The organism is Sphingopyxis sp., assembly GCF_016793825.1.
GTDB lineage: Bacteria > Pseudomonadota > Alphaproteobacteria > Sphingomonadales > Sphingomonadaceae > Sphingopyxis.
Map to the genome: position 1 here is coordinate 55461 of NZ_JAEULM010000033.1, position 54937 is coordinate 110397.

A 54937-nucleotide genomic window follows, 5' to 3' on the forward strand; every position below is an offset into this window, starting at 1 on the left:
CCGAAAGCCGCGATCGCCGAACGACCGGATCATCGCCTGAAGATCGGCTTCATCGACCGACGCCGCCGCCTGGTCGAGCGTGAACCAGCGCCGTTCGCGCTCGTCCATTTCCTTCCACTCGTCGAGTTCGCGCGTCACCGCCAGCGGAAACACCTCGACATCGTACATGATCGCGGCGCCATTGGCGCGACGCTTGCGGTATTGATAGCGCCCGATCGACGTCGGGCAGACCGCACCGACGACGCCCGCTTCCTCCTCCGCCTCGACCGCTGCCGACGCATGGCGATCCAGCCCGCTGAGCGGGTTGCCTTTCGGAATCACCCAGCGGCCCGTGCCACGCGAGGTGACGAGCAGGATCTCGGTCGGGCCGTCCTTTTCGGCGCCCCCGAATCGATAAGGAAGAACTGCGATTTGCCGCATTAAATCTGGTCTGATCGTCCCGGTACCGCGCCGCCGCGCAGTCTGAAATTGCAAATTGGTGACGCCGTCATGACAAGAATGTGACAGCGACAAACGCCCATAGCCGCAGCGGCACTTTCCGTAAACGTCAATTCGATTGCAAAATGCAACGCGGTGCGTAAGCTGCTCCCAAAGACTGACGGGAGACGAAATGATGGCAGGCACGGCAAGCCCGGTGGATCAGGACGTCCTGATCGTGGGTGCAGGCATTTCGGGCATCGGCATGGCGGTGCATCTGCAACTCTATAGCCCCGACCGCAGCTTTGGACTTGCGGAGCGCCGCGCCGACCTCGGCGGCACCTGGGACCTGTTCCGCTATCCGGGTATTCGATCGGACAGCGACATGCACACGTTGGGGTTCGTGTTCGAACCCTGGAAGCATGAAAGATCGATCGCCGACGGCCCGTCGATCCTCGAATATCTGAACCGCATCGTCGATGAGCGCGGGATTCGCGACAAGATCCGTTTCAACAGCAAGGTGGTCGGCGCCGATTGGGACAGCGCCGCGGCGCGCTGGACCGTGACGATGGAGGATGACGCCGGCGCCACGTCGACCACGACCGCGCGCTGGCTTTATCTCGGCTCTGGCTATTATGATTATGACGAGCCGTTCGACGCTCAGTTCGCCGGGCGAGAGGATTTCCAGGGACAGATCATCCATCCCCAATTCTGGCCGAAGGATCTGGATTATTCGGGCAAGAAGGTCGTCGTGATCGGATCGGGCGCCACCGCCGTCACGATCGTCCCCTCGATGGCCGACAAGGCCGCGCACGTCACGATGCTGCAACGCACCCCGACCTGGTATGCGATCCGGCCCGCCAAGGACGGCCTCGCCAATTTCATGCGCAAGGTCCTGCCCGAAGAACTCGCCTATCGGATCACGCGCTTCAAGAATGTGAAGATGCAGGACATCGTCTTCAAGAAGGCGCGCGACAAGCCGCACAAGGTGCGGGAATTCCTGACAAAGCAGATCAAGAAGAATCTCGGCGACCGCTACGATGCCGAAGCCTTCACGCCGCCGTACAATCCGTGGGAACAGCGGCTCTGCCTGGTTCCCGACGCGGATTTCTTCGAGGCGATGAAGGCCGACAAGGCTTCGGTCGTCACCGACCATATCGAACGCTTCGACGCGAGCGGCATCCAGCTCAAATCGGGCAAGCATCTCGACGCCGATATCATCGTCACGGCGACCGGCCTGAAGCTTGCGGTGGCCGGCAAGATTCCGGTGCGGGTCGATGGCGAGACGATCGATTGGAGCCAGCATTTCTATTACAAGGCGTGCATGTTCTCGAACGTGCCGAACTTCTCGGCCGTGTTCGGCTATTTGAACGCGAGCTGGACGCTGCGTGCCGACATCGTTGCCGAATATGTCTGCCGTGTGCTGAACCACATGAAGCAGACGGGCACCGAAATCGCGAACCCCGTCCTTGCCGATCCGACAAGCCTGACCGAAGAGAATATCTTCGACTTCTCGTCGGGTTATATCCAGCGGTCACTGCACATCATGCCGAAAAACGCCGACCGGCTCCCCTGGCGGCTCAACCAGAACTATATTCAGGATCGCGTCGATATGAAGACGGGCGCGATCGCCGACGGCGTGCTGACCTTCTCCAACGCCGGAGCGACCGCAAAGACCGCGCCGGCCGCGGAACTCGAAGCGGCGGAATAACAGACCCTCGTCCGGGATGCCTTCCCCATTCAATTTATGGGAAGGACGTCCCGCGCGAATTCGGGTTTGACCGCGTCCACCAGCTTTGCCGTCATCGGCACATTGATCTTGTAACTTCCCTCGGCATAGGGGCCGATCTCATAGGGCGCGATCGCGATCGTCATCCTGTCAATGTGCCGACCATCCGACGAACCGAGCCACACCGTCTGCGCCGAAGCCGCCGGACACGCGGCAAAGGCGCCTCCCGCAGACGCATCGGCCGCGCCGGACGACATGATCCCCTTCGCCGCTTTCGCCTGCCTGATACGCGCGCAGAAATCGTCCGCTATTGCAACATCGAACGTCTCAGGGCTGGTAAAAAGGTCAAGCGGCTTCAACATGCGGCGCTTGCCGCGATCCCACAGCAACGTGTCGAAGCCCTCCATTCCATGCGCGCCGCCCATATAGGTTTCGATCTCCGCCGAGAGGCTGAGGAAGCGCGGCGTATTCGTGACGCGCAGCCACGTCTGCAAATGGCTGTGGGCGCGATAGGGAAAGCCCTCCTTTTCCGAGGCGGCCTTGTCACGCCCGGCCGCCGCGATGAGCGCTTCGCGCTTCACCTGTCGATCGGTGTCCAGAAAGCGCGCCAGTTCGGGTATTCGCGCCGCATCCTTTGGATAAGCATAGGCGAAATCGATCAGATCGTTCCGTTCCCTGACATCCGACGCCGGCGCGCCCTTTGCCAGAACGTCCGCCACGCCACCGGGCGGAGCGCCCGGAACCGCGGAGGCGGCGGCCTTCTCGGCCTTCGTCGGTCGATTGTCGGTGCAGCCCGCGGCGAGCAGCGTCGCGGGAAGAATTGCAGCCATGGTTCGGTACGTCATGCCTGAATAACGCGGGGAATCGACAAAATATCCCGACACGCCTAGCACCTCGGCATGACCGACTATTCCGACCTCGTCCAACCCGACAAGGGGCAGGACGCTCGCACCATCCATCTCGTTGACAAGAAGAGCTATGACGGGTGGCTGAAAGGCCGCAGCGCGCGCGAACGCGCGCATCTTGCAGCAGTCGGTTTCAAGCCCGACGCCTTTGTCCACGCAATACTGCCCGGAGACGATCCCGAACGCTGGGCGATCGTCACCACGGTGGCCGACGTGAACAGCCTGTCGGCCTGGTGCCTAGCCAAGCTTGCGCAGATCCTTCCCGAGGGGCGCTATCGCCTCGAGGGACAGCAACCCGGTAAGGCGTTGTTCGGCTGGCTGAGTGCGCAATATCGTTTCGACACCTATAAATCCAATCCGCCGGTCAAGGGCGGGCGCGTGCTGCTTACGAGCGACGTCGGCGCAATAGGGCCGACCGTTGCCGAAATGCGCGCGGTCGCGCTGGTTCGCGATCTCGTCAACACGCCGGCCGCCGACATGGGACCGGCGGCGATCGAAAAGGTGGCGGAACGGATCGCCAAGGCGCATGGCGGCAAGCTGACGGTTACGAAGGGCGAAGCGCTTGAACAGGGCTATCCGATGATCCACGCGGTCGGACGCGCCGCGGCCAAACATCATGCCCCTCGGCTGATCGAGATCGAATGGGGCAAGGACGGTCACCCCCGCGTCGCGCTGGTCGGCAAAGGGATCAGCTTTGACAGCGGCGGCCTCGACATCAAGCCGGCGTCGGGCATGCGATTGATGAAAAAGGATATGGGCGGCGCCGCCCATGTCCTCGCGCTTGCCGAACTGATCATGGCAAGCGGGATGCCTGTGCGCCTTCACTGCCTCGTCGCGTCGGCCGAAAATGCGATCTCCGGCGATGCCTTCCGGCCCGGCGACGTGCTGAAGAGCCGAAAGGGTCTGACCGTCGAAATTGGCAACACGGATGCCGAAGGGCGCCTCGTCCTGGGCGACGCGCTCACCAAGGCGAGCGAGGCCGAGCCCGAACTCATCGTCGATTTCGCGACGTTGACGGGCGCAGCGCGCGTCGCGCTGGGCCCCGATCTCCCCGCTCTTTATTCCAACGACGACGATCTGGCGTCCGACCTGCTGGCAGGCGGCATCGACCGCGACGACCCGCTGTGGCGAATGCCGTTGTGGGATGGCTATGCCGAGTTGCTCGAAACCGACATAGCCGACCTCGGCAACGCGGGAACCTCCTCCTTCGCAGGATCGATTACCGCTGCGCTGTTTCTGAAGCGCTTCGTCCCCGACGGTACGGCCTGGGCGCATTTCGACACTTTCGCTTGGCGCCCGTCGGCAAAGCACGGACGGCCGAAAGGCGGCGCGGCGCTGGGCCTGCGCGCCGCATGGGCTATGCTGCAGATGCGATATGACCGCCGCAAGAAGGGTGAACGTCCTTGATAAAGCGGGGGGCGCTGGTCTAATGCGCCGCGATTGTCCGCGAGGCGCGGAAAAAGGCATATTACAGGACGGCAAGTGACAGCGAACAGCGGCGAAGATTCAGCGGCCAACCGCGTACGGATGGGACGCCCCGGCGTTGCCGGACAGGGCCGCGACCGCTTCGGCCTAACCGGCACGTCGCAGGCCTTCGATCCGCGCGTCGTGGCGATCCGTCCGGACCTGGCCGATATCGCCGTCGCGGGGACGCATTTCGCCCCCCACTATGCCGCGCCGATGATGATGAGCGGCGTTCTTCCTGCCGCCGTCATCCGCGCGGCGCCATCGCTGGATGCCGAACAGACGAGCGAACTGCTTTTCGGCGAAGGGTTTGCCCTGCTCGACCTGACCGGCGGCTGGGCGTGGGGTTACAGCCTTGCCGACCATTATGTCGGCTATCTCGCGGCCGACGCACTGGGTGCACCGATCGCGCCCACACACCGTGTCGAAATGATCGAGGCGATGCTTCATTCGGCACCCGACGCGGCGAGCGGCGGGCCGGCAGTCCTCCCGCTCGGCGCGCTGGTGATGGGTGAACCTGAGGGCGAATGGCTCAAGACGGCGCACGGCTATCTACCGCTTGCCGCTCTGGTCGAGGTCGGGACGGAGCATGACGACCCCACCGCGATGGCCGAACACATGGTCGGCACGCCGTATCTGTGGGGCGGTCGGACCGCGAAGGGCATCGATTGTTCGGGTCTCGTCCAGCTTGCCTGGGCTTCCGCCGGGGTTCACCTTCCGCGCGACAGCGACCTCCAGCTCGCGAGCCTGGGAAACGACAAGGATGTCGCTCCCACCGAGTTGGCGCGCGGCGATCTCGTCTTTTTCCCCGGCCACGTCGGGATCATGACCGATCACGACAGGATCGTCCACGCCAGCCGCCAGTGGATGGAAGTGCGCGTCGAACCGCTCGCCGACATTGCGAAGCGCTCGATGGCGAAGGGACATGATGTTCCGATCAGCGGCTACAAGCGGCTGCGATAAATCATGGCGCAAACGGTCTTTATCGACGGCGCGGCGGGTACGACGGGCCTGGAAATCGCCGAACGGCTTGCGGGACGGAGCGAGTTTTCGCTGATCGCCCTGCCCGATGCCGAGCGCAAGGACGCCGCGCGGCGGAGCGAAGCCCTGAATGGGGCCGATTTCGTCATTCTCTGCCTACCCGATGCCGCGGCGATCGAGGCGGTGGCGATGGTGAACAACCCGGCGGTGCGGATCATCGACGCATCGACCGCGCACCGCGTCGCGCCCGGCTGGGCCTATGGCTTTCCCGAGCTCAGCGCTGCGCAGCGGGGGGCCATCGCGACGTCCAAGCGTGTCAGCAATCCGGGTTGCTACCCCACGGGCTTTCTCGCTCTCGTCGCACCGCTGGTCGCCGCCGGCCTGGTGGGTCGCGACGCGCGGCTCAGCGTCAACGCGGTGTCGGGATATTCCGGTGGCGGCAAGGAGCTGATCGCGCGCTTTGAGGCGGACGATGACGTCGGTTTTCGCAGCTATGGTCTGAACCTCGCGCACAAGCACGTCCCGGAGATGCAGCGGGGAGCCGGGCTGGACCATGCGCCGCTTTTTGCCCCCGCGGTCGTTCCGGTCTATCGCGGCATGCTGGTCGAAGTGCCCCTGAGCTTTGACACGTCCATGTCCGACGCGGTCCATGACGCGCTTGCGGAGCATTTTCGGGAATCGTCGCTGATCAGCGTTCGGCGCGCCGGCGACGAAAGCGAATTGCTGCTCCGCAAAAGCGACGACGCGACCGACCGGATCGAGCTGATGCTTTATGCAAGCCCCGACGGCACCCAGCTTCGCCTCGTCGCGCGGCTGGACAATCTGGGCAAGGGAGCAAGCGGCGCCTGCGTACAGAACCTCAACCTGATGGCTGGCCTCGCCGAAACGACGGGGCTCCGGCTCTGACGATTAGTGGACGGTGTCGAGGGCGACGTCGATCGACAGATAGGTAATCAGCCGCTCGATCTGACGCCAGCGCGCGAAATGAACGTGGTTTCCCAGCACCCGATATTGCTCCGCACGAGCCGCCGCGGCGAACCCCGCTTCTTCGCCATGCTCTCGGATCATCGCATGCGCATCGTCGACCGCGCCACGGTCGGCAAGATAAGGTGCTGGCAGTTGCATGATGTCCCCGGCCCGTTGCGTCGAAAGCCGCTCTAAAGACAGCGCATCACCGCCCCGTTCCCAACCGTAATGAACAAGCGGGTAAGGTTAATCGTCGGCGTTCGCGCGTTAACCATGGACGGGGCGAATCGTCCATTTGCAGCCGTCGCATCGCCGTGTAAGACTGCTCCCATGCGCAAAATCCTGAAATATACCGGCATCGCCCTCCTCGTTCTGATCGTCGTGGGCGGGATCGCTCTTTATGTATTGTCGCGCCCCGACGTGGCGCGCTTCTCGACTGCCGAACTCAGCGGCCGCGTGCCGGTGATGGCGTCGCAGAAATCAGAGAGCATCCCGACGATGAACGTCCCCGAGGCGACGAGCTGGCCCGCAGGGCAGGCGCCGCGTGCGGCCGCGGGGCTGGGCGTCAGCCGCTTCGCAGAAGGACTGGATCATCCGCGCTCGATGCTCGTCCTGCCGAACGGCGACATCCTTGTTGCCGAGGCCCAGAGCCCGCCGCGCGACACATCAGGCATCGAGGGCAAGGTGATGGGCAGCCTGATGAGCAAGGCAGGTGCCGGGGGCAAGTCGGCCAACCGGATAACGTTGCTTCGCGATGCTGACGGCGACGGCAAGGCCGAGGTCAAGACCGCCTATATCACTGGCCTCAACTCGCCCTATGGCATGGCGCTGGTCGGCAAGACGCTTTATGTCGCGAACACCGATGCGATCCTTGCTTTCCCTTATGTGGAGAGCGAGACGAGGATGAGCGGCAAGGCCACCAAGCTGGTCGACCTGCCCGCAAAGGGCACCAACCGCCACTGGACGAAGAGCCTCGCGGCAGCGCCCAACGGATGGCTTTATGTGGGCGTCGGCGCCGATTCGAACATCGGCGAAAAAGGCATGGGCAACGAGACCCGGCGCGCCAGCGTCCTCGAAGTGCGTCCCGAGAACAAATATATCCGCACCTTCGCCGCCGGCATCCGCAATCCCGTCGGCCTCGCCTTCTATCCCGGCAGTGACCAGTTGTGGACCGTCGTCAACGAACGCGACATGCTCGGGAGCGACCTGGTTCCCGACTATCTGACCAACGTCGATGAAGGCGATTTCTATGGCTGGCCCTGGTATTATTGGGGCGGATTCATCGACCCGCGCGTACCGCCGGAGGACGAGGACCGCCGCCAATATGTTAAGCGCCCCGACTATGGGCTCGGTGCACACGTCGCACCGCTGGGTTTCACCTTTACCGACAAGCTTGATCTTGGCGAGCGTTGGGCGAACGGCGCGCTCATCGCGCTGCACGGGTCGTGGAACCGGGAACCGGTCGCCGGCTATGACGTGGTGTTCGTCAAATTCGGTGCCAATGGTCGCCCGATCGATGCCCTGCCCGTCACGTTCCTCGACCAGTTCCTCGCCAAGGACGGCAAGACGACGCGCGGTCGCCCTGCGGACGTCAAGGTCGCGAAGGATGGTAGCGCGTTGATTGCCGACGACACCGGCGGCGTGATCTGGCGGGTATCGAAAGCCGGCTGATCCGCGTCAGTCGGTCAGTTCGGCTTCGACGATCTTGTAGATTTTGGCGGTTTCACCAAGATCGACGCCATATTGTTTCCAGCCTTCGAGGCAGGGGCCGAACACCTTCGACAGCCGCGTATCGACGTCGCGCACCATATCGGACGTGATGATCGCGGCCGTCGGCGTCGAAGCCGGCTGGCGGCTCCGCAGCCGGCCGATGTAGAACGCGCTCATCATGTCGAGAACCGCCGCCTGCGACGCGGTGACCGGCTCGCCATTCGGCTTCGTCGCCTTGAACGACAGCGCCGACAGGAAGCAGCGCGCATCGGCACGGTCCTGTTCGGTAACCGTCTGCGCGCTCGCTGCGCTCGCAAGCCCGAGCGCCGCCACGGCGCTCCAAATCATTCTTTGCATCCCTATTCCCCCCACAGGTCAGGTCAAACGTCGGTCGCGTCCAGTGGCGCCCCCTTTGCGCAGGCCTCGTCAGACACGCATCGGCATGAGAACGTACAGTGCCGGGCTCTTCTCGCTCTCGCGAATCAGGGTCGGCGCATTGGCATCGGCAAGATGCAGTTCGACCGTATCGCCATCGACCTGGCCCAAAATGTCGCTGAGGTAGCGGGCATTGAAGCCGATCTCCATCGCTTCGCTGTCATAACCAGCCGCCAGTTCTTCGGCTGCGGTGCCATTCTCCGGGCTGGTGACGGACAGGGTGATGCGGTCCTTGTCGAGCCCCACCTTGACGGCGCGCGTCTTTTCGCTCGCGATCGTCGACACGCGATCGACGCCCTGAAACAGGCTCTTGGGATCGACCTTCAGCAACTTGTCGTTCGCGGTCGGAATGACGCGGCTGTAGTCGGGGAAAGTGCCGTCGATCAGCTTCGACGTCAGGACGGCGTTACCAAGCTGGAACCGGACCTTGCTTGCCGACAGGCTGATCTCGACATTTCCCTCGGCCTCGTCGAGCAGTTTGCGGATTTCGGCCACGCATTTGCGGGGCACAATCACGTCCGGCATGCTGTTCGCCCCCTCGGGGCGCGTCACGGTGTAGCGCGCCAGGCGATGGCCGTCGGTCGCCGCGGCCTTCAGCACCGGCCCGGTCGCATCCTCGGCGACATGAAGGAAGATACCGTTCAGATAATAGCGCGTTTCCTCGGTCGAGATCGCGAAGCGCGTCTTGTCGATAATCTGGATGAGTTCGGCGACAGGCAGTTCGAAACTGGTCGGAAGGTCGCCTTCGGCGATGACCGGAAAGTCGTCGCGCGGCAAGGTCGGAAGATTGAAGTTCGACCGGCCGGCCTTCACCTGCATCTTGCCTTCCGCGGCGGCCAGGCTGACTTCCGCCCCTTCGGGCAGCTTGCGCGCGATTTCGAACAGGGTGTGCGCCGACACGGTGGTGGTGCCTGACGTCTCCACCTTCGCCGCGACGGTTTCCACGACCTGCAGGTCGAGATCGGTCGCCATCAGCTTGAGCTGGCCGCTGCTATCGGCTTCGATCAGGACGTTCGACAAAATGGGGATGGTATTGCGCCGTTCGACCACGGACTGGACGTGGCCGAGGCTCTTGAGCAGCACCGCACGTTCGATCGTCGCTTTCATTGTGTCACATCATCCCTGTAGCGCGGGAAAAGTCCCTGAGAGTCCAGCGGAGCGGGCCGTTCGCCCCGAATCCCGTCCCCGAAAATGTCCACCTTCCTTAACGTCCGCACCGCGCCGTGCAAGCCATGCTTGCAAAGCATCCACATTCGCGCAAACGAGGGCCGATGCGGGCTACAGCCATATTCTTCCTGATCGCAGCGGCAGTGCCCGCGACAGTCCTTGCCGCGCCGCGCGCCGCTCTCGGCGTTTTCGACGGCTGGGGCGCCTTTCGCGAGTCTGCCCAAGGCTCCGCGCCACCCCGCTGCTACGCCATTGGCGCTCCTTCCGCGACGATCGGCACGCCGCAAGTCAAACCCTATGCGAGTGTCGGCTATTGGCCGAAATCGCGGATTCGTGGGCAATTCTACGTTCGGTTGTCGAAAGCCCGCGCGCCGGGCCGCGAACTGCGGCTGACGATCGGCAGCCGCCGTTTCATCCTGACCGGTAACGGCATCCACGGCTGGGCAAGCGACGCGCGGATGGACGCGGCGATCATCGCCGCGATGCGATCCGCACCGAGCATGAGCGTCGAGACCAGTACCGAAACGGGCCGTAGTGTCGCCGACACCTATCGCTTGCGCGGCGCCGCGACGGCGATCGACGCGGCGGCGCTCGGATGCGCTTCGATCCGGTAAGATCATCGGGTAAATGACGGGGATCTGGGTATCTTGACGCTGAATCGCCGCCCAGGCGCGGGGCTTGACGGCTTCGGCCTTCCCGCCACGTTCATCACCCGCGCATCATGGCCTGCGCCACGGCCAGCGCGAAGGTTACGCCCGAGGACAGCACCAGGATGATCGCCAGAATGCGGGCCTTCCGGCCCTTGACGGGGCGCTTTAGCCCGAAACGCAGCTCGCGCCGCCGCCACGTCGCCACGGCGAGCGTGAGAAGCGGCATATTGATAACCACCCAGATGAAGAACGTCTGAGCGGCCAACGACGTCGTGAAAAAAGACAGAATGCCGAGGCCGATGAAACCGGCGGGTATCGCAATATAGCCAGCTGTCGTGATCCGAAGTTTGAGATCCTCCTCCGCCCATTCGGCTTCGAGTGCCTGTTGCTCGGTTTCCTCCGCCGGCTCCCCAGCTTCATCGGAGGCATAAAGCCATTGTTCGAAATCATCATCGGCAAGCTGTTTGCGGGCCTTCAGCGATCCTTCGAACGGCGTGGCGGGGCCACCGGAATTCCATGATCCTGCCAATTACCACCTCCTCCGGCCAAAATCACAATCAACACTCGCATCGCAGCGCCATTCGATCCGTTTGAACCACGCGCACGTCCAGCAGGAAAGCGATATCTGGCCGAGCCCGCCGCTAACCCCGCCCCAGCTTCGTCAATTCGGCGGCGAGGAAGTCGAGGACGATCCGGATACGCGGCACGCGGCGAAGGCGTTCATGGGTCAGGAGCCACAGGCCCGTCGTATCCTCCGCCTTCGGGGGAATGCATCGGATGAGGTCGGGTTCGCGGTCGGCCAGAAACGCCGGCAATATGGTAAGGCCCATGCCCGCGCGAACGCCGGCGAGCAGACCCGACGCCGTGTCATATTGCATGACGACCGAGTCCTCGAGCCCATATTGCCGCAGCCATGCCTGATAAGGCTCCCACACTCCGCCGCCACCGCCGATGAACGGATGCGTCGCCAGCTCCTCGCGCGTGTGTGGGACGCCGTGGCGATCAGCATAGTCGCGGCTGCTGTAAACGGTCCAAGGATTGTCGGCGATGCGCCGTCCGACTAGCCCCGCTCCCGTTGGCTGCTTGCTGCTGCGGATCGCGATGTCGGTCGCCCCGGAAGAGAGGTCGCGCGGTTCGTCCGACGTGTCGAGATGGATATGGATGCCGGGATGCGCGGCCCGAAGATCGCGCAGAATGGGCGGCAGGATCGTGACCGCGAAAATCTCCATCGTCGATACGCTGACCGTGCCGCCCGCATCGCGCGATTTCGCGCCCGCCGCCTCGCCGAAGCGATCGGCGGCGTCGCGGACCGCAAGGGCGCTGGCGAGCATCGCTTCACCCACCGGGGTCAGCGCGTAGCCCGCTTGCCGACGTTCGAACAGGCTAAGGCCGGTGGCTTCCTCCAGCGCCGCGATACGGCGGGCGACGGTGGTCTGGCTGACGCGCAGCGCCTGTGCCGCCGAAAGCGTACTGCCGCTCTCCGCCACCGCGAGAAAGGATTTGAGGTCGTTCCAGTCGAACATGATGTCTTTTGCGAAATAACCGGCCGTGCCGCATTCTGCAATTATGCAGAATATCCCGGCAACATCGTTGCTCCCGCGGTGCCGCACCGAAGATTACCTGTATCTCCACCGGCTTCCTACCCTCCTTCAGCCGGCCGATGGAGAAATGAGATGAAAAAGCTTCTGATCCTCGCAGCGCTGGCCGCCACCGCATCGGCTCAGCCGGCCCTCGCCGACCCCGCACCCCGGACCATCCTCGTCCAGCATGCCGACCTCGACCTCCAGACAGCGACGGGCGCCAAAGCGCTTCAGCACCGTGTCTGGCGTGCGGTGGTCGAAGTATGCGGGACGACGTCAGACTTCGACGTCGCGGGCCAGAACGACATTCGTCAATGCCGTCGCGACACGCTGGAAGCCGCCTCCACAATGACGAACCAGGTCATCGCGGGAACGATGCGCAGCGAACCCGTTCGCGTCGCGTCGGCACGGAACTGAATCGGCGGGCACTCCGACCGACACCTTAGAGGGTCGCGACCGACACGGGTCGCGGCCCTTGTTTTTCGTATCACCCTCGCTCGTCAAACGTCCGGCGCGCCGCCTCGACCCGATCGAGATTTTCCCCCGCCCAGTGCCACACGCCGCAGAACGCTTCGCCGAGGCTGTGGCCGAGAGGCGTCAGGCGATATTCGACCTTTGGCGGGACCACCGGATGAACGGTGCGTTCGACCAGGCCGTCGCGCTCCATCGCGCGCAAGGTTTGCGTCAGCATCTTCTGGCTGATGCCCGCAACTCCCCGCGCGAGTTCGGTGAAACGCAGAACCCCGTGATCCTCCAGCTCCTCCAGCACGAGCAGGGTCCATTTGTCGGCAACCCGGCCGATCAATTCCGTTACCAGCGCTTCGACGCGCGGATCGACCGGAAGATTCGAGTCATAGGCGATTTTTTCCGTCGCAAGCATGGCTGAAAATCCAATTCTCTCTTTTGGGTAACTATAGTACTTTTGGGTGCCTACTTTCTTTTGGAGAGTATAAGGATATTCAGGCCTTCTCAACACCCATTCCAAAGGAGAAGATTCATGAAGACCTCCGGCAACACCATTCTCGTTTCCGGCGGCGGATCGGGCATCGGGCTTGCGCTTGCCCAGCGCTGGCATGACGCAGGAAACGTCGTGATCGTCACCGGCCGCAACACCGCGAAGCTGGAAACGGCGATCGTCGGGCGCGCGAACATGCACGCGATCGCACTGGACGTGACCGACCCGGCGGCGATCGCCGCCTTTGCAACAGACGTCGTCGCGCAATTCCCCGCGCTCAACATCCTGGTCAACAACGCCGGCATCATGGCAACCGAGGATGCGAGCACCAGGCGCGACCTCGCGCACGCCGAAGCGACGGTGATCACCAACATCCTCGGGCCGATCCGGCTGACCGACGCGCTGGTCGATCATCTGGCGGCGCAATCCGATGCGGCGATCGTCAACGTCACCTCCGGGCTCGCCTTCGTACCATTGCCCAAGGCGCCAACCTATTCGGCGACGAAGGCGGCGATGCACAGCTATTCGGTCGCGCTACGCATCCAGCTTGCGGGCAAGGTCGATGTCATCGAACTGGCACCTCCCGCCGTACGCACCGACCTGACGCCGGGCCAGTCGACGCGCGAAGGCTATATGCCGCTCGACGATTTCGCCGACGAGGTCATGGCCCTGTTCGCCGGCGACCCCACGCCGGAGGAAATATTGGTCCGCAACGTCCTACCGCTGCGCAATGCGGAAGCGAACGGCAATGTTCCGGCGGTGCTGGGGATGCTCGCGAACCTGTAGCCATCACCCCTCCCCATTGGCCGGCAATGGGGAGGATTTCGCGCGCAATTGCGCTTTTCGCGCTTCCCCACTATATGGCCGCCATCATGCAGATTCCCGGCCATATCGACCCCGTGACCACGGGCACCGTACCGTTGCGTGGCGGCAACCGCATCGACCTGGTCGGGCTGCCGCGCGACGGCGTCGCCGCCGCGCTTGTCGAGGCCGGTCTCGATGCCAAGGGCGCCAAGCTGCGCGCCAAGCAGATCTGGCACTGGATCTATCACCGCGGCGTCACCGATTTCGAAGCGATGACCGATATCGCCAAGGCCATGCGTCCCTGGCTGACCGACCGCTTCATCATCGGCCGCCCCACCGTGCGCGAGGCGCAGGTGTCCAGCGACGGCACGCGCAAATGGCTGCTCGCCGCCGCCGACGGCCAGGAATATGAGATGGTCTTCATCCCCGACGCCGATCGGGGAACATTGTGCGTGTCGAGCCAGGTCGGCTGCACGCTGAACTGCCGTTTTTGCCACACGGGCACGATGCGGCTTGTCCGCAACCTGGCCGCAGGCGAGATCGTCGGACAGGTCCTGCTTGCCCGCGACGCGCTTGGCGAGTGGCCGAAGGGGACGATGGCGGGTTTCGGCCCTGATCCCGAGGACGACGACGCCGACGAGGAAGGCGGACATTACACCGCCGACGGGCGCATGCTGACCAACATCGTGATGATGGGCATGGGTGAACCGCTGTACAATTTCGACGAGGTCAAGGGCGCGCTCAAGATCGTGATGGACGGCGACGGGCTTGCGCTGTCGCGGCGCCGCATCACCCTGTCGACGAGCGGCGTCGTGCCGATGATGGGGCGCGCGGGCGAGGAGATCGGCGTCAACCTGGCCGTCTCGCTTCACGCGGTATCGAAGGAAATCCGCGACGAGATCGTGCCGCTGAACCGCAAGTACGGCATCGATGAATTGCTGAAGGCATGTGCCGACTATCCGGGCGCCGGAAATTCGCGGCGGATCACGTTCGAATATGTGATGTTGAAGAACAAGAACGACAGCGACGACGACGCGCGCGAGCTTGTCCGGTTGATCCGGCAATATGGCCTGCACGCGAAGGTGAATTTGATTCCATTCAATCCCTGGCCGGGCGCGATGTACGAATGCTCAACCCCGGAACGGGTGCGCGCGTTCAGCAACCTCATTTTCAAAAGCGGGATTTCCGCGCCGGTCCGCACTCCGCGCGGGCGCGACATCATGGCGGCGTGCGGGCAGCTCAAGAGCGCCGCGACCAAGCCGACTCGCGCCGAACTCGACCGAATCGCCGAGGAAAAGCAGGCAGCGCTCGGCTGATCCAGCGGCGGCGCATCGCGGCGCCTGACTAGGCGAAGCTCCTGCTGGTCGCCCCGCGCCATCCCGTCACCATCGCATAGCTATGCTGTGTTGTAAAAATAACACAGGTAATAAAATTGTCTTATTCTGAACGATGCGTTCATTGCAGCGACAGGTCGCAACCCCATCTTTGGCCCGGATCGCGACCCAAAGGGCGTGATCCAAAGTCAGAGTAAAGGATAAAGACAATGAAGAAGTTCGCAGTTGCAGCCGCTCTCCTCACGGCCGTCGTTGCCACCCCCGCCCTCGCTGCCGATGGCGGCGAAGCCCGCGTCGAAGTGCGTGGCGGCTATATCTGGGGCAATGGTCTCGACGAAGCCACCGCTGGCATTGCGGCCGGTTATGATTTCGACCTGGGCGACAAGGCGTTCGCCGGTGCCGAAGTCGCCGGCGACAAGGTTCTCCAGAACGGCGCGAACGTCCAGTTCTCGGCCGGTGGCCGCGTCGGCGCGAAGGTCGGCACCGCCGGCAAGCTTTATGCGACCGGTGGCTACACCTTCAGCGACATCGACGACCCGTACATCGGCGCCGGATACCAGCACAAGTTCGGCTCGAACGTTTATGGCAAGATCGAGTATCGCCACCAGTTCATCGGCAACTTCGGTGATTTCGACACCGTCGCGGCCGGCGTCGGCTTCGCGTTCTGATCTTTCGGAACGCCGACACGACAAGGAAGGGGCGGCCTGCGGGTCGCCCCTTTTCTTTTGCGCGCGATCGGGTCACGGTAGGTCGATGACCGCTTTCGCCTACATCGCCGCCGCGCTGGCCGAAATCGCCGGCTGCTTTGCCTTCTGGGCCTGGCTGCGACTGGACAAATCCGTCTGGTGGATCGTCCCCGGCATGGCTTCGCTCGCGCTGTTCGCCTGGCTGCTGACGCTGGTCGATTCCGATCGTGCCGGACGCACCTACGCGGCGTATGGCGGGGTTTATATCGTCGCGGCGCTTCTGTGGCTGTGGGCCGTCGAGAGCGCGAAGCCCGATCGCTGGGACCTGATCGGCGCTGCGATCTGCCTTGGCGGGGCGGCCATCATCCTGTTCGGTCCGCGCGGGAGCTGACGCCAGCTATCCCGCGCGGCACCGCTACCTATTTGAGCGCGTCGAGCGACGCCCCGAAATTGATATGATAGGGCTGGCCGCCCAGCACCAGCGCCGGAACCGACTTCACGCCGGCCGCCTCCGCCTCGGCAACGCGACCGGGCACCTCGCCCAGATGGACGATCTCGACATCATAGCGCGCGGAATCGATCGCGTCGGCGACCGTCTGTTCGGCATCGACGCAAACGCTGCAGCCGGCGTGATAGAAAGTGGCTTTGCGGGTCATCATCATTCTCCTTCGATCGATCGCAAATAGTAGCGACTCGATACAATTTACTTGCCACGCGGCATGAGGGTTGAGCAAATGGTTTTTACTCGATACTATTTGCCCATGACCGACCGGCTCTCTGACCTCCTGACCCGCACGGCCCGGCTGATCGCCGGCGACGGCCATTCGGCTGGGCTGAAGCCGGTCCAGTGGCAGGCGCTGCGCTATCTGGCGGTCGCCAATCGCTTTTCGCGGACGCCCGGCGCGCTGACGACCTGGCTGGGACAGACGAAGGGAACGGTGTCGCAAACGGTCGCCGCGCTGGAACGCAAGGGGCTGGTCGCGCGATCGGAGGACAGCGAGGACCGACGGCTGGTTCGCCTGTCGCTGACCCCCGCAGGATATGGCTTGCTGGCCGAGGCCCCCGAAGCGGTTTCCGATGCCATGACCGCCGGGCTGGCCACCCCCGAACGCGCCGCGCTCGAAGCTTTGCTGGCGCGCATGCTGACGGGCCATCTGGCAAAGCGCGGCTATCGTCCATTCGGTCAATGCGCCGACTGCCGACATTTCGAACGCGATGCGGCGGATGGCGCTCCGCATCGGTGCGGCCTGCTGGCGCTGCCGTTGTCCGACGCGGACGCCGATGCAATCTGCATCGAACAGGAAGCGGCATGACCATTCCCATCGACGCCGTCCTGACCGGCAAGGCGCGCGCCTTTCGCGGCGACGAGGCGAGCGCCATCGACAAACTGCCTTTCACCGGCGCGCGTGCTGTCGGCCGCCTGGGAATCGCCGGCGACGAACAGGCTGACCTGAGGGTTCATGGCGGCCCCGACAAGGCGATCCACCACTATCCGCGCGACCATTATGGCTGGTGGGCCGAAACGCTGGGCGGCCATATACTGCTGACCGCCCCCGGGGCGTTCGGGGAGAATATTTCGACGCGGGGGCTGATCGAAGGCGCAGTGTGCATCGGCGATCGCTATCGCCTTGGTTCCGCGCTGGTCGAGATCAGCCAGGGCCGCCAGCCATGCTGGAAGCTGGGGCACCGCTTCGGCATTGCGACCGTTCCTGCGACCGTGGTGACGACCGGTCGCGGCGGCTGGTATTATCGCGTCATCGAGGATGGAACAGTCGCGGCGGGCGACGCGATCGAGCTGCTCGATCGGCCGCTGCCCGTCTGGACGGTCGAGCGCGTGTTTCGATTGCTGATCGGCGGCGCAGGCAAGCGCGAACCCGGCGCGCTGCGCGATCTTGCCGCGATGGAGCGACTTGCGGCCAACTGGCGCGCGCGGGCGGAAAAGCTGCTAGTCTGATCCGGTTCTGCTGGCACCGCTATTTCGCGTCCGGCAACGCATCCTCCACCAGCGGTGCCAACCCTTCCACCACGATCTTCACCCCCCTGGCATTGGGATGGATGTGGTCGCCGAGCATCAGGTCGGGCTTGCCGACGACATTGTCGAGAATGAAGGGATAGAGGCTCGCATCATATTTTGCGGCGAGTTCGGGATAGATAGCATTGAAACTCTTTGCATAATCGGCACCCATGTTGGGCGCCGCGACCATGCCGGTCAGCAGAACGGGGATGCCGCGCTTCTTGAGTTCGGCCAGCATCGCGTCAAGATTGGCGCGCGTCTGCCCCGCGTCGATACCGCGCAACATGTCGTTACCGCCCAGACCCAGCACGACCAGCGCGGGCTTCGTCTTCGCGTTGTCCAGGACATAGGTCAGCCGCTGACGTCCCGCCGCGGTCGTATCGCCCGAGACGCCGGCATTCTGGACCCGCACGACGACGCCATCGTCCGCAAGCGCAGCCTGAAGCTGTGGCGCAAGCCCTTCCTTCGGGCCGAGTTGATAGCCGGCGTAGAGGCTGTCACCGAACGCGATGATCAGCGGCGCATCGGCGGGGATCGGCGCGGCGGCGATACCGGCACTTTTGTCCTTTGGCGCCGCCGCTGGCGCTTCGGCGGAACCACATGCCGCAAGCGGTTGGCAAAGCGCGATGGCAGATCCATATATCAAGGCAGAACGCCATCCGGCCGTTTTCATTTCCAAAGGGTCCCTTCTTGACCGACGCTTCACGAGCTTCGCCCGATCCGGCGATTGCCGCCCATAATGTGACGCTGACGCTGGGGAGCGACAAGGCCCCCGTCGAAATATTGCGCGGCGTCGATCTGGAGGTCGCCGCGGGTAGCTCCGTGGCGCTGCTCGGACCGTCGGGGTCGGGAAAAAGTTCGCTGATGGCGGTGCTCGCCGGGCTCGAGCGCGCGGGCGGCGGCACGATTCGGGTCGCCGGGCTCGATTTCGGCGCGATGGACGAAGATGCTCTGGCGCGGGCGCGGCGCGGGCGGATCGGCATCGTACTGCAAGCCTTTCACCTGCTGCCGACAATGACAGCGCTGGAAAATGTCGCGGTGCCGCTGGAACTTGCGGGGATCGACAGCCCTTTCGACAAGGCGCGCGCCGAACTCGACGCGGTCGGCCTGGGCCACCGCCTCACCCATTATCCCCCGCAGCTTTCGGGCGGCGAACAGCAGCGCGTTGCAATCGCCCGCGCAATGGCGAGCAGCCCTGCGATCATCTTTGCCGACGAGCCGACAGGCAATCTGGACACCGCCACGGGACAATCGATCATCGATCTGATTTTCGCGCGCCGCGCGGCGCTGGGCGCCACCTTGCTGATCATCACTCACGATCCGGAACTGGCCGAGCATTGCGACCGTGTCGTCGTGATGCACGACGGGCGGATCGAGGAACGGTAATGGAGCATCGCTTGAGCCCCGTTCGTGTCGAGCGAAGTCGAAACACTCCAAACGATAGCACGATCCCGATAGGCGTCTCGACTTCGCTCGACGCGAACGGGAAAGGGGGGCTCGCGATCTGATGCTCCCTCTCTCCACCCTCTGGCGGATCGCACGGCGCGATCTTGCGACGCGGATTCGCGGGCTGCGACTGCTTGCCGTCTGCCTGTTCCTCGGCGTCGCGACGCTCGCGGCGATCGGCAGCCTGACGAGCGGGATTACCTCCGAGCTTGAACGGCGCGGACAAACGATCCTTGGCGGTGATATCGAGTTTAGCCTGCCCCAGCGCGAAGCCAGCGCCGAGGAGATGGCTGGATTTCGCAGCATCGGCACGCCCTCGGCAACCGTGCGGCTCCGCGCGATGGCCAATGCGCCGGGCGGCGATGCGCTGTTGTCGGAATTGAAGGCGGTCGATGCCGCCTACCCGCTCTATGGCGCCATGCGGCTGGACAGCGGTCCTCGCGAGGGGACCCCGTCCCCCGGGTCGATCTGGATCGGCAAGGACCTCGCATCACGCCTCGACCTCAAAGTCGGCGGCGACGTGAAGTTCGGAGAGAAGACCTTCCGGATCGACGGCATCATTGCCGAGGAACCCGACCGGCTGGGTGAAGGGTTCACGCTGGGGCCGGTGGCGATCATCGGGCTGGGCGACCTTCCCGCGACCCAGCTCATCCAGCCGGGTAGCCTGTACGAGAGCAAGTATCGCGTCCGCCTGCCCGCAAACGCCAACCCCGAAGCCGTCGGCAAGCGGCTGACAGCGCAATTCCCCGAAGCCGGGTGGGACATCACCGACCGTAGCAACGGAGCACCGGGCACGCGCCGGTTCATCGAACGCATGGGACAGTTCCTGTCGCTGGTCGGGCTTGCGGCGCTGGTGATCGCCGGGATCGGCGTCGGCAATGGCGTCGCGAGCTATCTGGCCGGAAAGCGGCCGGGGCTGGCGACGCTGAAGGTGCTGGGCGCCGACAGCGCGGCGGTGCTGCGTATCTATGGCCTTCAGATTCTGGCCGTTGCCGCGACGGCGATCGGCGCGGGCCTTGTCGTCGGCGCTCTTGCACCCACGCTGATCGGCGCGATTGCCGGCGACGTGCTGCCCGTGCGGCCGGGCTTCGCGCTGTATCCGCTGCCCCTGATCGTGAGCGCGGCCTATGGCCTGCTTATCGCTCTTGCCTTTGCCCTACCCCCGCTCGCGGCAACGCGGCATGTCCCTGCGGCAGGACTATATCGCGCGACGGTCGACGGCGGGATGCGGATCGACCGGCGCACGATCGTCGCGGTCGGGACAGCGCTGGCGGCGATCGTTGCGCTTGCGGTCGGGACCGCACGCGAACCCCTGTTCGCACTCTCCTTTATCGGTGCGGCGATCGCGCTGCTGCTGATCCTTGTCGGGTTGGGGTGGCTGGTGCGGCGCACGGCAAGCCGGATGCCGAGGCCAAAGCGCCCGTTGCTGCGCCTTGCAGTCGCCAACCTGCATCGGCCGGGCGCGGCCACCGGCGCGCTGGTGGTGGCGCTGGGGCTGGGGCTGACGCTGTTCGTCACGCTGGCGGCGATCCAGACCAGCATCACCGCAGAGATCGCGCGCACGGTGCCGCAACGCGCGCCAAGTTTTTTCGTGCTCGACATCCCGCGCGGCGATACGGGCAAGTTCCGATCGATGGTGGTCGATGCCGCGCCCGATGCGCAGGTCAACATGATCCCCGCGCTGCGCGGCAGCGTCACCGAATTTCGCGGCCAGCGGGTCGACGAGCTGACCGAACTCCCCGAAGGCGCCTGGGTTCTGCGCGGCGATCGTGGGCTGACCTATAGTCCGACGCTGCCGAACGGTAGTACGCTGGTGGGCGGCCAGTGGTGGCCGGCGGACTACAAGGGGCCGCCGCTCGTCAGCGTCGAGCAGGAGGTCGCGGCTTCGCTGGGGCTGAAGCTGGGCGATACGCTGTCGGTCAACGTGCTGGGGGTCGAGGTGCAGGCCAAGGTCGCGTCCTTCCGCACCGTCGAGTGGGACAATTTCGGCCTCAATTATGTCCTTGTCTTTTCGCCGGGGACGTTCGACGCCGCGCCGCACAATATGGTTGCGACCGTGGCGGTCCCTCCGAAGGCCGAGGCCGGACTCGCGCGCAGCATTCCGCGCACTTTTCCGTCGGCATCACTGATCGAGGTGCGCGATGTCGTCTCGCAGGTGACGACGCTGCTGACGCAGATGAGCCAGGCGATCGCCGCGGCGGCCAGCATCGCGATTCTCGCGGGCATCGCGGTGCTGATCGGCGCGATCGCCGCCAGCCGCGAACGGCGCGTCTACGACAGCGTCATCCTGAAACTTCTCGGCGCCACGCGCGGCCAGATCCTTGGCGCTCAGGCGATGGAATATGCGGTGCTGGCGGCCATATTGGGCGCGCTGGCGCTCGCGCTCGGTCTTGCGGGCGCCTGGTATGTCGTGACGCAGCTCTTCGATTTCCGCTTTGCACCCGATCCGGTCGTCGTCGGTCTGACGCTGCTGGGCGGCGCCGGGCTGTCGTTCCTGATCGGGATCGCCGGAAGCTGGCCCTTGCTGTCGGCCAAGCCCGCGCAGGCGCTGCGCAGTCTCTAGGTCAGCAGCCGTACGACCGCCGATGTCGCCGCGACGCCAAGAACCAGCGCGACCATGACCTGCCACACACGCGGCGCGACCCGCCCGAAGTGACGCGCGCCATAGCGATTGCCAAGCCACATCGGAGGAAACAACAGCAGGGACAGAAGAAACAGTCGCCAGGTTGCAAGGCCCACCCAGATCGACGCCAGCGTTCCGGCGATAGCGGTCGCGAAGAAGATCAGCAGCATCGAGGCCCGCGCCACGCGGGGTTCGAGATGGCGGCGATAGTAAAAGGGAACGACGGGTGGCCCGGGCATCGCGGCGAAACCGGTCAACACCCCCGCCGCCAACCCTGTGCCACCGATGGCGAGCGGGCCCGGCTGGTGCCCCTCCGGCTGCTTGGGCAGCAGCACCGCGACAAAAGCGCCCACCGCGACGCTCGTGATCAGCAGACGCGCGACGTCGGGTGTCACTCCCTTCAGCGCCAACATTCCGATCGGTGTCGTGACGACCGCGATCAGTGCAATCGGGACCGCGCTGGACCGGTCGGAATCGGCCACGATCGCCGGCAGCCCCACCGGCCCGATCAGAAGTTGCAGCAGGATTCCCAGCGTCACCGCCTGCGCCGGCGGGATGATCAGCCCCAACAGCGGGACGAGGATGATCGCCATGCCGAACCCCGTCAGGCCCCGCACATAGGCTGCGCCAAAGGTCATCGCCGCAGCCCCTGCGATAGTCAGCGGCGCCAGTCCCACGAGACTTTGAAGGCTGTTCATCGCGAGGCGTCCTTTGGCGTGAGTGTCACCAGCCAGACGTCGGGCGGCGTATTGAACCGGATCGGCACGATGCTCGTGCCCAATCCGGCGCCGACGAACACGCGCTGGGCACGATCGCGAATATCGCCGCACGCGAAGCGATCACCGTAACGCGAGACATAGCTGAGCGCTCCGATCACCGGAAAGCGGATCTGTCCGCAATGCGTGTGCCCTGCGAAGACCGCGGCGACGGGTCGCCGCAGCTCGGGCACGATATCGGGACTGTGCGAGAGGATGATCGGCACGCCGGCGCCAAGCGCATCCATCGCCGCAAGCGCCTTTGGCACATCGGCGTGGCCCGAATAATCGTCGTCGATCCCGCCGATGATCAGCGGGCCGGCTTTCACCGCCGCGTTTTGCAGCACCAGCAGGCCCTGCTTCTCCATTTCGCCGCGGAGGGCGTCGGGCCGGAACCAATGATCGTGATTGCCGGGCGTCACGACAACGCCGAGCGGCGCCCGCAAACGACCGAGCGGTGCGATGACCTCTGCAGGCGTATAGATATGCGTTGCGACGCCCCGTTCGCTGACAAGGTCACCTGCGATCAGGACGAGGTCGGGCTTCAGCCGATTCAGCGTATCGATGATCCGCGCCAACCGTTCGGGCGGCATGTCGGGGCCGGCCACATGCAGGTCGGACAGCAGCAGAATCCGGACCGACCCCTGCCCCGCGGGCCAGTCGGCGACCGAGACCGTCGCCGCGCGGAGGACGGGGTCGCGCGTCGCGTTCCAATAGCCTTTTGCGAAAAGCAAAGCGCCAAGCAGCACGGCGAACGCCGTCCAGCGCCACCACTTCCCCCGCGATTTCGGGCTCAATCGCGCAGATCGGGCGGCGTAGCCTCGCCCTTCACCATCGCAATCGCTTCGGCGAGCGGCATGATCCGCTGACCATCCTGCCCGAGCGTGCGGATCGCCACCGTTCCCTCTTCGGCCTCGCGCTTGCCGACGACGAGCAGGTACGGGACCTTTTGCAGGCTGTGTTCGCGAACCTTGTAGTTGATCTTCTCGTTCCGCAGATCGCCTTCGGCGCGAATGCCCGCTGCCGTCAGTTGAGCGACCACATCGCTGGCAAACTGATCCGCGTCGGAAACGATCGTCGCAACGACCGCCTGCACCGGCGCGAGCCAAGTCGGGAACCGACCGGCGAAATGCTCGATCAGGATGCCGATGAAGCGCTCGTACGTACCGAGGATGGCGCGGTGGAGCATCACCGGGCGATGGCGATCGCCATCCTCGCCCACATAGCTCGCATCGAGCCGTTCGGGCATCACTCGGTCGGACTGGATCGTTCCGCACTGCCAGGTACGGCCGATCGCGTCGGTCAGGTGGAATTCAAGCTTGGGCGCATAGAAAGCGCCTTCACCCGGCAATTCCTCCCAGTCATAATCCTCGTTCGCCATGCCTGCGCGAGCCACGGCTTCGCGCAGTTCAGCCTCCGCCTTGTCCCACATCTCGTCGCTGCCGAAGCGCTTTTCGGGACGCAGCGCGAGCTTCACGGCATATTTTTCGAACCCGAGCTGGCGATAGACCCGGTCGAGCAATTCGCAGAACGCGCGCACTTCCTCGACGATCTGATCTTCGCGGCAGAAGATGTGCCCATCATCCTGCGTGAACTGACGCACCCGCATGATGCCGTGCAGCGCGCCATGCGGTTCGTTCCGATGGCAACAGCCCATTTCGGCCATGCGCAGCGGCAGATCGCGGTACGATTTGATCCCCTGGCGAAAGATCAGAACATGCGCGGGGCAGTTCATCGGCTTCAGCGCCATCCATTCGGCGTCATCGGAGACGATGGGTCCATCATCCTCGATGTTGGGGATTTCGTCGGGGATGACGAACATGTTCTCGCGGTACTTGCCCCAGTGGCCCGACTGTTCCCACTGCCGTGCGTCCATCACCTGCGGGGTCTTGACCTCCTGATAATCGGCGCCGTCGATCGCGCGCCGCATATAGGCCTCAAGCTCGCGATAGATGCGATAGCCCTTGGGATGCCAGAAGACGCTGCCATGGGCCTCTTCCTGAAGGTGGAAAAGGTCCATCTCGCGGCCGATCCTGCGATGATCGCGCTTGGCGGCTTCTTCCAACCGGACCAGATGTTCGGCAAGCTGCTTCTTGTTCAGCCACCCGGTTCCATAGATGCGCGAAAGCTGTGCATTCTTCTGGTCGCCGCGCCAATAGGCGCCCGATACGCGCGTCAGCTTGAATGCGGCGGGGTCGAGCTTGCCCGTCGAGGCGAGGTGCGGGCCGCGGCACATGTCCATCCAGCCCCCCACTCCTTCCTGGCCGCCCGAACGATAGACGGTCAGTTCTTCGCCCTCGGGCAATTCGCCAGCCCATTCGGCCTTGAACGTCTCGCCTTCCGCCTGCCATTTCGCGATCAGCCTGTCGCGCTCCCACACCTCGCGCGTGAGCGGAAGGTCGGCGGCGATGATGCGGCGCATCTCCTCTTCGATCAGCGGCAGTTCTTCATCGCGGAACGCGCCATGATCGGCCGGAGGAGCGAAGTCGTAATAGAAGCCATCGTTCGTCGAAGGGCCGAACGTGATCTGCGTCCCCGGAAACAGGTTCTGCACCGCCTCCGCCAGCACATGCGCAAAGTCGTGGCGCACGAGTTCGAGCGCATCCGCCTCGTCGCGGCTCGTCACCAGCGCAAGGTTCGTGTCTTCCTCCAGCGGACGCATGATATCGCGCAGTTCGCCGTCGATCTTCGCGGCAAGCGCGGCCTTCGCCAGGCCAGGTCCGATGTCGGCCGCAATCTCCGCCGGGGTAGTCCCGCGCGCGACTTCTCGGGCAGAGCCATCGGGAAGGGTGACGCGGATCATCTGGGACATCGAAAAATCGGCCTTTCTGGCATTTGGGTCGACACCGTGGAAAAGGCGCCAAAACTGCGCCCCTTTGCCAGCATGCGATATGGGCGACAAGGGGCGGATTCGCAATCGGGGTTGCAATGATACGATATATCATTATGGAGATGCGGCTCCCCTCCCGCGAAAGTTGCCTCATGTTCCTTCCCGCTTCACGCCCGCAGCTTGCCGACATGCTCGGCGTGGCGTTGTCGGCGACCTGCCTCGTCCACTGCCTGTTCCTGCCACTCCTGCTGCTGCTGGCTCCCGCGCTGGCCGGATGGATCGCGCTGCCCGAAGGGATTCATGCCGCGATCCTGCTGCTCGCCCTGCCCGCCGCCTTCGTCGCGATGCGTGGCGGCTGGCGCCACCATGGCCGGCGGGCACCGGCGCTCGCCGCTGCTGCCGGGCTTGCACTGCTCGCGCTGGGACTGGCGGCGCATCAAGGCTGGCTGGGACTCGCCGACCGCGAGGCAGGCGACCGGTGGCTGACCTCGCTCGGCGCGCTGACGCTCGCCGCCGCGCACCTCGGCAATTGGCGCGCGCAGCACCGCTAAGCGGCACCGCCCGCCTCCCACCTGAATGGCTTGCTTGTCACTATGTAAATGAAACTTGACTATCTCGACTCGCTATGTCAATGTCCCTTTACTGATTAACAAGGGAGCTTGACCAATGTCACAGATGACCCGTGCCCTGCCCTGGGCTCTTGCCACGATGATGGTTGTCACACTCTCGGGCAAAAGCTGCGCGCAGCGCTCGAAGGCGGCTTGAAATGGCCGAGGATAGCACCCCCGGCCGCGCACCGCTGATCTGGGGCCTTGTTTTCGTCGTCGCGATGTTCGGGACGGGGTTTGGTGCCCGATTTGCCCATCTGAGCGGTTTCTGGACGATGGTCGTCATGCTGCCACCCATGCTGCTGCTGATCCCGATGATCCGCTCGGCCGAGCGCAGCGGCAATCTTTCGGGCTGCACGTCTCCCGCGCTCAAACGCTACAACCGGCGCGGGCTGATCTGGGCCTTCTCCTATGTCGCGGCGCTGTTCTTCGCGATTTCGGTCAACGATGCGCTGAAGCCCGAAGGGCCGCTGCTGTGGCTGATCGCCGTGCTGCCGGCACTGCCGATCGTCTATTTCGTCTGGGCGCTCTATCGCTATCTGGTCGAGGAAACCGACGAATATCTGAAGATGCGCTATGTCACCCATGCGCTGTTCGGGCTCGGCCTTCTGTTGGTCGTGGCGACGGTGTGGGGCTTTCTCGAAAGCTTCAAAGTCGTGCCCCACGTCGAAAGCTGGATGACCGTACCGGTCTGGGCGATCGGGCTCGGAGTCGCGCAGATCTGGCAGCGGGTGCGCGGGTCGTGAGGAACCGCCTGAAAGTCCTGCGCGCCGAGCGCGACTGGAGTCAGGGCGATCTGGCCGAACGGCTCCAGGTCTCGCGCCAGTCGGTCAATGCGATCGAGACGGGGAAATACGACCCCTCGTTACCCCTCGCCTTCCGCATCGCCGACCTGTTCGGCCTGCCCATCGAAGAAATTTTCCTGAAAGATTGATGCCATGAAACGACTTTCGATTGCCGCGCTTTTCATCCTGCTGGTCGCGAATCTGGCGACGGGCCGCGCCGATGCGGCCGAGTCCGCCGGATGCGGAACGGGCCTGCTCGAAGGCAAGCGGATTACTGTCGAGGTCCAGGGAAGCGGACCCGATGTCGTGCTGATCCCCGGCCTGTCGTCCCCCCGCGATGTCTGGGGTCCCACCGCGGCGCGCCTCAAAGGCGCGCACCGCCTGCACCTTGTCGAAGTGCGCGGCTTCGGCGGCGATGCGCCGGGGCCCAATGCCGAGGGTCCGGTCCTCGAACCGATGATGCGCGAGATTGCCGATTATATCGACGATTGCATCGTCGATCAGGGCCACCCCGCCCCGGCGATTATCGGTCATTCACTCGGCGGGTTGACCGCGATGATGATCGCGGCACGCGATCCGAAAGAAGTCGGCAAGTTGATGGTCGTCGACAGCCTGCCCTTCTTCGGCATGCTGTTCGGTCCCACCGCGACCGTCGCCAGCGTCGAGCCGCAAGCCGCCGCGATGCAAAAGATGCTGGCGGGGCGCAGCAATGCCGAGGCCGACGAGCGGACGCTGCAGGTCATGTCGGCGACCGACGCCGGGCGTGCACAGGTCGGGGCGTGGACGCGGGCAGCCAACGCCAAGGTGGCGGCGCAGTTGATATATGACGATATGACGACCGACCTTCGCCCCGAACTCGGCGCGATCACGGCGCCTTTCACGATGCTCTATCCCTTCGATGCCAGCGCGATGCCCGCAGCAATGGTGGACGGTCTTTACAAGGACGCCTTTGCCGGCGCGAAGACGGCAACATTGCAACGCATCGACGGAAGCCGCCATTTCATCATGCTGGACCAGCCCGAAGCCTTTGCGAAAGCAGTCGACGCCTTCCTCGCGAATTGACGGCCCTTCGGCGCGCCGCCCTTGCAGGAGAAAGCCTCTCTCGCTAGGGCAGCGGCAGCCGGAAAGGAGCCGCCTCCCATGTTCAAGCGCCTGTTCGTCGATCATCCGAAGAGCGTCGATGAAAATTATGTCGAGCATTTCGGAGTCGCGTCGAAATTCGGGGTGACGATGATCTATGGCGGTCTGTGCGCACTGATCCACGCGGTGGTTCCCGGCTGGTGCATCACCACCGGCAGCGACACGATCCAGCGGCTCAACAGGATCATGGTCGAACAGCGCCGCGCCAAAGGACAGGCCGTGATGCAGATGAGCACGATCGACTGGGTCATCTGACCCGGTGCGACGACTGGCCGGCACAAGGATTCGCGGTCGCAGCGCCCGAAATGGTCGGGGGTCGTCGTGACTGAACCCGCCGTTCCCGACTATCTTGAGCGGCCCGGCCGGCCGCGGCTGGCCTATCGCCACGCCGCCGGAGCCGGGCCGACCGTCGTTTTCCTGCCCGGCTATATGTCCGACATGGCGGGCGGCAAGGCGACCGCGCTGTTCGATTGGGCGGTCGCCGAGGGGCGTGCCTGTCTGTTGCTCGACTATGCCGGATGCGGGCTGTCGGACGGGTCCTTCGCTGACCAGACCCTGCTCGACTGGCGCGGCGACATACTCGACCTGATCGACGCGAAGGTCGGGGGACCGGTGATCGTCGTCGGATCGTCGATGGGCGGGTGGCTGATGTTGCTGACCGCCCTCGCGCTGGTACGACGCGATGGACCGTCGCGGGTCGCGGCGCTCGTCGGCATCGCCGCGGCACCCGATTTCACCGACTGGGGTTTCAACGATGCGGAGAAGGCGATCATCCTGGCCGAGGGCGCGCTGATCGAAGAGACCCCCTATGGCGACCAGCCGTACATGACGACGCGCGCGTTCTGGCAATCGGGCGAAGCCAACCGGCTGCTGACGGCCGAGATCCCCCTCTCCTGCCCCGTGCGCCTGCTCCATGGCCAGGAGGATCGCGATGTGCCGTCCGATACCAGCCTTCGCCTGGCGGCGGCGCTCGCGAGCGACGACGTACAGGTCACACTGGTCAAGGGCGGCGACCACCGGCTGTCGCGCGACACCGACATTGCCCTGCTGATCGATACGGTCGCGCGCCTCGCGACCCATAAATAGGGGGTTTCATGGCTCGCAGCGAGTTCAAATTCCATGTCCGAAAGCGTGTCCGGTATGCGGAAATCGATGCGCAGGCGGTCGTGTTCAACAGCCGGTATCTTGAATATTTCGATATCGGCATCACCGAATATTGGCGGGCTGTCGGCGTCTATGATCGCTGGCCGGCGCGCGACAGCCCCGAATTTCACGTTGCGCGGGCCGAGGTCGATTACAAGGTTCCGATCCTGCTCGACGAAGAGATCGATATCTGCGTGCGCTGCTCGCGCGTCGGGCGCAGTTCGATGACCTTCCTTTTCGAACTGCACGGCGCGGGACAGGACGATCTGCGCGCTACGGGATTGGAGGTCAGCGTCCACGTCGAGGAGGCACGCGGATCGACGGCACCCGTCCCGAACGAGTTCCTGACCCTGTTCGAAGCGTTTGAAGGGGGCTCGCTTCGTGGGTAAGATGCGCCCATGACCAAGTATCTCCACACGATGATCCGCGTTTCGGATCCCGAGGCCACGGTCGATTTCTTCAAGCTGATCGGGCTCGACGAGGTTCGACGTTTCGACAGCGAGGCCGGGCGCTTCACGCTGATCTTTCTCGCGCCGCCGGGGCAGGAAGATATCGCCGAGGTTGAACTGACCTATAACTGGCCGCCCGCCGACGGCAGCGCGGCCGAAACCTATACCGGCGGACGCAATTTCGGGCACCTCGCCTATCGGGTCGAGAATATCTATGCCACTTGCCAGCGGCTGATGGACGCAGGCGTGACGATCAATCGCCCACCGCGCGATGGCCATATGGCGTTCGTCCGATCGCCCGATGGCATCTCGGTCGAACTGCTGCAGGACGGCCACCTGCCGCCGCAGGAACCATGGGCGTCGATGCCGAACACCGGCGTCTGGTAAAGGAGCAACCAAGGCCGGCAGGCTTTTACTCCGTCGTGGGTCAGGAAGCACGGCCGGAGAGAAGGAGACAATCGTGAGCGCGCTCGACATCGTCCGCATCCCCGTCCTCAGCGACAATTATGTCTGGCTGGTCCACGATCCCGAAAGCAATGCGACGATGGTCGTCGATCCCGCCGTTGCCGAACCGGTGCTCGAAGCGGCCAGTGCCCGCGGGTGGACGATCACCGATATCTGGAACACGCACTGGCACCCCGACCACACCGGTGGCAACGCGGCGATCAAGGAAGCCGCCAAGGCATGGGGCGGCTGCACCATCACCGGCCCCGCTGCCGAATTCGAACGCATCCCGACACTCGACATTCAGGTGAGGGGCGACGACACGGTCAAGCTCGGCAGCCACCTCGCTTCCGTGTGGAACGTACCTGCGCACACTGCCGGCCATATCGCCTATCATTTCGCCGATGACGGCGCGATCTTCGTCGGCGACACGATGTTTGCCATGGGATGCGGCCGGCTGTTCGAAGGCACGGCGGAACAGATGTTCGCGAACATGCAACGTTTCCAAACGCTCGACGACGCGACCCGCGTCTATTGTGCCCACGAATATACGCTGTCGAACGCGCGCTTCGCGGTGACGGTCGATCCCGGCAACGCGGCGCTTGCCGAACGGCTCGCCGCGGTTGAGTCGGCGCGCGCGGCGGGCGAACCGACCGTGCCGACGAGCATCGGGGCCGAACGCGCGACCAATCCCTTCCTGCGCGCCCCCAGCGCCGCCGAGCTGGGCCGGATCCGCGCGCTTAAGGACGCCGCGTGACAGCTTCAACACCCGTTCAGTTTGTCAGTGCCAGCATCCTTGATGCTGCAAGGAGTGTGACCATGGCCCGTTTCAAGCCGCTTTGCGCCGCAGCACTGGCGCTGCTCGTCGCGCCCGCGATCGCGAGTTGTGCCCCGGGTGGCGCGACCGAAACCGGCGCCGCGGCGCTGAGCCCCAAGCAACTCGAAAGGCTCGACAAGCAGCTTGCCGGCAAGGTTCCCGGCGAGCCGATCCGATGCCTGCCCAATTACCGGACCAGCGAGACGATCCGCATATCGGATGACATCCTGCTCTATCGGTCGAGCAGCAGCCTGATCTATCGCAACAATTTGAGGGGCGCCTGCCCCGGCCTCGCCCGCGACAGCGACATCATGGTCGTACGCCAGTTCGGTTCGTCGACATGCGAGGGCGATTTCTTTCATCTGGTCGATCGATCGAGCGGCATCCGCGGTCCGACCTGCGTCCTTGGCGAATTCGTCCCCTATCGCAAACCGGCGGGGGACGCTGGCTGACCTTGTGGTTGGCCGCAGGCGGGGACCGGTTTGCGCCGAGTTCTTCGGGTCGCACCCTCGCCTGCACTTTGGGGAAAGAGGCACCTCCGTACGACGCGCAGGCGACGTGCGTACGCTATGCGCAATTGCCCACCCCGCCCTTCGAACAATAGACTCCGAACTGGCAAGAAAGCCCTCTGACCCATTTTATCGGTAGCGCTTTCAAGCTATTGTACCGGAATGGCTTTCGCCGACCTGCCGCCCCCGCCGGCATTGGAAGTGCCCGCTTTCGACCTGGCACAGGTCGATGCTGCGCCGGGCAAAATCGACTTGAGGACGATCAAACCGCGCTGTCCGGAGGGCAAGCCGGGCGAAATCGTGGTTTGCGCCACCGATCCGGAGAAGGAGCGGGCCAGACCCTTGACGGGCCCCGACGCCGAAGGTCAAGGCTTGCCCCGCGCCGAGTTTGATCTTGGGAACGGCGTCAGCATGGATGTGCACTTCGACGCCGCAACCCTGCCCAACGGCTACACCGCAAATCGGGTCATGGTGGGATTCAAGATCAAGTTCTGAAGTGCGCAGGGCGCCCAACGGTGCCGCCGACAGTGCCATGCGCCGGCCTGATCCAACATGCGGGCGGGTCCTTCACGCCTTGTAGAGCGCGGCGATCTTGTCCTCGTAAACCTGCTTCAGAATGTGCCGGCGGATCTTCATCGACGGCGTCATCTGTTCGTTCTCGATGGTGAAGGGTTCGTCGGCGAAGTCGAACTTGCGTACCTTTTCGATGACGGACAATTGTTCGTTGACGCGGTCGATCGCCGCGCGCACCGCGGCGCGGAACTTGTCGTGCTCACGCAGAAGTTTCAGGTCCTTGGGCAGACCCTCCGCCTCGGCCCACTCAACGACCCACTCCGGATCGGGGACGATCAGGCCGACGATGTGCGGGCGCTTGTCGCCATAGACCATCGCCTGCAAAATCTCGGGCTGGAGCGTCAGCATGCCTTCAACTCGCTGCGGCGAGACATTGTCGCCCTTGTCGTTGACGATGAGATCCTTCTTGCGGTCGGTGATGACGATGCGGCCCTTGTCGTCGATATGGCCGATGTCGCCGGTGTGGAGCCACGGCCCCTTGTCGGGTTCGGCCGGATCGGGGACCAACACCCGCGCGGTCTCGGGCTTGTTGCGCCAATAGCCCTTCATCACCAGTTCGCCGCGGACAAGGATTTCGCCATCGTCGGCAATCTTCACCTCGGTGTTCATCAGCGGCGGCCCGACGGTATCCATCTTGAGTCCCACCGACGGCCGATTGCAACTGATCACCGGCCCCGCTTCGGTCTGACCATAGCCCTGAAGCAATGTCAGCCCGATCGAATGGAAAAACACGCCGATCTCCGGATTGAGCGGCGCCCCACCTGATACCAGCGCCTTCATCCGACCGCCGAAACGCGCCGAAATCTTGGGACGGAACAGCTTGTTGAGCAGCAGGTCGACCGGCCGGTCGAACACGCCCATGCGACGCTCATAATCCTTCTCGCCGACACGCAGCGCCTGCCCGAGCATCCAGTTTGCGAGCTTGCCCTGCTTCTCGACCGACTTGATCATCCGGGCCCGGATCACCTCGAACAGGCGGGGGACGACGACCATGATCGTCGGCCGGGTTTCCTCGATGTTCGAGACGAGCTTTTCCAGCCCCTCGCTGTAATAGATCTGGGCGCCGACCATGATGGGCAGGAACTGCCCCCCCGAATGTTCGTAGGCGTGGCTGAGTGGAAGAAAGGAGAGGAAAACCTCCTCGTCGCCGATCCCGAAATCATTGACCAGCACCTCTGCCGCCCCCGCCGCATTGTGCAGGATGGCGCCGTGATGCTGCATCACGCCGCGCGGCGCGCCGCCGGTGCCGCTGGTGTAGATGAGGCAGGCGGTATCGTCCCGCGTCATCGCCAGCCCGCGCGCCCTTGCCTCTTCCAGATGAGCCTCGCCGCCTGTGACGAGCGGGTCCCAGTCTTGGACCTGAACATCGCCCTGCTGCCCGACGCGCATCGATTCCATGCTGATCACCAGCTTGGCGTTCGATCGCATCACCGCGGGCATCACGCCGCGCGCAAGTTTTGCGGTCGACACGATCACCGCGCTCGCGCCGCTGTTGTCGAGAATATGCTGGTGATCGCGTTCCGTATTGGTCGTATAAGTCGGGACGGTGATGCAACCGGCCGCCATGATCGCCAGATCGGCGATGCAGAATTCCGGCCGATTCTCGCTGACCAGCACCACCCGGTCGCCTTCCTTCAGGCCAAGCTCGCGAAGATTATGCGCGAGCGCCGCGACCTGGTTCGCGACCTGCCGCCAGCTCAACGGTTGCCAGGCGCGGTCGGCCTTGCGCCACAGGAACGGGTCTTCGCCGCCGCGCGCCGCGCGGTCGAAGAACATCGCGACCAGACTTGGGAAGTGGTCGAGATGGGGGTTTTCGAGCTTCATGCCTCTCTCCAAGGGAGTGTCGTTATCTTTTCTTTTTGGTATCAATTTTGCGCCGGCGCCCCATCGACCGACGACGTACCGGGACCGCGCGGATCGGCGGCGCCCTGCCAGCCGTCGCCGAAGCGCTGGACGGCGTTCAGTTTCGAGCCGAGATCGGTCGCCGTAAAGCTGTAGCCAAAGGGTTTCATCTTCGCGGCAATCTCCTGCCCCGCCGCGTTATTCTCGATCAACACGCCCTGCTGGCCGAAAAAGAGATTGGGCAGTTCCATCGCCGATTTGGCATCGAGCCCCCAGTCGAGCACGCCGATCAACGTCTTGGTGACGTGCATGATGATCCGTTTTCCGCCCGCCGAGCCAACCGCCAGCACCACCTTGCCGTCGGGGCCATAGACGATCGTCGGAGACATCGACGAAAGCGGGCGCTTGCCTGCTTCCACTCTGTTCTGCGTCGGCACGCCATCCTTTGTCGGCGCGAGATCGAAGTCGGTTAGTTCGTTGTTGAGGAAATAGCCGTTCGCCATGAGCTGGCTGCCGAAGATGCTTTCGACTGTCGAGGTCATCGACATGACGTCGCCCGCCTGATCGACGACGACGAAATGGGTCGTCCCCTGTTCCTTGACCGGCGGCGCTTCATCCCGCGGCCTGGCGCCCGGCGGAGTGCCCGGCGCGTAGCGGCCGGCGGCGCCAAAGGGCGAGATGAGCTGGCGGCGTTCGGCAAGGTAGCTCTTGTCGAGCAGGCCTTTTACCGGGACGTCGACGAAGTCGGCATCGCCAAGATAGGCCGAACGGTCGGCATAGGCGAGCTGCATCGCCTCGGCGATCAGGTGCCAGCTCATCGGATTGTCCTTGCCCATCGCCTTCATGTCATAGGCTTCGAGCATGCCGAGAATACCAAACACGGTGGTCGCGCCCGATGACGGGGGACCCATGCCGCACAGCTTGTAGACGCGGTAGGTGGTACAGACCGCGGGCCGTTCCTTCGCCTTGTACGCGGCAAGGTCCTTGAGCGTCAGCTGGGTCGCGTTGCGCGGAGCCCTGGTCACGGCGTCGCTGATCGCCCTGGCGTTGGCGCCGGAATAAAAGGCATCAGGACCGCGCGCGGCGATGTCGCGCAGGATCGCGGCATAGGCCGGGTTCCTGATCGTGGTGCCGACCGGCGCGGGCTTGCCGTTCACGTAATAGATGGCCCGCGCGTCGGGAAAATCCTTCCACACCGGCTCGAACTGGACGAGCCACTGGTTGAGCGCGGGCGTGACCTGATAGCCCTGCTCAGCCAGCTTGATCGCGGGCTGGAACAGCGCCTTCCATTCCAGCTTGCCCCATTTGCGGTGCGCCATCTCCATCAGGCGGACGTTGCCGGGAACGCCGACCGAAAGGCCGCCCGGAATCACGTCCATATAGCCGCGCGGTTTGCCGTCGGGCCCCAGAAAGCGTTCCGGTTTCGCCGCCGCAGGCGCCGTTTCGCGCCCGTCGATCGTCGCGATGCTACCGTCCTTGGCGTCGTGATAGACCATGAATCCGCCGCCGCCGATCCCACTCGACTGTGGTTCGACGAGCGTCAGCACGGCGACCATCGCGACGGCGGCATCGGCGGCCGTGCCGCCGTCGTGCAGGATCTGGCGCCCCGCTTCGGTCGCACGCGGATCGGCGGAAGAGGTGACGCCCTGTGCCGAGGCGAGCGATGGGAGGGCAAGGACGAAAAGGCTAAGCGCTGCAAGGAGTCGTTTGTTCATGGGCGCGACATTGGCGCGGGGCTCGATACAGCGCAACCCTAACCCGATCCTCCCGTCCCGACGGCATCGCCAACCCGCGCAAAGCCGTCGCGAATCGCAAGCCTTTCCAGCCCGGATGCAATGCGCGCCGCAAGACCGGGACCTTCGTAAACCATCGCCGAATAGATCTGGACCAGCCCCGCACCGGCCCGAATGCGGCCCCACGCCTGTTCGGGCGACGCGATCCCGCCGGCGGCGACCAGCGGCAGCCTGCCTCCGCTGGCGGCACGGAAGTCCTTGACGCGCTGGAGCGCAAGATCGGCAAGTGGCGCCCCCGACAGACCGCCGGCTTCTGCGGCGTGGCGCGAAGTCAGCGCCGGGCGGACGATCGTGGTGTTCGACACGATCACCGCGGCAAGCCCCTTGTCGAGCGCGACCCCGACGATGTCGTCGATGTCGGCCGGCTCAAGATCGGGCGCGACCTTCAGGAAAACGGGCTTGGGCGAATCTACCGGCTGCGCCGCAGCGACCCCGTCGAGCAATGCCTCAAGCGCGCCCTTGTCCTGTAGCGCGCGCAGGCCCGGCGTGTTTGGCGAACTGATATTGACCGTCAGATAATCGGCGAGCGGCGCCATCGCCTCGGTGCCCTTCGCATAATCGGCGATGCGGTCGGCGCTGTCCTTGTTCGCGCCGATGTTGATCCCCAGCGGCACCGGCAGGCCATATCGACGCAGGCACGCGATGCGATCGGCCGCCTTCGCCTGACCGCCATTGTTGAACCCCATGCGATTGATCACCGCACGATCCTCGACGAGGCGGAACAGGCGCGGGCGCGGATTGCCATCCTGCGGCAGTGGGGTGAGCGTACCGACCTCGACGAAGCCGAAACCGAAATGCGGCATCGCGTGCGCAACGCGCGCATCCTTGTCGAAGCCCGGCGCCAGGCCGACGGGGTTCGGGAAATGCAGCCCTGCGAATTCCGTCGCCAGCGCCGGGCTGGTCAGCGCGCGGCGCGCGCGCGGCAACGGCTGGAGCGCGTTCAGCGTGAGATTGTGGGCCGCCTCTCCATCGGTGACCTGAACGATCGGACGGACGAGCGCATAGGCAGCGTCGGTGGCAGAGGCGAAGAGCGACATGGCCCGCCATTGCGCGCGCGGGAACGCTATGGCAAGCCCGTCACTATTGGAAAAACAGGGAGAAAATCGTGTTGCAGCTTCGCCTGGCCGTCCGTCTGTCCACCGCATTGTTCGTCGTCGGATCGACCGCCTGCACCCCGGTGGCCGTGAAAGAGGCCCCGGCGACGGCCTCGTCGCCCGCTCCGGCCGCGGCGCCTGCGGGCGCGACGCTTGCGCAATTCTTCGACAATTACGATGCCGCCCAGCTATCGCTGAGTCCGCAGGGCAAGGCCTATCGCGGAATTCGCGACGCCGACTACGCGCGCTGGAACGACGTCAGCGACGAGGCTGAAGTGGCGAGCCACAAGCTTCAGCAGGCCAGCGCCGCCGCGATGCGCGGCAGCTTCGATCCAAAAACGCTGAACGAAGACGAAGCGCTGTCGTTCGAACTGTTCAATTCGAAGGCCGAGCGCGCCGACCGGCTGTTCGCGTACCGCGACCATGAATATATCTTCGACCAGATGAATGGCGCTCAGAGCCAGCTTCCCGCCTTCCTGATCAATATTCATCGCGTCGCGAACGCCGCCGAAGCACAGGCGTATATCGAGCGGATCCGCGGTCTTGGACCCCTGCTCGACACCTTGTCGGCGCAGTCGGCTGAGCGCGCCGCGAAAGGCTATGCGCCGCCGAAGTGGGTCTATGCCTATGTGATTTCGGATATCGACAATCTGATGAAGCCCGACAACGCGGTGATCGAGGACATCACCGCAAAGGTCGGGAAACTGGATATCGACGCCGCGGAAAAGGTGCGTCTTGTGGCGGCGGCGAAAGCGGCCTGGGTCGAAAGCGCTGGCCCGGCCTATGCGCGGTTGCAGACCGAAATGAAGCGCCAGCAGGCGAGCGCGCCAATGGTCGATGGCGTATGGCGGATGCCCGAAGGCAAGGCCTATTACGAAGCCTTGCTGTCGAACTACACCACCACCGATATGACCGCGGCCCAAATCCACGACCTCGGCCTCGCCGAAGTCGCGCGCATTCATGGCGAGATGAAGACGATCATGAAGAAGGTTGGCTTCAAGGGCACGCTGCCGCAATTCTTCGAGCATCTGCGGACAAGCCCGCAATATTATTACGACACGCGCGAGGCGTATCTGGCCGACGTCGCGGCCAAGGTGAAAGCGATGGAAGCGCGGCTTCCCGCCTTCTTCAACACGCTGCCCAAAGCCCCGTTGAAGGTGAAGGCGGTGGAGGCGTTTCGGGAAAAGTCGGCAGGCAAGGCCTTTTATTCCTCTCCCTCGCCCGACGGGTCGCGGCCCGGCACTTATTATGTGAACCTCTATGACCTGCGTGACATGTCGAAGACCGAACTCGAAGCGCTGGCGTATCACGAGGGCGTACCGGGACATCACCTGCAGCGTGCGGTGCAGACCGAACTCACCGGCCTGCCACCATTCCGGCGCTTCGGCGGCTTTACCGCCTACACCGAAGGCTGGGGCCTCTATTCGGAGGAGCTTGCAAAGGACATGGGCTTCTACACCGATCCCTATAGCGACTTCGGTCGCCTCGGCATGGAATTGTGGCGCGCGTGCCGCCTCGTCGTCGATACCGGCATCCACGACAAGCGATGGAGCCGCGAGCAGGCGATTCAGTATTTGAAAGACAACACCCCCAATCCGCAGGGCGACATCGAAAAGGCGATCGAACGCTATATCGTCTACCCCGGTCAGGCGACGGCCTATATGATCGGCAAGCTGAAGATCATGGAACTGCGCGAACGGGCGCAGGCCGCGCTGGGTCCGCGCTTCGATTTCAAGGCGTTCCATGACGTCGTGTTGCAGTCCGGCCCGGTACCGCTCGACGTCCTCGATCGGCGCGTCAATACGTGGATCGCTCATGAGAAGGATGTCAGATAGGTAATTGCGGGTTGACGCATCACGACAAATAGAAAATTATAAGAGGATAGAGAAAGGCGGCAACAAAGCTGCCCAGGGTCGGTCTCGTATGTCGGAACACACCTCTTCGCCATCGGGCGACGACGGCGATACGCCGTTCGAACTGCAATATTTTCCGCCCGATCCCGATCTGGCGGAAATGGTGTCGAGCTTTTATTTCGTGCGCCTCGATATGCCGCTGTTCGACGAAGTCGAACGCGCCGACCGTCCGCAGTTTCGCATCATGAGCGTTGCCGAAGGCGAATATGTCTTTCCCGATGGCTATCGTTTCCCCGCGAAGCGCGCCACGATCATCGGGCCGACCAGCGGCAGCGTGCGCGCGACCGGACGCGGCCCCTTGCGGATCTATGGTTTCGGGATGATGCCCGCGGGCTGGGCGACGCTGATGGGCGAACATGCCGACAAGCTGACCGACCGCGCGATGGACGCCGCCGACCTGTTCGGCGACTGGATCGAGGAGGTCATCGAAGCGCTGATCCAGGCCGAGAATACCGACGAACGCCGGGTGATCGGTAATAATTTCGTCCGCGAAATCCTGAAGAAGAACGAGCCGGCCCCGGTGTGGTTCACGCGCACCGTCGATGATTGGCTGACCCGATCGCCATCGCCGCAGGTCCCCGAACTCGTCGAGGCGACGGGGATGTCGATCCGATCGGTCGAGCGCATGACGAAACATTATTACGGCCTGTCGCCGCGCATGCTGGCGCGCAAATATCGCGCGGTACGCGCGGCCTCTTCGCTCGCCCGCGGCGAGACGCTGGAATCGGCGCAGCTCGGCGATGCCTTTTACGACCAGTCGCACCTGATCCGCGAAATGAAGCGGTTCGCGGGGGCAACCCCCGGCCAGTTGGCCCGGCCCACGCTCTACACCGAGGCGACGACGCGCGGCCGGAAGGAATTGACCGGCAAAGTCAGTCCGCTGGTGTCGGACACCTGAACCACGACGGGACGAAATAAAATAGCGCCGAATGACGATTTGGCGTTTTCGTACAATCGCGAATCACCGGCGACGCATAGTCAGAACATGCGACCCAGAAGAACTCTTCCTCGCACGAGGACAGAGACCTTCATCTTGGCACCCGTTTGACATGCGTCAGGCGGGTGCTTTTTTTGGCCCGAGAATTTTCTTGGCCGCGCGAAACCGCGCCTTGCTTGCGCGCCGCGAACCCTTCGCCTATATAAGTGGAGTAATTTACTCCAGTTAAGAATCGTTCGCAACTGCGACGGAAAAGAACATGCGCCTGTCCAACCTTGCCGATTATGCCGTGGTGCTGATGAGCGCCGCCGCCCGCCAGTGCGGGTCGGTCGCGCTGAGCGCCGGCGTGCTCGCCGAGCAGACCGGTATTCCAGGGCCGACGGCGCAAAAGCTGGTAAGCCAGCTCGCCCGCGCCGGACTCCTTGTCGCCTCGCGCGGCAGCGGCGGCGGCATCCGGCTTGCGCGGCCGGCCGCCGCGATCAATGTCGCCGATATCATCGAGGCGGTCGAAGGCCCGATCGCACTGACATCTTGTGTTTCCGAAGGACGACACGACTGCTCGCTGGAAGGGAGCTGCAAAGTCCAGCCGCACTGGGGCGTCGTGAACGGCGCCGTGCGCGGCGCGCTGGCCGGGATCAGCCTGGCAAGTCTGGCCGTGACACCGCGACTGTCAGGTCCGTTTGCGTCGAGCGACGCCGGGACAGCGCTCGACACGATACAAACCATGGGCCTCGCGACGTCGCTCGAGGCGAACGGGATTCTGCAATGACCGATAATACCGAGCTTCCCGTCAAGGACCAGGCCGCGCACGACGCAGCTGCAAAGGTTGCCGATTACGAGCATGGCTGGTCCTCCGCCATCGAGACCGATTTTGCGCCCAAGGGCCTGACCGAAGAAACGGTCCGCTTCATCAGTGCAAAGAAGAACGAGCCTGAATGGATGCTCGACTGGCGACTGAAGGCCTTTCGCCACTGGCAGACGATGGAAACGCCCGATTGGGCAAAGCTCAACGTCCCGCCGATCGATTACCAGGACGCTTATTATTACGCGGCACCGAAGGCGAAGCCAAAGCTGTCGTCGCTGGACGAAGTCGATCCCGAGATCCTCGAAGTCTACAAGAAGCTCGGCATTCCAATCGAGGAGCAGAAGGTGCTCGCCGGCGTCGAAGGCGCGCGCAAGGTCGCGGTCGATGCGGTGTTCGACAGCGTCAGCGTCGCGACGACCTTTCGCGAGGAATTGAAGCGCGCCGGCGTCATCTTCCTGTCGATCAGCGAAGCGATCCGCGAATATCCGGAGCTGGTAAAAAAGTGGCTCGGCAAGGTCGTGCCGATGCATGACAATTATTTCGCGACGCTCAACTGCGCGGTCTTTTCCGACGGCACTTTCGTCTACGTGCCCGAAGGGGTGCGCTGCCCGATGGAGCTGTCGACTTATTTCCGCATCAATGCCGAGAATACAGGGCAGTTCGAGCGCACTTTGATCATCGCCGACAAGGGCGCCTATGTCAGTTATCTCGAAGGCTGCACCGCGCCGATGCGCGACGAGAACCAGCTCCACGCCGCGGTGGTCGAACTGGTCGCGCTCGACGATGCGGAGATCAAGTACAGCACCGTTCAGAACTGGTATCCGGGCAATGCCGAAGGACTGGGCGGCATCTATAATTTCGTGACCAAGCGCGCCCTGTGTCAGGGCGCGCGCGCCAAGGTATCGTGGACGCAGGTCGAAACCGGCAGCGCGATCACCTGGAAATACCCAAGCTGCGTCCTCAACGGCGACGACAGCGTCGGCGAATTCTATTCGGTCGCGGTCACCAACAATTTCCAGCAGGCCGACACCGGCACGAAGATGATCCACAATGGCAAGCGCACGCGCTCCACCATCATCAGCAAGGGCATCAGCGCGGGCCGATCGAACAACACCTATCGCGGTCTGGTCCGCGTCGCGCCAAACGCCGAAGGCGTGCGCAACTTCACCCAGTGCGACAGCCTGCTGCTGGGCGACCGATGCGGTGCGCACACGGTGCCGTACATCGAAGTCCGCAACCCGACCGCGACCGTCGAACATGAAGCGACGACAAGCAAGATCAGCGACGACCAGCTTTTCTATGCGATGCAGCGCGGGTTGAGTCAGGAAGAGGCGGTGGCGCTGATCGTCAACGGCTTTGCGAAGGAAGTGCTGCAGCAACTGCCGATGGAGTTCGCGGTCGAGGCGCAGAAGCTGCTGGGGATCAGCCTCGAGGGGAGCGTGGGGTGATCGGACCGACGGCCCTGTCGGCCGGGTTCGGCCTGCTTCTGCAGCTGTCGGCCGCAAGCGATGCCGCGACCGAGGGGCGGAGCGCGCTCACGGCGCAGGAAGAAAGGCAAGCCGCCCGTTGGCGGTTCACGATGCCCTATTATGACCAGAAAAAGCAGACCTTTATCTGTCGAACGGCGACGACGTCGGGCGACGGAAAATCCGACCGGTCCTTCTGCCGGGCGATGGTTGCCTGCTACAATCGCCATCGCGCGGAGTACAACCGAATGATGCGCGTCTCGCATGATGCCGCCGAAACGGACGCGGCGGCGCGCGATTTTCGTCAGAAGCGCAATCTCTGCTTTCGAAATGAAGTTGCAGCGGAGCGCGCGTCCGGCGCGCCAGCGCAATAGAAGTTGCCGCAGATGCCCATGACCGAACGCCCAAGCACTTCCGTCACCGCCAGCCCGCTGCCCATGGCGCGAATGCTGGTCGCCCGGCAGCCGCAGGCGTCCCAAATCGAGACAGCCCGCGCCAAACCTGGCATCAATGGCGCCGCCGCTGCGCCAGCATTAACTATAATTTCGTCCAGTCCGCATCCGGGGACATGGGAAATCATGCCTTTGTCATATTCTGTCCTTCTATCCGATTCGGTCTGGAGGCAGCGCGATGGCACGGGGTTTGGAATTCGACTGGTCCGAAGCCGATCTGGTCGTGCATCCGGTGCAGGCGGTAGCCGCCTATCCGACGCGGCAGGGCGTGCTGATCCGTCAGCAAAAGGGATTGGAACGGGGGGATCGCGACGAGGTCGTCATGATACCGCACCACGCCGTCAGCATGCTGATCCAGCGGTTGCAGCACCTCCAGAATACCAGCGTGATCGGCGTGGAAGCCGTCGCCAATTCGGAGCTGGTGGAAATCTTCGCGGCCGAGTAGCCGCCGCTTATCCCGCCTTCCCGGCAAATCATTGCTCCATCTTGTCTCGTCGACCGCGGAACGCTTCGCTGCGCCGCGGCGCGTCGTCGCATGCCTCCGGCATGCGCGCGGCGACCAATCCTGCCTGAAAGCCCGAAATGCTGAAAATTGAAAACCTCCACGCGACCGTCGCCGACAAGCCGATCCTGAAAGGCCTGTCGCTTGCCATCAATGCGGGCGAGATCCATGCGATCATGGGGCCGAACGGTGCGGGCAAATCGACGTTGTCCTACGTGCTTGGCGGACGGCCGGGGTATGAGGTCACCGAAGGATCGGCGACCTTCGACGAACAGAATCTGCTCGACATGGACCCGCACGAGCGCGCGGCCGCAGGTCTGTTCCTCGGCTTTCAATATCCGGTCGAAATCCCCGGTGTGTCGAACGTCCAGTTCCTGCGTGAGAGCCTGAACGCACAGCGCAAGGCGCGTGGGCAGGAACCGCTGTCGGGCGGCGATTTCCTGAAGCTGGCGCGCGAGAAGGCCGGGCTGCTCAAGATGGACATGGACATGCTGAAACGCCCCGTGAACGTCGGCTTTTCGGGCGGCGAGAAAAAGCGCAACGAGATGGTTCAGATGGGCATCCTCGACCCGAAGGTCGCTATTCTGGACGAAACGGACTCGGGGCTGGACATCGACGCCCTGCGCATCGTCGGCGACGGGATCAACGCTATCATGCGCCGCCCCGACAAGGCGGTGCTGCTGATTACCCATTACCAACGCCTGCTCGACTATGTGCAGCCCGATTTCGTCCATGTCCTCGCCGCCGGACGGATCGTCAAGTCGGGCGGCCCCGAACTGGCGCTCGAACTCGAACGCGAAGGCTATGCGGAGATCGCAGCTTGAGCGTGAGCGCCCTTCCCTCGCGGCGCGACGAAGCGTGGCGCTATAGCGACATCGACGCGGTGACTGCGACGTGGCCGTTGCCCGCGCCTGAAAGCATCATCGTGCCCGCGGGCGGCGACTTTCGCCGCGCGATCGTGCAGGACGAAGGAACCATCCGCCAGATCGAGCTCGTGCTTGGCAAGGGCGCGACCGCGGCGCTGCATGTCCTCAACATCGGCGGCGCCTATGGCCGTATCGAACTAGGGGTGACGCTGCACGAAGGCGCCGATTTCACGCTCGGTGCGGCGCAGATCGGCGGCGGCGAACAGAATCTGGAGATCGTCACCACCGTCACCCATGCGGAGCGCGGCGCGACGTCGCGGCAGACAGTTCGCTCGGTCCTCGGCGGTACGGCAACGGGCACCTATCTCGGCAAGGTCGCCGTCGCGCGCGATGCGCAGCAGACCGACAGCGAGCAGGATGTGAAGGCGATGCTGCTGGATCGCAGCGCGACCGCCAATGCCAAGCCCGAGCTCGAAATCTTCGCCGACGACGTCAAATGCGCGCACGGTTGCGCGATCGGCGAACTCGACGCAATGGCGCTCTATTACCTTCAGTCGCGCGGTTTGCCGCCGGCCGAAGCGAAAAAGATCCTGTTGCAGGCTTTCGTCGCAGGCGTGTTCGACGGCGCCGAGGATGAGGAAAAGCTGCGCGCGCTCGCGCTCGCGAAGCTGGGAGAACTGGTGTGAGCATCACGACCGCCGCGCGCACCTTCCCCGACGTCCGCGCCGACTTCCCCGGCCTGACCCCCGGCTGGCATTATCTCGACACCGCCGCGACCGCGCAAAAGCCGCAAGCCGTGATCGATGCGACGGTGACCGCGATGGGCCGCGATTATGCGACCGTGCATCGCGGCGTTTACGCTCGCTCGGCCGACATGACGCTCGCCTATGAGGCGGCGCGGCGGCGGATCGCGGCGTTCATCGGCGCGCGCGAGAACGAGGTTGCGTTCGTGCGCGGCGCGACCGAGGCGATCAACCTTGTCGCCTATTCACATCCGAACAAGGGGCGTGTGCTGCTCTCCACGCTGGAGCACCACAGCAATATCGTGCCCTGGCAGCTTGCGGGATGGCAGGTCGACGTCTGCCCGCTGACCACCGACGGCTGCATCAACCTCGATGCCGCAGAGAAGCTGCTTACCCCCGAACACACGATGGTCGCCTTCGCGCATGTCTCGAACGTGCTCGGCAGCCCCCTCGACGTTGCGCGCGCAAGCGAACTCGCGCACCGCGTCGGCGCCGAGTTGCTGATCGACGGGTGCCAGGCGGTGCCGCGTCTGCCCGTCGATGTCGCCGCGCTCGGCTGCGACTATTATGTATTTTCGGGCCACAAGCTCTACGGCCCGACCGGCATCGGCGTGCTGTGGAGCGACAAGCTGGAGGCGCTGGCGCTCTGGCAGGGCGGCGGATCGATGATCGACCGCGTGACCTTTGAACGTACGACATACGCGCCCGCACCCACCCGTTTCGAGGCAGGCACGCCCGCGATCATTGAAGCGATCGGGCTCGCAGCGGCGGTCGACTATGTTGAAAGCATCGGCGTCGACGCGATCCATGCGCACGAATGCATGTTGGTCGGGACAGTGCGCGAAGCCCTGGCACGCAGGAATAGCGTCACCGTGTTCGGTCCGGAAAACAGCGCCGGGATCGTCAGCTTTGCGATGACGGGGGTTCATCCACACGACATCGGCACTATCTTGGACGAAAGCGGGGTCGCGATCCGCGCAGGGCACCATTGCGCACAGCCGCTGATGGAGCATCTCGGCGTGCCCGCGACCGCGCGCGCGAGTTTTGGCATGTACAGCAACGAAGACGATGTGGCGGCGCTGATCGACGGCCTTGCCCGCGTCGAGAGGATTTTCGGATGAGCGAGGACCGAATGAGCGAGACCAGGATTCGGGTCGAGGAAGTGGACAGCGTCGAGGCGCCGCCTAAGGCGCGGGTCGCGGATGCCGAACCGGTGCCGGAAACGATGGACGCCAAGCTGGAACGCAAGCGCGACTATCTGGAAGGTTTCCTCGCCGCGCAACCGGCGGCAGCCGATCCGCACGCCGTCGGCGGCGACCTCTACGAAGCGGTGGTGGGCGCGCTCAAGGACATTTATGACCCGGAGATTCCGGTCAATATCTATGATCTTGGCCTCATCTATAACGTCGAGATCGACGAGGGTCATGTGATGATCACGATGACGCTGACGACGCCGCATTGTCCGGTCGCCGAATCGATGCCCGCCGAAGTCGAACTGCGGGTCGGCGCGGTACCGGGGGTCGGCGATGCCGAAGTCAATCTCGTCTGGGATCCGCCCTGGTCGCCGCAGAATATGAGCGACGAAGCGCGCCTTGAACTGGGAATGCTGTGATGATCGAAACGAAATCCCGCGCCCGCCCCGCCGCCGTCGCGTTGACGCCCGGTGCCGAGGACCGCATCGCAAAGTTGATGGCGACCGCCCCCGAAGGCGCGATCGGCGTCCGGCTGTCGACCCCGCGCCGCGGTTGCTCGGGTCTCGCCTACTCGGTCGATTATGTCACCGAAGAGCAGAAGTTCGACGAGAAGATCGAAACCCCAGGCGGCACCTTCTATATCGACGGCGCATCGGTGCTGTACCTGATCGGCAGTACGATGGATTGGGTCGAGGATGATTTCGCCGCCGGCTTCGTGTTCGCAAACCCGAACGCCAAGGGCGCCTGCGGCTGCGGAGAGAGCTTTACCGTCTGATCAGCGGCAGATCGACCAGCCGGCGGTCCTGACTGCCATATCGAGATGGAAATGATCGGCGTGCGCCGCATCATGGTCGGGTGACAGCACGGTACTGAACAGGCCGCACGATCCGTCGCGGACCTCGTGGAGAAATTCGCTGCGCTTGTCGCCGGGCGCCCAGTCATTGATCAGCGCGACCCGCGTTCCGTCAGCCAGGACAAAGGCGGAGATATCGATCGCATTGGCGGTCGAATGCTCACTCTGCGCATTCCGCCCCGCGATCGTGCGGCAATTGTAACTGCCAAGATTTTCGAGTTCGACGACCTTTTGCCCGAAATATTTTCGGGCAGCCGGTTGCACCACATCGCGGGTCCATAACGCCATCGCGGCAGTCACCGCGCAGCCCGGCGCGGCGTTGGCGGGGCGCATCGTGGGAACCATGCGGTTCCCGGTCAACACCATACGCTGACTCGCGCGGCATTGCCCCACGCCGACCACCGGCCGCCGCGCATAGCCCGCGCCGATACGATCGAAAGCCGCGAAGCAGGCGGCGTCGTCCGCAGTGAACGCCATCAGCTTGCGATGCGTGGCCCAGCCCTGCGGCTGGCCGAACTCGAAGCGCGCGCCGGGGAAATGCTGCGGATGCGCGCGGACCCACTGCATCGCCCAGATTGCCCCCAGCGTCAGCAATACCGCGACAGCAAACCAGGCGAGATAGGGACGGAGGCTGGCCGGCATCACGCCGCCAGTGACAGGGCCACAAACGCAGGATCGTCATCGTTGGCGGCGCTGCGCGGCCGGACTGCACGCCGGATACGCCGCGCCCGGATGCGCGCGCGGCGCGGCAAGAGCCGCCCGATCTGCAAGGCTATCCATGCCCGCATCGAACGGGCGCGCGCAAAGGCGGAGAGCGTCCAGCCGGCAATCAGCACATCGACATAGGCGGTAACATCCCACGCCATGATCATCGCCATTTCGGCGGGCAGGGTCATGGCGAAACCCTGAAGCGCGACCATTCCAACGACGAGGAACAGGATATGCTTGCGCTCCAGACGGGCGGAGAGCCGCAGCGGCTCCTCGACCAGATGACGATGCAGCCAGCCAGCGATCGGCGTTTCGGGAGCAAAGATCATCGCAGCGATCAGGGCGACGAGAAACAACGCAAAGACCATGACCACAATCTCTCCATCCGGGAACCCCAAGATAGGCGGTGCGGCGCCGGCAGCAAGTCGCCGAAGCGGAGATAAAAGATCAGAGCGGTTCGAACGTCACTGTCAGCCCGTCCTTGGGATGCGGAATCGGCAGCACCTGCCATTCGGGCGCGTAACCATCGCGCACGACGATACGATGCGTCGTCACGACGTGGTGGAAAAATATCTTCGCCTGCATGTAAGCGAAGTGCAGGCCCAGACACATGTGCGCACCGCCGCCAAAGGGCACCCAGGCATATTTGTGCCGCTCGCGCGCAGCCTCGGGCGCAAAGCGCATCGGGTCGAACTTCTCGGGCTCGGGCCAATGCTCCGCCATCATATGGGTGAAGGACGGACTGACCCCGACGCTGGTTCCGGCGGGAATCCGGTAGCCACCATATTCGAAATCCCTGAGCGCCCGGCGCGGAAAGCTGGGCACCGGCGGAACAAGCCGCAGCGACTCCTTGAACGCCCATTCGGTGAGCTCCAGTTCGCCAAGGCCGTTGTGCCCGACCCCCTCGCCCGCCGGCGCGACACCCAGCATCTCTTCGCGCAGCCGATCCTGCCATTCGGGATGCTGCGCCAGCATCCAGACCATCGAGGTCACCGAGCTGGTGATGGTGTCATGCGCCGCCATCATCAGGAAATTCATGTGATCGACGATCGCGTCGACCGACAGATACTCGCCATCGTCATCCTTGGCGCGGCAGATCTGGCTGAAAATATCTTCTCCCACGCCGTCCCGCCGCTCCGGCACCATGCGTCCGAAATATTCGACCAGATAGGCGCGCCCTTTCGCGCCGCGGCCCATGGCCGTGAAAGGCAACGGGCGACGCACGACGCCGATCGACGCCTGCACCATGTCGACGAACGCCTTGTTGACCTTGTCCGCCTCCGGTCCCCATGGAATTCCGAGAAAGCTCGTCGCCGCGAGGTCGAGCGTCAGTTCCTTGATCGCCGGATAGAATTGGAATGTCCTGCCGCTCCATTGCTGGACACGATCCCTGATCCCCTCGTTGAGCGAGTCCGCATAATGGCGCATCGGTTCGGGCTTGAAAGCAACCGACAGCACCTTGCGATCCGCCCGGTGCTTTTCGAAATCCATGAGCATCAGCCCGCGCGGAAACAGCAGGTTGAGCACCGGTCCCCACCCCTGCTCGGACGAGAAGATCTTGTCGCGGTCGAACATCACCAGTTCGTTCGCCTCGGGCCCATGCAACGCCACGCTGCGCCCGCCAAAGCTGTTGTTGCGGTACACACGGCCGTATTTCGCGACCATCCGCCGCGTAAAGCCCGGATAATCGCGAAGCTGTTCGAGCGTGTTGCCGATGACCGGCATGCCGTCTTCGCCCGGAATATGGTCCAGCACCGCATCGGGATTGCGCGGCAGCCAATGCGCCGTGTCGGGGCCGAAACGACCCTCCGACCAATAGGGTTTCGCGGGGGCGTTCATCGGGGCGACCTCGTCGGTTGTTGCGATCGCCCGGTGGCTATAGAACTGCTGACATCAATGCAAGTAAGGCCTGTCCCGCTGCCGGACTCCATTCACCGCAAATTCAACTCGACTCATGCAATCCAATGGCAAGATAGCGGGTCGCATCCGTTTGCACCCTGAAGGACAAAGTCATGGCGAAGCGTTTCCGGGCCAGGAGTTTCAGACACCCCCTCTCTGTCGCACTCGCGGCCATCGCCACGGCGACGCTGGGCGGCTGCTATTATGGCGATGTCTATGGCACGAGCTATGCTTCGGGCGGCGACTGCATCTCGCGCTATGGCGCCAATTACTATGACTATGACGGTTACGCCTACGACGACGGCTATGGCTATGACTGCTATGACTCATCGGATTATGGCGCGGGCTTCGTCAACATCGGCTTTGGCGGCGGCTGGTACGACAATTATTATTACCCCGGATCGGGCCTGTGGCTCTTCGACAGCTATAACAACCGTTATCCGCTGCGCGGCCAATATCTGAACTATTGGGGTGGTCGCCGGGCGTGGTGGAAATACCATGGCGGCCGCGGCGATGGTCACTGGAACGGTCCCGGCCGCGGCAACGGCGATGGACGATATGGAACACGACCACCCGCCCCCGGCACAGGCAATGGCGCCCCGCCCTCCGCTAACAATCCCGGACGCCCCGATCGCCCCGGGGCCGGCCGGCCACAGCGGCCGCCGCAGGGCGACGGCAACTATGCGCGCCCGCGTCCGCCGCGCGGCAATACGCCCGCGACCGAACCGGGCGAGGTATTCAACGCGCCGCCAGTCGGGCAGCGCCCGCCGCGCAACTGGACGCCGCGCAATCCCGAGGCCGGACGTACGCCTCAACGGGCCCCCACCGGGCGTCCGGACGCCTATCGCCCCGCGCCGACCCAGCAGGCCGCCCCGTCCCGTCCCGTGGAGCGCAGCGCACCACCGGCGGTCCGCAGCGCGCCCGAGCCGCGCAGCGCACCTCACGGCCGCGCACCGCGCGTCGATCGCCCGAACGGCGTTCGCGAAGAATAGCGTCCGCGATCAGGCGTCGGTCGGCGGGGTCCGCTTATCGGTGACCATGTCTTCCTGAAGTTCCAGCCCGCGCGCACCGTGATGCGACGTGTGGGCGGGGGCGTGGGGCCGTTCGGCTTCCGCCGGTTCGGGCTCTTCGAGCATCCCTTCCCATTTGGTGATGACGCTGGTCGCCACGGCATTCCCGACGACGTTCGTCGCGGTACGGCCCATGTCGAGGAACTGGTCGATCGCAAAGATCAGCGCGACTCCTTCGATCGGCAGGTCGAACATCGCGAGCGTCGCAGTGATCACCACCAGGCTCGCCCGCGGCACCGCCGCGATCCCCTTCGAAGAGACCATCAAGGTCAGCAGGATCAGGATCTGCTGCGTCATCGACAGTTCGATATTATAGGCCTGCGCGATGAAGATCGTCGCGAAGCTGGCGTACATCATCGATCCGTCGAGATTGAAGCTGTATCCCAGCGGCAGTACGAACCCCGAAATCCGGCGCGGCACGCCGAACCGGTCGAGCTGCTCGAACAGTTTCGGCATCGCGGCTTCCGACGACGCGGTCGAGAAGGCAATGAGCAACGGTTCGCGCACATAGCGGATCAACTGGACGATACGGCGGCGCAGGAAGATCGCGCCGATACCAAGCAGCAGCGCCCACAAGACGATGAGCGACAGATAAAATTCGGTCACGAGCTCGGTGTAGGTCGCAAGGATCCCGAGGCCGTATTTCGCAACCACGCCCGCCAGCGCGCCGAACACCGCGATCGGCGCCAGTCGCATGACATAACCGGTGATCTGGAGCATGAGTTCGGCAAGCGCCTCGGCGCCGCGCACCAGCGGCCTGCCCTTTTCGCCGATGGCGGTCAGGCCGACGCCCGCGAACAGGGAAAAGACCAGGATCTGGAGGACGTTGTTTTCCGCCATCGCCTGAAAGATATTCTTCGGAAACACATGTTCGATGAATTCGAACAGGTCGAGCTTCTTGACCTCGCCCACCTCGGCAATCGAATGGGCACCGACGGTCAGGTTCAACCCCGCGCCCGGTTCGAAGAAATTGACCAGAAGCAGGCCGAGACTGATCGAGATCAGGCTGGCAAGAATGAACCAGGCAATGGCGCGCGTTCCGATGCGGCCAAGGGCGGCGCTGTCGCCCATATGCGCGATGCCCGCAATCAGCGTTCCCAGGATCAGCGGCGCGACGATCAGCTTGATCAGGTTGAGGAAGATCGTCGAAAGCAGGGTGAAACTGCGCAGCCAATAGGTAAAGGCCTCGCTGTCGGCAGGAACGGTGACCCGAACCGCATAGCCGACGATGACCCCGAGGATCATGCCGATCAGAATATATAATGTGAGGCGGCGTTCCATCAAATCACTCCCCTGTCCCGTCGCGGCGGGTCCTTATCGGGCGGGGGTAACAGGCTGATCCGCCGCGGGCAATCGATGATGCGAACTCAGGACAGGCAGGCCGCTGTCAGCCGCATTGGGCGCGATGCAGCAGCTTGTGATCGGCCAGAACCAACGCCATCATCGCCGCGACCACCGGTGCGCCACGAATGCCCACACAGGGATCGTGACGACCCTTGGTGACGATGTCCGCTGCTTCACCCGCCTTGTTGATCGTCGGCACCGGCGTGAGGATCGAACTGGTCGGTTTGAACGCGACGCGCACGATCACTGGCTGGCCCGTCGAGATACCGCCCGCGATACCGCCGGCATTGTTCGAAAGGAAATCGGGGCGGTTGCTGCCATCGGTTGCAGGACGCATGGGATCGGCGTTTTCTTCGCCGCGCAGCCGTGCCGCGTGGAAGCCGGCGCCGATCTCGACACCCTTCACGGCGTTGATCCCCATCATCGCGGCGGCGAGGTCGCTGTCGAGCTTGGCATAGATCGGCGCCCCCCAGCCGGCGGGAACGCCGCTTGCCGCACATTCGATCACCGCGCCGAGCGAACTGCCCGATTTGCGCGCGGCATCCATCAACCCTTCCCAGCGCTGCGCCGTAGCCGCATCGGGGCAGAAAAAAGGATTGCGATCAATTTCTTCAAGGTCGAAGTTCGCAGGATCGATCGCATCTCCGCCGATCTCGGCCACCCAGGCATGGATTTGCACCTCCGGGATCACCAGCCGCGCGACACCGCCTGCCGCAACACGCGCCGCGGTTTCCCGCGCGCTCGACCGCCCGCCGCCGCGATAGTCGCGGATGCCATATTTGGCGTCATAGGCATAATCGGCGTGGCCGGGCCGATAGGCCTGCGCAATCTCGCCATAGTCTTTCGACCGCTGATCCACATTCTCGATCATCAGACTGATCGGCGTACCCGTCGTCTTGCCCTCGAACACCCCTGACAGGATACGCACCTGGTCGGGTTCCTGCCGCTGCGTCGTGTGGCGCGACTGGCCGGGGCGGCGCTGGTCGAGATAGGGCTGGATATCGCCTTCGGATAGCGAGAGCCGCGGCGGGCAGCCATCGACGACGGCGCCGAGCGCGGGGCCGTGACTTTCCCCCCAGGTCGTGAAGCGCAGGATGCGCCCAAAGCTGTTGAAACTCATATCCTACCCCAAGCGGTCGAATGCGGGCGCGTATTCGGCGCGGCCGCCTTGCGGCCATATCGCCTCGCTGTCCAGCATCATTGCCATGAAATGCGGCCCGGCAAAGGGCGACGCAAAGCGCGCCGCGAGTTCGGCGGAATAGCCGAAACGGGAATAATAGCCGGTGTCGCCGAGGACAAAGGCGATCGCAACACCATCCGCGCGCAAGCGATCGCTGCCAGCACGGATCAGGGCGCCGCCGATGCCTTGCCCCTGCGATCCTGGCGCGACCGACACTGGCGCCAGCCCGGCCGCCGACAACGGCGCACCATCCGCTTCCGCCGTCATCCGGCTGAACAGAGCGTGCCCGATAACCGAACCATCGCGTTCGGCAACCAGCGAAACCACGATATCGCCGTCCGCCTCCAGCATCCGCACCAGTTCAGCCTCGCCCTGATCGCCGAATTCGGTTTCGGCAAAGGCGGCACGAACGATCCCGTCGATGGCATCGGCATCCGCCGCCGTCGCGGCGCGGATAACGAAGTCGTCAGGCAAGCGCGATATCCGGGGCATCTTCCTGCTTCATGCCGACGGTGTGATAGCCCGCGTCGACATGGTGTGTTTCGCCGGTGACGCCCGACGCGAGGTCGCTCAGCAAATAGAGCGCCGATCCGCCGACATCGTCGATCGTGACGTTGCGGCGCAGCGGGGCATTATGCTCGTTCCACTTGAGGATCAGGCGGAAGTCGCCGATTCCCGAGGCGGCGAGCGTCTTGATCGGGCCGGCCGAGATCGCGTTCACGCGCACCCCCTGCGGACCGTAGTCGTTGGCGAGATATTTGACGCTCGTCTCCAGAGCCGATTTCGCGACGCCCATGACGTTGTAATGCGGGATCACCTTCTCGGCACCATAATAGCTGAGCGTCAGCAGCGACCCGCCACCCGCGCCGGTTTCGGGATCGAAGGGCGTCATCATCGCCGCCGCGCGTTTGGCGACCGCAGTGAAGCTGTAGACGCTGATGTTCATCGTCATCAGGAAATCGTCGAGCGTCACCTCGGCATAGTGACCGCGCAGCGCCTCCTTGTTGGTATAGCCGATCGCATGGACAACGAAATCGATCGTCGGCCAGCGCGCGGCAAGCGTCGCAAAGGCCGCATCGAGATTGTCCATATCGCTGACGTCGCAATCGATCAGGAAATCACAGCCAAGCTGGTCGGCAAGTGGCTTCACCCGCTTTTCCATCACTTCGCCCTGATAGCTGATCGCGAGTTCCGCGCCATGCGCGTGCAACGCCTTCGCGATGCCCCAGGCGAGCGACTTGTCGTTCGCAAGACCCATGATCAGCCCGCGTTTGCCCTTCATCAGACCCGTCATTTTTCTTCTCCGGCCTTTTTGTCTTCGATAATGATGTCGTCGATGCGCCCAATAGCGTCGTGTCCCAAATCCTCAACCTCCACCAAGGCTGCATTGAGTTCGGCGCCAACCACCATACCCAATCCGACGAGGTAGAAAAAGAACAGCGCGATCATCACCCCCGCAAGGCTGCCATAGGTCGCGTCATAGCTGAGCAGGCTGGCGAGCAAGGGCGGAAGCGCAAGGGTGACCGCTATCCACCACAGCGTCGTGAACAGTGCACCCGGCCATTTGGGGAACTGCCGCCGCCGGTATTTGGACGGGGTCAGCGAATAGAAGAGCAGATAGATCGCAAGGAACAGGCCGAAACCCGACACGCCGCGCGAGATCGCGACGGTTCCTGCCGACTGATAGGCGGGCGGGAGGACGCGCGCAATGAACTGCTCGATCCCGACGATCAGCACCTGCATACTGAACGACAGGATCATCAGGACGACCGCGCCGGTGATGATCCCAATCGACAGCAGGCGGTAATGGAAGAAACCACGGCTGAAATGCGTGCCATAGGCACGGCGCAGAATGTCGCGCATCGTCTCGATGAAGCTGCCCACCGTCCACAACGCGACGAGCGCCCCGATCCACAGGAAAATGCCGGTGCGCGCGCTCATGACCTCCCGGATCGGCCCCGCGAGCGCTTTTGCGACGGAAGGTGGCATCAGCGAGAAGACGGCCTCGATCGCCGCTTCGCCGCCGGAACTGCCGCCCAGCAGGCTCAGCACCGCGGCAACAAGGATGAAGAACGGAAAAAGCGCGATCAACGCAAGATAGGCCAGATTCCCCGCATGGATGAAACCGTCGGTATAGGTACCGACAACGACGCGGCGCAGAATTCGGAACGCCCGCGTTCCCGGCCCCAGCGTGTCGCGACCCCGTTCGAGGACGCCCTGCGCCCGCGCGCGCAATTTGACGCGCTTCGCCCGTTCGGCGCGCGCTTCGGGCGAATGCGGCGAATGCCCTTCGGCAAGAAACTCCTGGCCGACTTCAACGGCCACCTCGCGCTCCAGCGCGGCGACGATCTTTTTCTC

The 54937-nt window shown here is 64.0% G+C and carries 62 protein-coding genes (2 of these 62 only partly in view); 38 read left to right on the top strand and 24 right to left on the bottom strand.

The genetic code is table 11. The features are described from left to right. Positions 1–420, bottom strand: the 5' portion of a protein-coding gene (locus tag JNM03_RS10075; protein ID WP_294036322.1) for a DUF47 family protein. Its footprint begins 705 nt before the window's first position; the window shows 420 of its 1125 coding nt (coding positions 1–420); the start codon lies at positions 418–420; the stop codon falls past the left edge of the window. Positions 421–610: 190 nt separating this feature from the next. Here JNM03_RS10075 and JNM03_RS10080 point away from each other — a divergent pair, with 190 nt between their 5' ends. Then, entirely contained in the window at positions 611–2128 is a 1518-nt protein-coding gene (locus JNM03_RS10080; protein ID WP_294036323.1) for an NAD(P)/FAD-dependent oxidoreductase, read from the top strand. A 29-nt stretch (positions 2129–2157) separates the two neighbouring features. Here the strand turns inward: JNM03_RS10080 and JNM03_RS10085 are convergent, their stop codons facing one another. Next, positions 2158–2976 (bottom strand): DUF4163 domain-containing protein, encoded by an 819-nt coding sequence (locus JNM03_RS10085; protein ID WP_294036324.1) that lies wholly within the window; start codon positions 2974–2976, stop codon positions 2158–2160. A gap of 69 nt (positions 2977–3045) precedes the next feature. Here JNM03_RS10085 and JNM03_RS10090 point away from each other — a divergent pair, with 69 nt between their 5' ends. The 3 genes from JNM03_RS10090 to argC all read left to right on the top strand — a co-directional run bounded on the left by JNM03_RS10090 (position 3046) and on the right by argC (position 6402). After that, positions 3046–4458 (top strand): M17 family metallopeptidase, encoded by a 1413-nt coding sequence (locus tag JNM03_RS10090; RefSeq protein ID WP_294036325.1) that lies wholly within the window; start codon positions 3046–3048, stop codon positions 4456–4458. A 75-nt stretch (positions 4459–4533) separates the two neighbouring features. After that, positions 4534–5478 (top strand): C40 family peptidase, encoded by a 945-nt coding sequence (locus JNM03_RS10095; protein WP_294036326.1) that lies wholly within the window; start codon positions 4534–4536, stop codon positions 5476–5478. A 3-nt stretch (positions 5479–5481) separates the two neighbouring features. Further along, on the top strand, positions 5482–6402 hold the full coding sequence (gene argC, locus JNM03_RS10100; RefSeq protein WP_294036327.1) for an N-acetyl-gamma-glutamyl-phosphate reductase: 921 nt from the start codon (positions 5482–5484) through the stop codon (positions 6400–6402). A 3-nt stretch (positions 6403–6405) separates the two neighbouring features. Here the strand turns inward: argC and JNM03_RS10105 are convergent, their stop codons facing one another. Next, positions 6406–6621 carry a hypothetical protein gene (locus tag JNM03_RS10105; protein ID WP_294036328.1) on the bottom strand — a complete coding sequence of 72 codons (216 nt, stop codon included), beginning with the start codon at positions 6619–6621 and terminating at the stop codon, positions 6406–6408. A 171-nt stretch (positions 6622–6792) separates the two neighbouring features. Between JNM03_RS10105 and JNM03_RS10110 the strand changes: the two genes are divergently transcribed. Next, positions 6793–8133: a sorbosone dehydrogenase family protein gene (locus tag JNM03_RS10110; RefSeq protein WP_294036329.1), complete on the top strand. Its 1341-nt coding sequence runs from the start codon at positions 6793–6795 to the stop codon at positions 8131–8133. Between the two features lie 6 nt (positions 8134–8139). On the opposite strand, the gene JNM03_RS10115 is transcribed toward JNM03_RS10110, so the two are convergent. Then, on the bottom strand, positions 8140–8529 hold the full coding sequence (locus JNM03_RS10115; protein WP_294036330.1) for a hypothetical protein: 390 nt from the start codon (positions 8527–8529) through the stop codon (positions 8140–8142). 69 nt (positions 8530–8598) lie between these two features. After that, the gene (gene dnaN / locus JNM03_RS10120) at positions 8599–9714 is read right to left on the bottom strand and encodes a DNA polymerase III subunit beta (protein WP_294036331.1); all 1116 of its coding nucleotides are present in this window, start codon (positions 9712–9714) and stop codon (positions 8599–8601) included. 164 nt (positions 9715–9878) lie between these two features. Here dnaN and JNM03_RS10125 point away from each other — a divergent pair, with 164 nt between their 5' ends. Beyond that, entirely contained in the window at positions 9879–10388 is a 510-nt protein-coding gene (locus tag JNM03_RS10125; RefSeq protein ID WP_294036332.1) for a hypothetical protein, read from the top strand. Between the two features lie 94 nt (positions 10389–10482). Here the strand turns inward: JNM03_RS10125 and JNM03_RS10130 are convergent, their stop codons facing one another. Together JNM03_RS10130 and JNM03_RS10135 are read right to left on the bottom strand one after the other, a co-directional pair. Further along, complete coding sequence (locus JNM03_RS10130; protein WP_294036333.1) at positions 10483–10953, bottom strand: hypothetical protein; 471 nt, start codon at positions 10951–10953, stop codon at positions 10483–10485. A gap of 112 nt (positions 10954–11065) precedes the next feature. Further along, the gene (locus JNM03_RS10135; protein ID WP_294036334.1) at positions 11066–11947 is read right to left on the bottom strand and encodes a LysR family transcriptional regulator; all 882 of its coding nucleotides are present in this window, start codon (positions 11945–11947) and stop codon (positions 11066–11068) included. 150 nt (positions 11948–12097) lie between these two features. Between JNM03_RS10135 and JNM03_RS10140 the strand changes: the two genes are divergently transcribed. After that, complete coding sequence (locus JNM03_RS10140; protein WP_294036335.1) at positions 12098–12421, top strand: UrcA family protein; 324 nt, start codon at positions 12098–12100, stop codon at positions 12419–12421. Positions 12422–12491: 70 nt separating this feature from the next. On the opposite strand, the gene JNM03_RS10145 is transcribed toward JNM03_RS10140, so the two are convergent. Beyond that, positions 12492–12884, bottom strand: a complete 393-nt coding sequence (locus JNM03_RS10145) for a helix-turn-helix domain-containing protein (RefSeq protein WP_294036336.1) — start codon at positions 12882–12884, stop codon at positions 12492–12494. A 117-nt stretch (positions 12885–13001) separates the two neighbouring features. Here JNM03_RS10145 and JNM03_RS10150 point away from each other — a divergent pair, with 117 nt between their 5' ends. The 4 genes from JNM03_RS10150 (at position 13002) to JNM03_RS10165 (ending at position 16174) form a co-directional block, all read left to right on the top strand. After that, a complete protein-coding gene (locus tag JNM03_RS10150; protein ID WP_294036337.1) occupies positions 13002–13745 on the top strand; it encodes an SDR family oxidoreductase in 744 nt (247 codons plus the stop codon). A gap of 86 nt (positions 13746–13831) precedes the next feature. Then, positions 13832–15079, top strand: a complete 1248-nt coding sequence (rlmN, locus tag JNM03_RS10155) for a 23S rRNA (adenine(2503)-C(2))-methyltransferase RlmN (RefSeq protein ID WP_294036419.1) — start codon at positions 13832–13834, stop codon at positions 15077–15079. Between the two features lie 227 nt (positions 15080–15306). After that, positions 15307–15765 carry a hypothetical protein gene (locus JNM03_RS10160; RefSeq protein WP_294036338.1) on the top strand — a complete coding sequence of 153 codons (459 nt, stop codon included), beginning with the start codon at positions 15307–15309 and terminating at the stop codon, positions 15763–15765. Positions 15766–15850: 85 nt separating this feature from the next. Continuing rightward, entirely contained in the window at positions 15851–16174 is a 324-nt protein-coding gene (locus tag JNM03_RS10165) for a YnfA family protein (protein WP_294036339.1), read from the top strand. A gap of 28 nt (positions 16175–16202) precedes the next feature. Here the strand turns inward: JNM03_RS10165 and JNM03_RS10170 are convergent, their stop codons facing one another. Continuing rightward, positions 16203–16439, bottom strand: a complete 237-nt coding sequence (locus tag JNM03_RS10170; RefSeq protein WP_294036340.1) for a thioredoxin family protein — start codon at positions 16437–16439, stop codon at positions 16203–16205. 105 nt (positions 16440–16544) lie between these two features. Between JNM03_RS10170 and JNM03_RS10175 the strand changes: the two genes are divergently transcribed. Continuing rightward, positions 16545–17096 (top strand): MarR family winged helix-turn-helix transcriptional regulator, encoded by a 552-nt coding sequence (locus JNM03_RS10175; protein ID WP_294036341.1) that lies wholly within the window; start codon positions 16545–16547, stop codon positions 17094–17096. Next, positions 17093–17737, top strand: coding sequence for an MOSC domain-containing protein (locus tag JNM03_RS10180; protein WP_294036342.1), 645 nt, complete (start codon positions 17093–17095; stop codon positions 17735–17737). Before JNM03_RS10175 ends, JNM03_RS10180 begins: the two co-directional genes overlap by 4 nt. A 19-nt stretch (positions 17738–17756) precedes the next feature. Here JNM03_RS10180 and JNM03_RS10185 read toward each other — a convergent pair whose 3' ends face one another. After that, positions 17757–18470, bottom strand: coding sequence for an arylesterase (locus JNM03_RS10185; protein ID WP_294036343.1), 714 nt, complete (start codon positions 18468–18470; stop codon positions 17757–17759). A 17-nt stretch (positions 18471–18487) separates the two neighbouring features. Here JNM03_RS10185 and JNM03_RS10190 point away from each other — a divergent pair, with 17 nt between their 5' ends. Both JNM03_RS10190 and JNM03_RS10195 read left to right on the top strand, forming a co-directional pair. Continuing rightward, positions 18488–19183, top strand: a complete 696-nt coding sequence (locus JNM03_RS10190) for an ABC transporter ATP-binding protein (RefSeq protein WP_294036344.1) — start codon at positions 18488–18490, stop codon at positions 19181–19183. Positions 19184–19304: 121 nt separating this feature from the next. Next, positions 19305–21806, top strand: a complete 2502-nt coding sequence (locus tag JNM03_RS10195) for an FtsX-like permease family protein (protein WP_294036345.1) — start codon at positions 19305–19307, stop codon at positions 21804–21806. On the opposite strand, the gene JNM03_RS10200 is transcribed toward JNM03_RS10195, so the two are convergent. The 3 genes from JNM03_RS10200 to thrS are packed head-to-tail and all read right to left on the bottom strand — an operon-like array spanning position 21803 to position 25433. After that, complete coding sequence (locus JNM03_RS10200; protein WP_294036346.1) at positions 21803–22564, bottom strand: sulfite exporter TauE/SafE family protein; 762 nt, start codon at positions 22562–22564, stop codon at positions 21803–21805. The genes JNM03_RS10195 and JNM03_RS10200 overlap by 4 nt on opposite strands. Next, positions 22561–23418 (bottom strand): metallophosphoesterase, encoded by an 858-nt coding sequence (locus JNM03_RS10205; RefSeq protein ID WP_294036347.1) that lies wholly within the window; start codon positions 23416–23418, stop codon positions 22561–22563. Before JNM03_RS10205 ends, JNM03_RS10200 begins: the two co-directional genes overlap by 4 nt. Continuing rightward, on the bottom strand, positions 23415–25433 hold the full coding sequence (thrS, locus tag JNM03_RS10210) for a threonine--tRNA ligase (protein WP_294036348.1): 2019 nt from the start codon (positions 25431–25433) through the stop codon (positions 23415–23417). The genes JNM03_RS10205 and thrS overlap by 4 nt, the downstream gene beginning before the upstream one ends. Positions 25434–25603: 170 nt before the next feature. Between thrS and JNM03_RS10215 the strand changes: the two genes are divergently transcribed. The 11 genes from JNM03_RS10215 to JNM03_RS10265 all read left to right on the top strand — a co-directional run bounded on the left by JNM03_RS10215 (position 25604) and on the right by JNM03_RS10265 (position 31841). Next, positions 25604–26002: a MerC family mercury resistance protein gene (locus tag JNM03_RS10215; protein WP_294036349.1), complete on the top strand. Its 399-nt coding sequence runs from the start codon at positions 25604–25606 to the stop codon at positions 26000–26002. 215 nt (positions 26003–26217) lie between these two features. Next, a complete protein-coding gene (locus JNM03_RS10220; RefSeq protein WP_294036350.1) occupies positions 26218–26805 on the top strand; it encodes a hypothetical protein in 588 nt (195 codons plus the stop codon). Then, complete coding sequence (locus JNM03_RS10225) at positions 26802–26993, top strand: helix-turn-helix transcriptional regulator (RefSeq protein WP_294036351.1); 192 nt, start codon at positions 26802–26804, stop codon at positions 26991–26993. Before JNM03_RS10220 ends, JNM03_RS10225 begins: the two co-directional genes overlap by 4 nt. 4 nt (positions 26994–26997) lie before the next feature. After that, positions 26998–27906 carry an alpha/beta hydrolase gene (locus tag JNM03_RS10230; RefSeq protein WP_294036352.1) on the top strand — a complete coding sequence of 303 codons (909 nt, stop codon included), beginning with the start codon at positions 26998–27000 and terminating at the stop codon, positions 27904–27906. A gap of 78 nt (positions 27907–27984) precedes the next feature. Further along, the gene (locus JNM03_RS10235; RefSeq protein ID WP_294036353.1) at positions 27985–28239 is read left to right on the top strand and encodes a DUF6356 family protein; all 255 of its coding nucleotides are present in this window, start codon (positions 27985–27987) and stop codon (positions 28237–28239) included. A 66-nt stretch (positions 28240–28305) separates the two neighbouring features. Further along, positions 28306–29070: an alpha/beta hydrolase gene (locus JNM03_RS10240; protein WP_294036354.1), complete on the top strand. Its 765-nt coding sequence runs from the start codon at positions 28306–28308 to the stop codon at positions 29068–29070. 8 nt (positions 29071–29078) lie between these two features. Continuing rightward, positions 29079–29516 (top strand): thioesterase family protein, encoded by a 438-nt coding sequence (locus tag JNM03_RS10245; RefSeq protein ID WP_294036355.1) that lies wholly within the window; start codon positions 29079–29081, stop codon positions 29514–29516. A 9-nt stretch (positions 29517–29525) separates the two neighbouring features. Next, positions 29526–29963, top strand: coding sequence for a VOC family protein (locus JNM03_RS10250; RefSeq protein WP_294036356.1), 438 nt, complete (start codon positions 29526–29528; stop codon positions 29961–29963). A 73-nt stretch (positions 29964–30036) separates the two neighbouring features. Next, positions 30037–30777: a hydroxyacylglutathione hydrolase gene (gene gloB / locus JNM03_RS10255; protein WP_294036357.1), complete on the top strand. Its 741-nt coding sequence runs from the start codon at positions 30037–30039 to the stop codon at positions 30775–30777. A 62-nt stretch (positions 30778–30839) separates the two neighbouring features. After that, positions 30840–31289, top strand: coding sequence for a hypothetical protein (locus JNM03_RS10260; RefSeq protein ID WP_294036358.1), 450 nt, complete (start codon positions 30840–30842; stop codon positions 31287–31289). 219 nt (positions 31290–31508) lie between these two features. Next, positions 31509–31841 (top strand): hypothetical protein, encoded by a 333-nt coding sequence (locus tag JNM03_RS10265; RefSeq protein WP_294036359.1) that lies wholly within the window; start codon positions 31509–31511, stop codon positions 31839–31841. A 72-nt stretch (positions 31842–31913) separates the two neighbouring features. On the opposite strand, the gene JNM03_RS10270 is transcribed toward JNM03_RS10265, so the two are convergent. Genes JNM03_RS10270 through JNM03_RS10280 form a run of 3 tightly spaced genes read right to left on the bottom strand, consistent with a single transcriptional unit; the run spans position 31914 to position 36591 of the window. Beyond that, positions 31914–33743, bottom strand: coding sequence for a long-chain fatty acid--CoA ligase (locus JNM03_RS10270; RefSeq protein ID WP_294036360.1), 1830 nt, complete (start codon positions 33741–33743; stop codon positions 31914–31916). A 41-nt stretch (positions 33744–33784) separates the two neighbouring features. After that, complete coding sequence (gene ggt / locus JNM03_RS10275) at positions 33785–35476, bottom strand: gamma-glutamyltransferase (protein WP_294036361.1); 1692 nt, start codon at positions 35474–35476, stop codon at positions 33785–33787. Between the two features lie 38 nt (positions 35477–35514). After that, on the bottom strand, positions 35515–36591 hold the full coding sequence (locus tag JNM03_RS10280; RefSeq protein WP_294036362.1) for a quinone-dependent dihydroorotate dehydrogenase: 1077 nt from the start codon (positions 36589–36591) through the stop codon (positions 35515–35517). Positions 36592–36659: 68 nt separating this feature from the next. On the opposite strand from JNM03_RS10280, the gene JNM03_RS10285 reads away from it, so the two are divergent. From JNM03_RS10285 to JNM03_RS10335, 11 genes are all read left to right on the top strand, one after another. Continuing rightward, on the top strand, positions 36660–38483 hold the full coding sequence (locus tag JNM03_RS10285; protein ID WP_294036363.1) for a DUF885 family protein: 1824 nt from the start codon (positions 36660–36662) through the stop codon (positions 38481–38483). Between the two features lie 88 nt (positions 38484–38571). Beyond that, positions 38572–39459, top strand: a complete 888-nt coding sequence (locus tag JNM03_RS10290; RefSeq protein WP_294036364.1) for a helix-turn-helix domain-containing protein — start codon at positions 38572–38574, stop codon at positions 39457–39459. A gap of 298 nt (positions 39460–39757) precedes the next feature. Next, positions 39758–40267, top strand: a complete 510-nt coding sequence (locus JNM03_RS10295; protein WP_294036365.1) for an SUF system Fe-S cluster assembly regulator — start codon at positions 39758–39760, stop codon at positions 40265–40267. Next, positions 40264–41751: a Fe-S cluster assembly protein SufB gene (gene sufB / locus JNM03_RS10300; RefSeq protein ID WP_294036366.1), complete on the top strand. Its 1488-nt coding sequence runs from the start codon at positions 40264–40266 to the stop codon at positions 41749–41751. Before JNM03_RS10295 ends, sufB begins: the two co-directional genes overlap by 4 nt. Beyond that, complete coding sequence (locus JNM03_RS10305; RefSeq protein WP_294036367.1) at positions 41748–42143, top strand: hypothetical protein; 396 nt, start codon at positions 41748–41750, stop codon at positions 42141–42143. The genes sufB and JNM03_RS10305 overlap by 4 nt, the downstream gene beginning before the upstream one ends. Before the next feature lie 256 nt (positions 42144–42399). Further along, positions 42400–42666 carry a hypothetical protein gene (locus JNM03_RS10310; protein ID WP_294036368.1) on the top strand — a complete coding sequence of 89 codons (267 nt, stop codon included), beginning with the start codon at positions 42400–42402 and terminating at the stop codon, positions 42664–42666. Between the two features lie 137 nt (positions 42667–42803). Next, a complete protein-coding gene (gene sufC / locus JNM03_RS10315; protein ID WP_294036369.1) occupies positions 42804–43547 on the top strand; it encodes a Fe-S cluster assembly ATPase SufC in 744 nt (247 codons plus the stop codon). After that, a complete protein-coding gene (locus JNM03_RS10320; protein WP_294036370.1) occupies positions 43544–44275 on the top strand; it encodes a SufD family Fe-S cluster assembly protein in 732 nt (243 codons plus the stop codon). Before sufC ends, JNM03_RS10320 begins: the two co-directional genes overlap by 4 nt. Before the next feature lie 53 nt (positions 44276–44328). After that, entirely contained in the window at positions 44329–45453 is a 1125-nt protein-coding gene (locus JNM03_RS10325) for a cysteine desulfurase (RefSeq protein ID WP_294036421.1), read from the top strand. Further along, a complete protein-coding gene (locus JNM03_RS10330) occupies positions 45450–45944 on the top strand; it encodes an SUF system Fe-S cluster assembly protein (protein WP_294036371.1) in 495 nt (164 codons plus the stop codon). The genes JNM03_RS10325 and JNM03_RS10330 overlap by 4 nt, the downstream gene beginning before the upstream one ends. Further along, positions 45944–46300, top strand: coding sequence for an iron-sulfur cluster assembly accessory protein (locus tag JNM03_RS10335; RefSeq protein ID WP_294036372.1), 357 nt, complete (start codon positions 45944–45946; stop codon positions 46298–46300). Before JNM03_RS10330 ends, JNM03_RS10335 begins: the two co-directional genes overlap by 1 nt. On the opposite strand, the gene JNM03_RS10340 is transcribed toward JNM03_RS10335, so the two are convergent. The 3 genes from JNM03_RS10340 to JNM03_RS10350 form a co-directional block, all read right to left on the bottom strand. Further along, a complete protein-coding gene (locus JNM03_RS10340) occupies positions 46301–47020 on the bottom strand; it encodes an extensin family protein (protein ID WP_294036373.1) in 720 nt (239 codons plus the stop codon). Beyond that, positions 47020–47460, bottom strand: coding sequence for a hypothetical protein (locus JNM03_RS10345; protein WP_294036374.1), 441 nt, complete (start codon positions 47458–47460; stop codon positions 47020–47022). Before JNM03_RS10345 ends, JNM03_RS10340 begins: the two co-directional genes overlap by 1 nt. A 73-nt stretch (positions 47461–47533) precedes the next feature. Continuing rightward, on the bottom strand, positions 47534–48925 hold the full coding sequence (locus JNM03_RS10350; protein ID WP_294036375.1) for a cytochrome P450: 1392 nt from the start codon (positions 48923–48925) through the stop codon (positions 47534–47536). Positions 48926–49098: 173 nt separating this feature from the next. Here JNM03_RS10350 and JNM03_RS10355 point away from each other — a divergent pair, with 173 nt between their 5' ends. Continuing rightward, on the top strand, positions 49099–49977 hold the full coding sequence (locus tag JNM03_RS10355) for a hypothetical protein (protein WP_294036376.1): 879 nt from the start codon (positions 49099–49101) through the stop codon (positions 49975–49977). 9 nt (positions 49978–49986) lie between these two features. Here the strand turns inward: JNM03_RS10355 and JNM03_RS10360 are convergent, their stop codons facing one another. The 5 genes from JNM03_RS10360 to JNM03_RS10380 all read right to left on the bottom strand — a co-directional run. Beyond that, positions 49987–51336: a dicarboxylate/amino acid:cation symporter gene (locus tag JNM03_RS10360; RefSeq protein WP_294036377.1), complete on the bottom strand. Its 1350-nt coding sequence runs from the start codon at positions 51334–51336 to the stop codon at positions 49987–49989. Positions 51337–51442: 106 nt separating this feature from the next. Beyond that, positions 51443–52519: a chorismate synthase gene (gene aroC / locus JNM03_RS10365; protein ID WP_294036378.1), complete on the bottom strand. Its 1077-nt coding sequence runs from the start codon at positions 52517–52519 to the stop codon at positions 51443–51445. Between the two features lie 3 nt (positions 52520–52522). Further along, a complete protein-coding gene (locus JNM03_RS10370; RefSeq protein WP_294036379.1) occupies positions 52523–53053 on the bottom strand; it encodes a GNAT family N-acetyltransferase in 531 nt (176 codons plus the stop codon). After that, a complete protein-coding gene (locus tag JNM03_RS10375) occupies positions 53046–53873 on the bottom strand; it encodes an SDR family oxidoreductase (protein ID WP_294036380.1) in 828 nt (275 codons plus the stop codon). Before JNM03_RS10375 ends, JNM03_RS10370 begins: the two co-directional genes overlap by 8 nt. Then, a protein-coding gene (locus JNM03_RS10380) for a YihY/virulence factor BrkB family protein (RefSeq protein ID WP_294036381.1) crosses the window boundary here: on the bottom strand, positions 53870–54937 show its 3' portion. Its footprint extends 15 nt past the window's final position; only the last 1068 of its 1083 coding nucleotides appear in the window; the start codon falls outside the window, past its right edge; it ends in the stop codon at positions 53870–53872. The genes JNM03_RS10375 and JNM03_RS10380 overlap by 4 nt, the downstream gene beginning before the upstream one ends.

Bases quoted from the DNA above. Each gene is read 5' to 3' on its own strand.
- ggt (WP_294036361.1), bottom strand. From the start codon at position 35,476: ATGAACAAACGACTCCTTGCAGCGCTTAGCCTTTTCGTCCTTGCCCTC.
- JNM03_RS10085 (WP_294036324.1), bottom strand. From the start codon at position 2,976: ATGGCTGCAATTCTTCCCGCGACGCTGCTCGCCGCGGGCTGCACCGAC.
- JNM03_RS10150 (WP_294036337.1), top strand. From the start codon at position 13,002: ATGAAGACCTCCGGCAACACCATTCTCGTTTCCGGCGGCGGATCGGGC.
- JNM03_RS10220 (WP_294036350.1), top strand. From the start codon at position 26,218: ATGGCCGAGGATAGCACCCCCGGCCGCGCACCGCTGATCTGGGGCCTT.
- JNM03_RS10235 (WP_294036353.1), top strand. From the start codon at position 27,985: ATGTTCAAGCGCCTGTTCGTCGATCATCCGAAGAGCGTCGATGAAAAT.
- JNM03_RS10280 (WP_294036362.1), bottom strand. From the start codon at position 36,591: ATGTCGCTCTTCGCCTCTGCCACCGACGCTGCCTATGCGCTCGTCCGT.
- JNM03_RS10215 (WP_294036349.1), top strand. From the start codon at position 25,604: ATGTTCCTTCCCGCTTCACGCCCGCAGCTTGCCGACATGCTCGGCGTG.
- JNM03_RS10145 (WP_294036336.1), bottom strand. From the start codon at position 12,884: ATGCTTGCGACGGAAAAAATCGCCTATGACTCGAATCTTCCGGTCGAT.
- argC (WP_294036327.1), top strand. From the start codon at position 5,482: ATGGCGCAAACGGTCTTTATCGACGGCGCGGCGGGTACGACGGGCCTG.
- sufB (WP_294036366.1), top strand. From the start codon at position 40,264: ATGACCGATAATACCGAGCTTCCCGTCAAGGACCAGGCCGCGCACGAC.
- dnaN (WP_294036331.1), bottom strand. From the start codon at position 9,714: ATGAAAGCGACGATCGAACGTGCGGTGCTGCTCAAGAGCCTCGGCCAC.
- thrS (WP_294036348.1), bottom strand. From the start codon at position 25,433: ATGTCCCAGATGATCCGCGTCACCCTTCCCGATGGCTCTGCCCGAGAA.
- JNM03_RS10200 (WP_294036346.1), bottom strand. From the start codon at position 22,564: ATGAACAGCCTTCAAAGTCTCGTGGGACTGGCGCCGCTGACTATCGCA.
- JNM03_RS10185 (WP_294036343.1), bottom strand. From the start codon at position 18,470: ATGAAAACGGCCGGATGGCGTTCTGCCTTGATATATGGATCTGCCATC.
- JNM03_RS10165 (WP_294036339.1), top strand. From the start codon at position 15,851: ATGACCGCTTTCGCCTACATCGCCGCCGCGCTGGCCGAAATCGCCGGC.
- sufC (WP_294036369.1), top strand. From the start codon at position 42,804: ATGCTGAAAATTGAAAACCTCCACGCGACCGTCGCCGACAAGCCGATC.
- JNM03_RS10260 (WP_294036358.1), top strand. From the start codon at position 30,840: ATGGCCCGTTTCAAGCCGCTTTGCGCCGCAGCACTGGCGCTGCTCGTC.
- JNM03_RS10125 (WP_294036332.1), top strand. From the start codon at position 9,879: ATGCGGGCTACAGCCATATTCTTCCTGATCGCAGCGGCAGTGCCCGCG.
- JNM03_RS10180 (WP_294036342.1), top strand. From the start codon at position 17,093: ATGACCATTCCCATCGACGCCGTCCTGACCGGCAAGGCGCGCGCCTTT.
- JNM03_RS10115 (WP_294036330.1), bottom strand. From the start codon at position 8,529: ATGCAAAGAATGATTTGGAGCGCCGTGGCGGCGCTCGGGCTTGCGAGC.
- JNM03_RS10110 (WP_294036329.1), top strand. From the start codon at position 6,793: ATGCGCAAAATCCTGAAATATACCGGCATCGCCCTCCTCGTTCTGATC.
- JNM03_RS10335 (WP_294036372.1), top strand. From the start codon at position 45,944: ATGATCGAAACGAAATCCCGCGCCCGCCCCGCCGCCGTCGCGTTGACG.
- JNM03_RS10355 (WP_294036376.1), top strand. From the start codon at position 49,099: ATGGCGAAGCGTTTCCGGGCCAGGAGTTTCAGACACCCCCTCTCTGTC.
- rlmN (WP_294036419.1), top strand. From the start codon at position 13,832: ATGCAGATTCCCGGCCATATCGACCCCGTGACCACGGGCACCGTACCG.
- JNM03_RS10330 (WP_294036371.1), top strand. From the start codon at position 45,450: ATGAGCGAGGACCGAATGAGCGAGACCAGGATTCGGGTCGAGGAAGTG.
- JNM03_RS10270 (WP_294036360.1), bottom strand. From the start codon at position 33,743: ATGAAGCTCGAAAACCCCCATCTCGACCACTTCCCAAGTCTGGTCGCG.
- JNM03_RS10360 (WP_294036377.1), bottom strand. From the start codon at position 51,336: ATGGAACGCCGCCTCACATTATATATTCTGATCGGCATGATCCTCGGG.
- JNM03_RS10375 (WP_294036380.1), bottom strand. From the start codon at position 53,873: ATGACGGGTCTGATGAAGGGCAAACGCGGGCTGATCATGGGTCTTGCG.
- JNM03_RS10140 (WP_294036335.1), top strand. From the start codon at position 12,098: ATGAAAAAGCTTCTGATCCTCGCAGCGCTGGCCGCCACCGCATCGGCT.
- JNM03_RS10295 (WP_294036365.1), top strand. From the start codon at position 39,758: ATGCGCCTGTCCAACCTTGCCGATTATGCCGTGGTGCTGATGAGCGCC.
- JNM03_RS10175 (WP_294036341.1), top strand. From the start codon at position 16,545: ATGACCGACCGGCTCTCTGACCTCCTGACCCGCACGGCCCGGCTGATC.
- JNM03_RS10310 (WP_294036368.1), top strand. From the start codon at position 42,400: ATGGCACGGGGTTTGGAATTCGACTGGTCCGAAGCCGATCTGGTCGTG.
- aroC (WP_294036378.1), bottom strand. From the start codon at position 52,519: ATGAGTTTCAACAGCTTTGGGCGCATCCTGCGCTTCACGACCTGGGGG.
- JNM03_RS10105 (WP_294036328.1), bottom strand. From the start codon at position 6,621: ATGCAACTGCCAGCACCTTATCTTGCCGACCGTGGCGCGGTCGACGAT.
- JNM03_RS10245 (WP_294036355.1), top strand. From the start codon at position 29,079: ATGGCTCGCAGCGAGTTCAAATTCCATGTCCGAAAGCGTGTCCGGTAT.
- JNM03_RS10195 (WP_294036345.1), top strand. From the start codon at position 19,305: ATGCTCCCTCTCTCCACCCTCTGGCGGATCGCACGGCGCGATCTTGCG.
- JNM03_RS10135 (WP_294036334.1), bottom strand. From the start codon at position 11,947: ATGTTCGACTGGAACGACCTCAAATCCTTTCTCGCGGTGGCGGAGAGC.
- JNM03_RS10340 (WP_294036373.1), bottom strand. From the start codon at position 47,020: ATGCCGGCCAGCCTCCGTCCCTATCTCGCCTGGTTTGCTGTCGCGGTA.
- JNM03_RS10230 (WP_294036352.1), top strand. From the start codon at position 26,998: ATGAAACGACTTTCGATTGCCGCGCTTTTCATCCTGCTGGTCGCGAAT.
- JNM03_RS10290 (WP_294036364.1), top strand. From the start codon at position 38,572: ATGTCGGAACACACCTCTTCGCCATCGGGCGACGACGGCGATACGCCG.
- JNM03_RS10170 (WP_294036340.1), bottom strand. From the start codon at position 16,439: ATGACCCGCAAAGCCACTTTCTATCACGCCGGCTGCAGCGTTTGCGTC.
- JNM03_RS10350 (WP_294036375.1), bottom strand. From the start codon at position 48,925: ATGAACGCCCCCGCGAAACCCTATTGGTCGGAGGGTCGTTTCGGCCCC.
- JNM03_RS10160 (WP_294036338.1), top strand. From the start codon at position 15,307: ATGAAGAAGTTCGCAGTTGCAGCCGCTCTCCTCACGGCCGTCGTTGCC.
- JNM03_RS10250 (WP_294036356.1), top strand. From the start codon at position 29,526: ATGACCAAGTATCTCCACACGATGATCCGCGTTTCGGATCCCGAGGCC.
- JNM03_RS10090 (WP_294036325.1), top strand. From the start codon at position 3,046: ATGACCGACTATTCCGACCTCGTCCAACCCGACAAGGGGCAGGACGCT.
- JNM03_RS10080 (WP_294036323.1), top strand. From the start codon at position 611: ATGATGGCAGGCACGGCAAGCCCGGTGGATCAGGACGTCCTGATCGTG.
- JNM03_RS10265 (WP_294036359.1), top strand. From the start codon at position 31,509: ATGGCTTTCGCCGACCTGCCGCCCCCGCCGGCATTGGAAGTGCCCGCT.